Source organism: Streptomyces sp. ISL-36 (genome assembly GCF_018614205.1).
Classification (GTDB): domain Bacteria; phylum Actinomycetota; class Actinomycetes; order Streptomycetales; family Streptomycetaceae; genus Streptomyces.
On sequence record NZ_JAGGOS010000024.1, the window covers coordinates 1 to 51,924 of the forward strand.

The 51,924-nt window shown below is 70.2% G+C and carries 70 protein-coding genes and 2 pseudogenes (1 of these 72 only partly in view); 17 read left to right on the top strand and 55 right to left on the bottom strand.

Features of this window, described 5'->3' with window-relative positions; all coding sequences use genetic code 11:
- Window positions 1-300 precede the first annotated feature (300 nt).
- The 10 genes from J7E93_RS06350 to J7E93_RS36790 form a co-directional block, all read right to left on the bottom strand.
- The gene (locus J7E93_RS06350; RefSeq protein ID WP_215066272.1) at window positions 301-534 is read right to left on the bottom strand and encodes a hypothetical protein; all 234 of its coding nucleotides are present in this window, start codon (window positions 532-534) and stop codon (window positions 301-303) included.
- Complete coding sequence (locus J7E93_RS06355) at window positions 531-800, bottom strand: hypothetical protein (protein WP_215066273.1); 270 nt, start codon at window positions 798-800, stop codon at window positions 531-533. The genes J7E93_RS06350 and J7E93_RS06355 overlap by 4 nt, the downstream gene beginning before the upstream one ends.
- A 72-nt stretch (window positions 801-872) precedes the next feature.
- Window positions 873-1,262, bottom strand: coding sequence for a DUF3846 domain-containing protein (locus J7E93_RS06360; RefSeq protein ID WP_215066274.1), 390 nt, complete (start codon window positions 1,260-1,262; stop codon window positions 873-875).
- A 295-nt stretch (window positions 1,263-1,557) separates the two neighbouring features.
- On the bottom strand, window positions 1,558-1,770 hold the full coding sequence (locus J7E93_RS06365; protein ID WP_215066275.1) for a hypothetical protein: 213 nt from the start codon (window positions 1,768-1,770) through the stop codon (window positions 1,558-1,560).
- 71 nt (window positions 1,771-1,841) lie between these two features.
- Complete coding sequence (locus J7E93_RS06370) at window positions 1,842-2,348, bottom strand: hypothetical protein (protein WP_215066276.1); 507 nt, start codon at window positions 2,346-2,348, stop codon at window positions 1,842-1,844.
- 83 nt (window positions 2,349-2,431) lie between these two features.
- Window positions 2,432-2,944 (bottom strand): hypothetical protein, encoded by a 513-nt coding sequence (locus tag J7E93_RS06375; protein ID WP_215066277.1) that lies wholly within the window; start codon window positions 2,942-2,944, stop codon window positions 2,432-2,434.
- A gap of 56 nt (window positions 2,945-3,000) precedes the next feature.
- Complete coding sequence (locus tag J7E93_RS06380) at window positions 3,001-3,666, bottom strand: hypothetical protein (protein WP_215066278.1); 666 nt, start codon at window positions 3,664-3,666, stop codon at window positions 3,001-3,003.
- Between the two features lie 223 nt (window positions 3,667-3,889).
- Window positions 3,890-4,393, bottom strand: coding sequence for a DUF6884 domain-containing protein (locus J7E93_RS06385; protein ID WP_215066279.1), 504 nt, complete (start codon window positions 4,391-4,393; stop codon window positions 3,890-3,892).
- Window positions 4,394-4,456: 63 nt separating this feature from the next.
- On the bottom strand, window positions 4,457-5,710 hold the full coding sequence (locus J7E93_RS06390) for a phosphoadenosine phosphosulfate reductase family protein (RefSeq protein WP_251066149.1): 1,254 nt from the start codon (window positions 5,708-5,710) through the stop codon (window positions 4,457-4,459).
- Window positions 5,601-6,605: a hypothetical protein gene (locus J7E93_RS36790; protein ID WP_251066138.1), complete on the bottom strand. Its 1,005-nt coding sequence runs from the start codon at window positions 6,603-6,605 to the stop codon at window positions 5,601-5,603. The genes J7E93_RS06390 and J7E93_RS36790 overlap by 110 nt, the downstream gene beginning before the upstream one ends.
- Before the next feature lie 281 nt (window positions 6,606-6,886).
- Here J7E93_RS36790 and J7E93_RS36795 point away from each other — a divergent pair.
- Both J7E93_RS36795 and J7E93_RS06395 read left to right on the top strand, forming a co-directional pair.
- A pseudogene (locus tag J7E93_RS36795) lies at window positions 6,887-7,051 on the top strand (IS630 family transposase); the annotation flags it as partial.
- Window positions 7,052-7,163: 112 nt separating this feature from the next.
- A complete protein-coding gene (locus J7E93_RS06395) occupies window positions 7,164-7,913 on the top strand; it encodes a transposase family protein (RefSeq protein WP_215066281.1) in 750 nt (249 codons plus the stop codon).
- Window positions 7,914-8,107: 194 nt separating this feature from the next.
- Here the strand turns inward: J7E93_RS06395 and J7E93_RS06400 are convergent, their stop codons facing one another.
- From J7E93_RS06400 to J7E93_RS06415, 4 genes are all read right to left on the bottom strand, one after another.
- Window positions 8,108-8,812 carry a DUF6065 family protein gene (locus tag J7E93_RS06400; protein WP_215066282.1) on the bottom strand — a complete coding sequence of 235 codons (705 nt, stop codon included), beginning with the start codon at window positions 8,810-8,812 and terminating at the stop codon, window positions 8,108-8,110.
- Window positions 8,809-9,477: a class I SAM-dependent methyltransferase gene (locus J7E93_RS06405; protein WP_215066283.1), complete on the bottom strand. Its 669-nt coding sequence runs from the start codon at window positions 9,475-9,477 to the stop codon at window positions 8,809-8,811. The genes J7E93_RS06400 and J7E93_RS06405 overlap by 4 nt, the downstream gene beginning before the upstream one ends.
- 284 nt (window positions 9,478-9,761) lie before the next feature.
- Window positions 9,762-10,067 (bottom strand): hypothetical protein, encoded by a 306-nt coding sequence (locus J7E93_RS06410; RefSeq protein WP_215066284.1) that lies wholly within the window; start codon window positions 10,065-10,067, stop codon window positions 9,762-9,764.
- Window positions 10,068-10,189: 122 nt separating this feature from the next.
- Window positions 10,190-10,399, bottom strand: a complete 210-nt coding sequence (locus J7E93_RS06415; protein WP_215066285.1) for a hypothetical protein — start codon at window positions 10,397-10,399, stop codon at window positions 10,190-10,192.
- A 90-nt stretch (window positions 10,400-10,489) separates the two neighbouring features.
- On the opposite strand from J7E93_RS06415, the gene J7E93_RS37765 reads away from it, so the two are divergent.
- Window positions 10,490-10,624 carry a hypothetical protein gene (locus J7E93_RS37765; protein WP_285440884.1) on the top strand — a complete coding sequence of 45 codons (135 nt, stop codon included), beginning with the start codon at window positions 10,490-10,492 and terminating at the stop codon, window positions 10,622-10,624.
- A 71-nt stretch (window positions 10,625-10,695) separates the two neighbouring features.
- Here the strand turns inward: J7E93_RS37765 and J7E93_RS06420 are convergent, their stop codons facing one another.
- Complete coding sequence (locus J7E93_RS06420) at window positions 10,696-10,977, bottom strand: hypothetical protein (protein WP_215066286.1); 282 nt, start codon at window positions 10,975-10,977, stop codon at window positions 10,696-10,698.
- Between the two features lie 162 nt (window positions 10,978-11,139).
- Window positions 11,140-11,529, bottom strand: coding sequence for a WYL domain-containing protein (locus J7E93_RS06425; protein ID WP_215066287.1), 390 nt, complete (start codon window positions 11,527-11,529; stop codon window positions 11,140-11,142).
- Window positions 11,530-11,852: 323 nt separating this feature from the next.
- Between J7E93_RS06425 and J7E93_RS06430 the strand changes: the two genes are divergently transcribed.
- From J7E93_RS06430 to J7E93_RS06445, 4 genes are all read left to right on the top strand, one after another.
- Window positions 11,853-12,056: a hypothetical protein gene (locus J7E93_RS06430; protein WP_215066288.1), complete on the top strand. Its 204-nt coding sequence runs from the start codon at window positions 11,853-11,855 to the stop codon at window positions 12,054-12,056.
- Window positions 12,057-12,238: 182 nt separating this feature from the next.
- Complete coding sequence (locus J7E93_RS06435; protein ID WP_215066289.1) at window positions 12,239-12,535, top strand: hypothetical protein; 297 nt, start codon at window positions 12,239-12,241, stop codon at window positions 12,533-12,535.
- Window positions 12,536-13,023: 488 nt separating this feature from the next.
- On the top strand, window positions 13,024-13,299 hold the full coding sequence (locus J7E93_RS06440) for a hypothetical protein (RefSeq protein ID WP_215066290.1): 276 nt from the start codon (window positions 13,024-13,026) through the stop codon (window positions 13,297-13,299).
- Between the two features lie 227 nt (window positions 13,300-13,526).
- Window positions 13,527-14,546 (top strand): hypothetical protein, encoded by a 1,020-nt coding sequence (locus J7E93_RS06445; protein ID WP_215066291.1) that lies wholly within the window; start codon window positions 13,527-13,529, stop codon window positions 14,544-14,546.
- Between the two features lie 13 nt (window positions 14,547-14,559).
- Here the strand turns inward: J7E93_RS06445 and J7E93_RS06450 are convergent, their stop codons facing one another.
- Window positions 14,560-15,603, bottom strand: coding sequence for a DUF6292 family protein (locus tag J7E93_RS06450; RefSeq protein WP_215066292.1), 1,044 nt, complete (start codon window positions 15,601-15,603; stop codon window positions 14,560-14,562).
- 65 nt (window positions 15,604-15,668) lie between these two features.
- Window positions 15,669-16,124, bottom strand: a complete 456-nt coding sequence (locus tag J7E93_RS06455) for a hypothetical protein (RefSeq protein ID WP_215066293.1) — start codon at window positions 16,122-16,124, stop codon at window positions 15,669-15,671.
- A gap of 430 nt (window positions 16,125-16,554) precedes the next feature.
- Between J7E93_RS06455 and J7E93_RS06460 the strand changes: the two genes are divergently transcribed.
- Window positions 16,555-18,387 (top strand): zeta toxin family protein, encoded by a 1,833-nt coding sequence (locus J7E93_RS06460; RefSeq protein ID WP_308367923.1) that lies wholly within the window; start codon window positions 16,555-16,557, stop codon window positions 18,385-18,387.
- Here J7E93_RS06460 and J7E93_RS06465 read toward each other — a convergent pair.
- Window positions 18,351-18,626, bottom strand: coding sequence for a hypothetical protein (locus J7E93_RS06465; protein ID WP_215066294.1), 276 nt, complete (start codon window positions 18,624-18,626; stop codon window positions 18,351-18,353). The genes J7E93_RS06460 and J7E93_RS06465 overlap by 37 nt on opposite strands.
- Before the next feature lie 201 nt (window positions 18,627-18,827).
- On the opposite strand from J7E93_RS06465, the gene J7E93_RS06470 reads away from it, so the two are divergent.
- Window positions 18,828-21,503 carry an ATP/GTP-binding protein gene (locus J7E93_RS06470; protein ID WP_215066295.1) on the top strand — a complete coding sequence of 892 codons (2,676 nt, stop codon included), beginning with the start codon at window positions 18,828-18,830 and terminating at the stop codon, window positions 21,501-21,503.
- Between the two features lie 77 nt (window positions 21,504-21,580).
- Here J7E93_RS06470 and J7E93_RS06475 read toward each other — a convergent pair whose 3' ends face one another.
- The 3 genes from J7E93_RS06475 to J7E93_RS06485 form a co-directional block, all read right to left on the bottom strand.
- A complete protein-coding gene (locus J7E93_RS06475) occupies window positions 21,581-21,955 on the bottom strand; it encodes a PIN domain-containing protein (protein ID WP_215066296.1) in 375 nt (124 codons plus the stop codon).
- On the bottom strand, window positions 21,952-22,206 hold the full coding sequence (locus J7E93_RS06480) for a hypothetical protein (protein ID WP_215066297.1): 255 nt from the start codon (window positions 22,204-22,206) through the stop codon (window positions 21,952-21,954). The genes J7E93_RS06475 and J7E93_RS06480 overlap by 4 nt, the downstream gene beginning before the upstream one ends.
- A gap of 93 nt (window positions 22,207-22,299) precedes the next feature.
- Window positions 22,300-22,653, bottom strand: a complete 354-nt coding sequence (locus J7E93_RS06485) for a hypothetical protein (protein WP_215066299.1) — start codon at window positions 22,651-22,653, stop codon at window positions 22,300-22,302.
- A gap of 128 nt (window positions 22,654-22,781) precedes the next feature.
- Between J7E93_RS06485 and J7E93_RS06490 the strand changes: the two genes are divergently transcribed.
- On the top strand, window positions 22,782-23,213 hold the full coding sequence (locus J7E93_RS06490) for a hypothetical protein (RefSeq protein WP_215066301.1): 432 nt from the start codon (window positions 22,782-22,784) through the stop codon (window positions 23,211-23,213).
- A 28-nt stretch (window positions 23,214-23,241) separates the two neighbouring features.
- Here J7E93_RS06490 and J7E93_RS38285 read toward each other — a convergent pair whose 3' ends face one another.
- A complete protein-coding gene (locus tag J7E93_RS38285; protein ID WP_374105361.1) occupies window positions 23,242-23,745 on the bottom strand; it encodes a transposase in 504 nt (167 codons plus the stop codon).
- Between the two features lie 80 nt (window positions 23,746-23,825).
- Window positions 23,826-24,455 carry a transposase gene (locus J7E93_RS36810; RefSeq protein ID WP_251066141.1) on the bottom strand — a complete coding sequence of 210 codons (630 nt, stop codon included), beginning with the start codon at window positions 24,453-24,455 and terminating at the stop codon, window positions 23,826-23,828.
- Window positions 24,456-24,806: 351 nt separating this feature from the next.
- Here J7E93_RS36810 and J7E93_RS06505 point away from each other — a divergent pair, with 351 nt between their 5' ends.
- The 4 genes from J7E93_RS06505 (at window position 24,807) to J7E93_RS06520 (ending at window position 28,037) form a co-directional block, all read left to right on the top strand.
- On the top strand, window positions 24,807-25,589 hold the full coding sequence (locus J7E93_RS06505; protein ID WP_215066303.1) for a hypothetical protein: 783 nt from the start codon (window positions 24,807-24,809) through the stop codon (window positions 25,587-25,589).
- A 315-nt stretch (window positions 25,590-25,904) separates the two neighbouring features.
- Window positions 25,905-26,162: a hypothetical protein gene (locus tag J7E93_RS06510; RefSeq protein ID WP_215066305.1), complete on the top strand. Its 258-nt coding sequence runs from the start codon at window positions 25,905-25,907 to the stop codon at window positions 26,160-26,162.
- Window positions 26,163-26,287: 125 nt separating this feature from the next.
- Window positions 26,288-26,974 carry a transcriptional repressor LexA gene (gene lexA, locus J7E93_RS06515; protein WP_215066307.1) on the top strand — a complete coding sequence of 229 codons (687 nt, stop codon included), beginning with the start codon at window positions 26,288-26,290 and terminating at the stop codon, window positions 26,972-26,974.
- A gap of 130 nt (window positions 26,975-27,104) precedes the next feature.
- On the top strand, window positions 27,105-28,037 hold the full coding sequence (locus J7E93_RS06520; protein WP_215066309.1) for a Ku protein: 933 nt from the start codon (window positions 27,105-27,107) through the stop codon (window positions 28,035-28,037).
- Here J7E93_RS06520 and J7E93_RS06525 read toward each other — a convergent pair.
- Both J7E93_RS06525 and J7E93_RS06530 read right to left on the bottom strand, forming a co-directional pair.
- Window positions 28,034-28,408: a DUF6233 domain-containing protein gene (locus J7E93_RS06525; protein WP_215066311.1), complete on the bottom strand. Its 375-nt coding sequence runs from the start codon at window positions 28,406-28,408 to the stop codon at window positions 28,034-28,036. The two genes, J7E93_RS06520 and J7E93_RS06525, sit on opposite strands and share 4 nt — an antisense overlap.
- Before the next feature lie 10 nt (window positions 28,409-28,418).
- Window positions 28,419-28,778 carry a hypothetical protein gene (locus J7E93_RS06530; RefSeq protein ID WP_215066313.1) on the bottom strand — a complete coding sequence of 120 codons (360 nt, stop codon included), beginning with the start codon at window positions 28,776-28,778 and terminating at the stop codon, window positions 28,419-28,421.
- Window positions 28,779-29,016: 238 nt separating this feature from the next.
- Here J7E93_RS06530 and J7E93_RS06535 point away from each other — a divergent pair, with 238 nt between their 5' ends.
- Complete coding sequence (locus tag J7E93_RS06535; RefSeq protein WP_215066315.1) at window positions 29,017-29,658, top strand: hypothetical protein; 642 nt, start codon at window positions 29,017-29,019, stop codon at window positions 29,656-29,658.
- A gap of 28 nt (window positions 29,659-29,686) precedes the next feature.
- Here J7E93_RS06535 and J7E93_RS06540 read toward each other — a convergent pair whose 3' ends face one another.
- The gene (locus tag J7E93_RS06540; RefSeq protein ID WP_215066316.1) at window positions 29,687-30,301 is read right to left on the bottom strand and encodes a nuclease-related domain-containing protein; all 615 of its coding nucleotides are present in this window, start codon (window positions 30,299-30,301) and stop codon (window positions 29,687-29,689) included.
- Between the two features lie 214 nt (window positions 30,302-30,515).
- On the opposite strand from J7E93_RS06540, the gene J7E93_RS06545 reads away from it, so the two are divergent.
- Window positions 30,516-31,070, top strand: a complete 555-nt coding sequence (locus J7E93_RS06545) for a hypothetical protein (RefSeq protein WP_215066318.1) — start codon at window positions 30,516-30,518, stop codon at window positions 31,068-31,070.
- The gene (locus J7E93_RS06550; RefSeq protein WP_251066143.1) at window positions 31,067-31,876 is read left to right on the top strand and encodes a leucine-rich repeat domain-containing protein; all 810 of its coding nucleotides are present in this window, start codon (window positions 31,067-31,069) and stop codon (window positions 31,874-31,876) included. Before J7E93_RS06545 ends, J7E93_RS06550 begins: the two co-directional genes overlap by 4 nt.
- A 353-nt stretch (window positions 31,877-32,229) precedes the next feature.
- On the opposite strand, the gene J7E93_RS06555 is transcribed toward J7E93_RS06550, so the two are convergent.
- The 28 genes and pseudogenes from J7E93_RS06555 to J7E93_RS06690 all read right to left on the bottom strand — a co-directional run.
- Window positions 32,230-33,138, bottom strand: coding sequence for an RNA ligase family protein (locus J7E93_RS06555; protein ID WP_308367950.1), 909 nt, complete (start codon window positions 33,136-33,138; stop codon window positions 32,230-32,232).
- Window positions 33,139-33,651: 513 nt separating this feature from the next.
- A pseudogene (locus J7E93_RS36815) lies at window positions 33,652-33,940 on the bottom strand (hypothetical protein); the annotation flags it as partial.
- Between the two features lie 82 nt (window positions 33,941-34,022).
- Window positions 34,023-34,337, bottom strand: a complete 315-nt coding sequence (locus J7E93_RS06565; protein ID WP_215066321.1) for a hypothetical protein — start codon at window positions 34,335-34,337, stop codon at window positions 34,023-34,025.
- A 72-nt stretch (window positions 34,338-34,409) separates the two neighbouring features.
- Complete coding sequence (locus J7E93_RS06570; RefSeq protein ID WP_215066323.1) at window positions 34,410-35,090, bottom strand: hypothetical protein; 681 nt, start codon at window positions 35,088-35,090, stop codon at window positions 34,410-34,412.
- Between the two features lie 84 nt (window positions 35,091-35,174).
- Window positions 35,175-36,311 (bottom strand): DNA polymerase III subunit beta, encoded by a 1,137-nt coding sequence (gene dnaN, locus J7E93_RS06575; protein ID WP_215066325.1) that lies wholly within the window; start codon window positions 36,309-36,311, stop codon window positions 35,175-35,177.
- A 19-nt stretch (window positions 36,312-36,330) separates the two neighbouring features.
- Window positions 36,331-36,573, bottom strand: coding sequence for a hypothetical protein (locus tag J7E93_RS06580; protein WP_215066327.1), 243 nt, complete (start codon window positions 36,571-36,573; stop codon window positions 36,331-36,333).
- Complete coding sequence (locus J7E93_RS06585; protein WP_215066329.1) at window positions 36,573-37,058, bottom strand: hypothetical protein; 486 nt, start codon at window positions 37,056-37,058, stop codon at window positions 36,573-36,575. Before J7E93_RS06585 ends, J7E93_RS06580 begins: the two co-directional genes overlap by 1 nt.
- A 3-nt stretch (window positions 37,059-37,061) precedes the next feature.
- A complete protein-coding gene (locus tag J7E93_RS06590) occupies window positions 37,062-37,562 on the bottom strand; it encodes a hypothetical protein (protein WP_215066331.1) in 501 nt (166 codons plus the stop codon).
- 3 nt (window positions 37,563-37,565) lie between these two features.
- Complete coding sequence (locus J7E93_RS06595) at window positions 37,566-38,150, bottom strand: histone-like nucleoid-structuring protein Lsr2 (protein ID WP_215066333.1); 585 nt, start codon at window positions 38,148-38,150, stop codon at window positions 37,566-37,568.
- Entirely contained in the window at window positions 38,147-38,422 is a 276-nt protein-coding gene (locus J7E93_RS36820; protein ID WP_215066335.1) for a WhiB family transcriptional regulator, read from the bottom strand. The genes J7E93_RS06595 and J7E93_RS36820 overlap by 4 nt, the downstream gene beginning before the upstream one ends.
- Window positions 38,419-38,628, bottom strand: coding sequence for a hypothetical protein (locus tag J7E93_RS06605; protein WP_215066337.1), 210 nt, complete (start codon window positions 38,626-38,628; stop codon window positions 38,419-38,421). The genes J7E93_RS36820 and J7E93_RS06605 overlap by 4 nt, the downstream gene beginning before the upstream one ends.
- A complete protein-coding gene (locus J7E93_RS06610; RefSeq protein WP_215066339.1) occupies window positions 38,625-39,113 on the bottom strand; it encodes a hypothetical protein in 489 nt (162 codons plus the stop codon). The genes J7E93_RS06605 and J7E93_RS06610 overlap by 4 nt, the downstream gene beginning before the upstream one ends.
- 359 nt (window positions 39,114-39,472) lie before the next feature.
- Window positions 39,473-39,745: a hypothetical protein gene (locus J7E93_RS06615; RefSeq protein ID WP_215066341.1), complete on the bottom strand. Its 273-nt coding sequence runs from the start codon at window positions 39,743-39,745 to the stop codon at window positions 39,473-39,475.
- The gene (locus J7E93_RS06620; RefSeq protein WP_215066343.1) at window positions 39,745-40,416 is read right to left on the bottom strand and encodes a hypothetical protein; all 672 of its coding nucleotides are present in this window, start codon (window positions 40,414-40,416) and stop codon (window positions 39,745-39,747) included. Before J7E93_RS06620 ends, J7E93_RS06615 begins: the two co-directional genes overlap by 1 nt.
- A 103-nt stretch (window positions 40,417-40,519) precedes the next feature.
- Entirely contained in the window at window positions 40,520-41,128 is a 609-nt protein-coding gene (locus tag J7E93_RS06625; protein ID WP_215066345.1) for a hypothetical protein, read from the bottom strand.
- Window positions 41,129-41,150: 22 nt separating this feature from the next.
- A complete protein-coding gene (locus tag J7E93_RS06630) occupies window positions 41,151-41,690 on the bottom strand; it encodes a hypothetical protein (RefSeq protein ID WP_215066346.1) in 540 nt (179 codons plus the stop codon).
- 37 nt (window positions 41,691-41,727) lie between these two features.
- On the bottom strand, window positions 41,728-42,402 hold the full coding sequence (locus J7E93_RS06635; RefSeq protein WP_215066348.1) for a hypothetical protein: 675 nt from the start codon (window positions 42,400-42,402) through the stop codon (window positions 41,728-41,730).
- Between the two features lie 114 nt (window positions 42,403-42,516).
- On the bottom strand, window positions 42,517-42,711 hold the full coding sequence (locus J7E93_RS06640) for a hypothetical protein (protein ID WP_215066351.1): 195 nt from the start codon (window positions 42,709-42,711) through the stop codon (window positions 42,517-42,519).
- A gap of 56 nt (window positions 42,712-42,767) precedes the next feature.
- Entirely contained in the window at window positions 42,768-43,007 is a 240-nt protein-coding gene (locus tag J7E93_RS06645; protein WP_215066353.1) for a hypothetical protein, read from the bottom strand.
- An 89-nt stretch (window positions 43,008-43,096) separates the two neighbouring features.
- Window positions 43,097-43,345, bottom strand: a complete 249-nt coding sequence (locus J7E93_RS06650) for a hypothetical protein (protein WP_215066355.1) — start codon at window positions 43,343-43,345, stop codon at window positions 43,097-43,099.
- Between the two features lie 123 nt (window positions 43,346-43,468).
- Complete coding sequence (locus tag J7E93_RS06655; RefSeq protein WP_215066357.1) at window positions 43,469-44,032, bottom strand: hypothetical protein; 564 nt, start codon at window positions 44,030-44,032, stop codon at window positions 43,469-43,471.
- A gap of 103 nt (window positions 44,033-44,135) precedes the next feature.
- The gene (locus tag J7E93_RS06660) at window positions 44,136-44,948 is read right to left on the bottom strand and encodes a DUF4097 family beta strand repeat-containing protein (protein ID WP_215066359.1); all 813 of its coding nucleotides are present in this window, start codon (window positions 44,946-44,948) and stop codon (window positions 44,136-44,138) included.
- A 190-nt stretch (window positions 44,949-45,138) separates the two neighbouring features.
- Window positions 45,139-46,233, bottom strand: coding sequence for a hypothetical protein (locus tag J7E93_RS06665; protein ID WP_215066361.1), 1,095 nt, complete (start codon window positions 46,231-46,233; stop codon window positions 45,139-45,141).
- Between the two features lie 192 nt (window positions 46,234-46,425).
- Complete coding sequence (locus J7E93_RS37995) at window positions 46,426-49,041, bottom strand: DNA translocase FtsK (RefSeq protein WP_215066364.1); 2,616 nt, start codon at window positions 49,039-49,041, stop codon at window positions 46,426-46,428.
- A gap of 108 nt (window positions 49,042-49,149) precedes the next feature.
- Window positions 49,150-49,539: an RRQRL motif-containing zinc-binding protein gene (locus J7E93_RS06675; protein WP_215066365.1), complete on the bottom strand. Its 390-nt coding sequence runs from the start codon at window positions 49,537-49,539 to the stop codon at window positions 49,150-49,152.
- Window positions 49,539-51,191, bottom strand: coding sequence for a hypothetical protein (locus tag J7E93_RS06680; protein ID WP_215066367.1), 1,653 nt, complete (start codon window positions 51,189-51,191; stop codon window positions 49,539-49,541). Before J7E93_RS06680 ends, J7E93_RS06675 begins: the two co-directional genes overlap by 1 nt.
- Complete coding sequence (locus J7E93_RS06685; RefSeq protein ID WP_215066369.1) at window positions 51,188-51,610, bottom strand: hypothetical protein; 423 nt, start codon at window positions 51,608-51,610, stop codon at window positions 51,188-51,190. Before J7E93_RS06685 ends, J7E93_RS06680 begins: the two co-directional genes overlap by 4 nt.
- Window positions 51,607-51,924, bottom strand: the 3' portion of a protein-coding gene (locus tag J7E93_RS06690; RefSeq protein ID WP_215066371.1) for a hypothetical protein. It continues 165 nt past the right edge of the window; the window shows 318 of its 483 coding nt (coding positions 166-483); the start codon falls outside the window, past its right edge — the gene reads right to left on this strand; the stop codon is at window positions 51,607-51,609. The genes J7E93_RS06685 and J7E93_RS06690 overlap by 4 nt, the downstream gene beginning before the upstream one ends.

Here is a 51,924-nt window from a genome sequence, read left to right on the forward strand (position 1 = left end):
CGCAGCGCTCGGTCCGGGCCGGAGCGCAGCGGAGTGCCCGGCACGCAGCGAGGTGGGGCGGGGAGCGCAGCGGACCGCCCCACCGGGCGGCGCGGACGGTGCAGCGCCCCGCCCCCGGGGAGAGAGCATTGCGCTGCGCCCATGGTGCTGCGCGCGGCCGACCGCTGCGCCCAGACTCCCCGCGGGCCTGCCGCGGGCGCCGGCGGCCGCGGCGACGCTCCGGCCGGCCTCTCCCCTACCCGGCGGCCGAGGGAGTCCGGAGAGACGAAGGGGCGCAGCCGGATGGCTGCGCCCCAGTGGTCAGTTGTCGTCCCAGCCGCTGCGGCAGTGCGCGTACGCGAGGGCGGCGGCCGCGTCCGGGTCGGGGGCGTCGAATTCCTCGGCCCAGCGGGTGAAGTCGTCTTCGCTGGTGGCGAGCAGCTCGATCTGGTCGGCGACCGGGCCGGGCAGGACGGCGGCGATGAGCAGCTCGGTGCAGTCGACGTCCAGGGTCAGGCCGATGACGGTGAACGTCTGGGTGGCTGCTGCGGTCATGCGATCAGCTCGAACGTCGCGCTCTCGAGGGCTTGGGTGCTCAGGTCCCCCTCGAACGCCGCGACGACGTAGGCACCGTTGTCGCCGCCCCAGAGGGTTTCGGGGGTCTCGCCCGCCTCGCCTTCGGCGCGGTGCGGGAAGTGCTCCAGAACGGCTTCGGCCGCATTCTGCTTGGCCTCGTCGAGGGTTTCTCCCTCGGTGACGACCGCGAATGTCGAGGCGAGATCCCAGCAGTCGTACCAGTCGCCGACGATCGTGAATTTCATGGTTTTCCCTTTCTCGATTCTCCAGGGGGGCGGGCCCCGAAATTCCTCCGGGGCCCCGGGGGTGACCTGGTGTCAGTGGCGCCGCGCGCCCGGTACGCGGGCGGTGATGCGCAGCAGGTAGAGGTCCAGCAGCGTCAGGGCCTGGTCCTCGGTGAGTCCCTGGACCGCGTCCGTCGTGGAGTCCGTGGCGCCGGTGAAGACGACGTCGCCGAAGTGCAGGCCGGGGTGCGGCTGGTAGGCGCGCAGCAGCTCCGAGGCGTGCGCGTTGCGCGGGCGGCGCAGTGTGATGGCGTCCTCGTCCGTCCACATGGTCAGCGCGGGGGTGAGGCCGAGGGGCTGGGCGGTGTCGCAGCACAGGGCCTGCTGCGGGGTGGTGACGGTGCCCCAGTCGAGCAGGCGGAACGTGCCGGTGGGCGATACCCAGAGCGCGAAGGTCCAGGCGGCCGTGGCGGTCGCGGGCATAGCTGTCCCCTTTGTTCGGAGTGTGGGTTTCCGGTGTTGGCCGACTGCCACCGCCATCCAATGAGACAACTATACCATTTATGAGTCACAAAGGGTGTCGGCACCAATCTTCCTGGTGGCGTTTTGCGAGGTCAGCGGCCATTCGGGGAGGCGGCCGGCCTGGTCCCGCTGCGCGCTGCCGGCGTATCGGTCGAGCACCCTTCCAAGGCGGCCGCGGCAGGAGAGACGGCCGGCCGGGGACGCAGGTGCGCCCCGGTGCGGCGCGGGGCCGTACCGGGGCGCGTGAGAGGAACTGTCAGGCGGCGAGGACGACCAGCGGGACGCCGCCGCCGGAGGGGGCGAGGTGGTCAGGGTCCAGGTCGACGGTGACCGTCTGGGCCTCTCCGTGGACGGTGAAGACGGTGGCCCAGGAGCCGGCGTCGCGCTGGATCGCGAGGGCCTTGCGGGCAGCGTCGACCGCGTTGGCGGCGTCCAGGTCGATCTCCCAGGTGACGTGAAACTCGGGCACGGTTCTCCTTCGGCAGGTGAGGGCGAGGGTGCCGGACGACGGCGTAGCCGGTCGGCCGGCGGAAGGGCGGGTCAGACTGCGAGAACGAGCGACGCGTCGTCCAGGCTGCGCTCGTCGACGCTGATGCAGTGGGTGAGGGGGTCGAGATGGTCGAGCCAGACGTCCTCGTTCTCGGCGAGGTAATCGCGCAGCGCCTCGGGGTCGGCGACGGCGCTGGCCAGTAGCTCCAGCTCGGCCTCGAATGCGTAGGTGACCTCCTCGGTGACGGTCAGGGCGACCGTCACCGTGACCTCTTCATCCTCGGTGTCCTCGTCGGCGTCCTGCTCGGCCTCGGCCTCGGGCTGGAGCCGGTGGACGTTGACCAGGGCGGTCGAGGGAAGTTGAACGGGGCCGGGACCGCTCGCCGGGGGGTCGAGGTGCAGGAGTGTGGAGCCGCTGGCGGTGTCGTGGACGGCCTCCAGGACGGTGAGGACGGCGGCGCCGCCGAGCAGGGGGATCTGGCCGCCGGCCTTCAGGTCGGCGGCTCGCGCGGCTGGTGCGCCGGCGAACGAGTAGTCGGGGTTCGGTACGTGAGACATCGCGGCGCCTTTCTGCGTGGAGTGGTCGAGGCCGGCGACACTGCGTCGGCGGCCGCCCGGCGTTCCCGCCGGGCGGCGGGCGGTCAGTCGCGGGTGACGGGGCCGGTGAGCGGCCTGGGGGCGCTGTAGGGGCGCAGGATCGCCGCACCGCCCCACTCCCACAGGCCGGGCTCGGCCTGGTCGCTCAGGAGCAGGCAGAGCAGGCTCGGGCCTGAGTCGCCCGGGTCGTCCTCGCGCTCGGCCGAGTCCGGCAGGAAGTCGAAGCAGCCTCCGACGTCTTCCAGCCGGCGGACCAGGTGAAGCAGGTCTCTGGGGCGCTGCGGGTCCAGTTCGCCCCACGCCTGTCGCAGCTCGGTGTCGGTGAGGTCGGGCAGCGGGGCCGAGCCTGGTTCGAAGTCGCACAGGATGTGGCCGGTGATGTCCCGGATGCTGTGGAGCCACAGGACATCGCGGTCGTCCTCGTCACGCTCCAGCACCAGGTAGGCGGCGCTCGGGTACATCGCGGTGAGCGTGTCGGCGATCGTGCGGGCCAGGCCGCGCGCCTGGTCGAGGGCGACCTCCTCGGCGGTCGTGAAGTGGTCAACGGTGGTACGCATGGACAGCTCCTCGATGAGGGCCCGCCCGGGCCCTGGCCCGGGCGGGCGGCGGGTGGTCAGTCGGCGGCGGGCAGGAGCTGGTTGCCCGTGCGCTGCCAGTAGCCAGCGGGGGCGCGGTCGGCGCGCATCCCGTGGCCGTGCGAGGGGGCGGGCATGGAGCAGCCGTCCGTGCAGACGTAGCGGCGGGCGTCGGGATGCCGCCGGGCGAGGTCACTGGTGGGCGGGTAGGGCTCCAGCGAGGCGAAGCGGTGCTGTGTGCCGGTGTGGTCCCAGATCAGGTCGCCGGGGGCGTAGTCGGTCGCCCGGATCATGACGGTGTGGCACGGCCGGTACTGGCGCCACAGGCGCACTCCCTGGGCGTTGCAGACCTGGGCCAGGGCCTCCAGCAGGGCGAAGTGGTTCTCGTCGTCCATGCCCGGTGCGCTGTCGCTCTCACGGCTGTTGCCGGTGAAGTGGACAGTGCCCCGGATGTCCATGGGGTCGTACCCGCAGAGCTCGGCGAGCGCGGAGGCGACGTCGTTGGAGTCGCCGGAGCTGGCGGGGTGGTGATGCATCTCCGCCCCCCAGGCCAGTCGGACGGTGTTGTACGGGCCGGGGCCGGAGAACAGCCCGGCGAGGTCCAGCAGGCCGTCCTGCTCCTGCTCGCGTTCGCGGACCAGGAGGTCGGGGCGCAGGGTCACGAAGGTTCGGACGGCGAATGGGTCGGTGAATTGCGTCAACACAGAGTTCTCCCGTGAATTCGGGTGCGAGTTTTCGGTGTTGGCCGACTGCCACCGCCGACCAACAAGACAACTATACCGCAGATGGCTCACGAACTGGGGGTGGATGGACGTCCTTCCATGACTAACTTCCGCAGGTCGCAAGCCATGTGCGGTGCTCCGGGGAAGGCCGCCCCTGAACGCGAAGGGGCCCCCACGCAGTGGGGGCCCCTCTGTTGAATTCGGGTTACCAGTCGTCGCGGCCGCCGCTGGCCGCGAACTCGAGGGCCACGAGTAGCGGCTGCTCTGCGGCAGCGATGCGACATAGTCGAGCGCGCTGCTGGCCGATTCCGCGGCAGCCGGCCAGGGGGCGCAGGACGTCGGGCCGGACGGCGGTGAGGGCATCGACGTAGGCGCGGCCACCGAGGGCGACCAGCTGCGGGACGTAGTGGAGGCCGAGGCGGTCGGCCTGGGCGCGCAGCTGGTCGGCCTGGACGCTTCCGGGCTCACCCATGCGCAGTTCGTACGGTGTGAGCTGCTCGTCGAGCGTCACAAGGCCGTGGGCCGCGGAGAGGACCAGGACGGCGCCGGCGTGACTGGTGATGGCGTGCGCGGCCCTGCGGCACAGCTTGTGGAACGGTCCGACATAGAGGTCCGCGGCCGGGACGGGGACGGTCGTGGCGAGCTTGGCGGCGCTGCACGGCACGACGACGACGGGGCCGGCGACCGTGGGGACGGGGGTGGTGTTCAAGGCGGTGTCCTTCACGGGAAGCGAGCCGGGCCCGCCGCGACGCGCGGCGGGCCCGGAGCGGGGTCAGGCAGCCAGGGCCAGGCGGTGGAGGTAGTCAGCAGCTGCGGCCTCGCCGAGCAGGTCACGGATCGCATCACCGCGGGACCACTGCAGTTGGCCGTCAATGGCGTCGAGCATGCGGGCTGCGGCCACGACGGCGGACAGGCGCAGGTCCTGCTTGAAGGTGTGGCCGATCCTCTGCTCCAGGGCCACGTAGGTGGTGGGGAGTGAGAGGCCGAGAGCGAAGCATGCTCGGGTGGCCAGCACGAGCGCGTCAGGGCCGGCCAGGACGCAGTACACGCAGCTGAGCCGGGGAAGCAGCGTGTCGTAGATCGGGTGGTACTCCAGGCCCTCGGAGGCGATCTCTTCCCAGACCTCGGAGTTGGACAGGGTGAAGATCGGGTGCCACGTCAGGACGAGCCGCTTGCCGTTGCTGGTACGGGTGTCGATGGACAGCGGAAGCTTCTTGCTGCGCGCGGTGGATTCGGCGGCGCGGATGCCGAGGCAGTTGATGATGAGCGCCTGCCGGTCCAGGCCGAGGGTGGCGACGATCTCGGTGAGCAGCACGTTGGCTTTGTCGCGCTTCAGGGACGAAGTGCAGAGCCTTCGGGCGGCGTCCGGGAACATGCCCCGCTTCTCCACCAGGCCGAGCAGGCCGCCGCCGGAGTCCACGGCGACGAAGCGCAGGCCGTACCGCTCGGCCTGGCGCTGGGCCAGCTCGCGCACGCCGGGCCACTCGGAGGTGTCGCCCAGGTCGCAGTGGACGACGACGACCTTGTCCTTGCAGCCGGCCTGGGCCGCCCAGGTCGCCAGCCGGTGGAGCATGACGAGCGAGTCCTTGCCGGCGCTGGACTGGATGACCAGGGCGTCGGCCGCGCGGATCATCTCCATCGGCATGGCGGCCAGTTCGTCCAGGACGCTGGCCGCGACAGCCGGCCGGCGCTTACCTCCGGTGGCGCGGCCACGGGCGTGCGGGGCGTACAGGGCGGCCAGCTCGCGGTTGGCGGTACGGCCCGCGATGAAGGCTCGGCGCAGTTTGGCCTTGGCGTTCTGCTTGCGGCGGCCGCGGTCGACGTACGTCTGCCGTGCCGCTTCCAGCACGTTGGCGGCGGCCCACCTCTGGGCGCGGCCGCGGGCGGTGGCCAGCTGCTGCTCACAGCGGCCGATGTCAGCGAGCGCGTCCACGGCCGCCTGGATGGCCCGGGCGCAGGCGCGGTCGGCTGCGGTGTACGCGGCGTCGGCCTGGTCGGCGCGCCGGACGGCTTCCAGCAGCTGCAGACGGGTGGTGATCTCCATGGGTGTCCTCAGGGTGCGGAGTGGTGTTCTCGGTGCCGGACAGCTGCCACTGCCGTCCAGCTCTGGTGTGGTGCGGGTCAGTTCGAGGTGCAGAACCGCTTCGGGCGCGGCGGGAAGTGGCCGAGAAGCCCTGGAGCCACGCGGTGACGCGGCGGGCGCACAGGGCCGCGCCGGCGGCGTCCAGCGGCGTGGGCGATCCGTCGACTCCGGCCCGGGCGAGGTGCCCGGGCCGGTCGAGTGCGGCCCGAGGAGGGGCGAGGCTCAACCCCGGACCGCCTCCAGCGCGCCGTACAGCCGCTCTCGGGCGGCTGTCAGCGCGGGCACGGACGTGCCCGCCCTCTTCGAGCTCCGCGGCCGGCGTGCGGCCTTCGTGGAGGGCGTGGTTCAGGTTCGACAGGCAGACCGACAGGGCATCCAGTTCGTAGGCGAGGCCATGGGGGGTGACGGGCCGGGCGCCGACGAGGAACGCTCCGCCGTCGCGCCGGTCGTAGGGGGCCGCGTTGACCATGTCGCGCACCGTCGGATAGTCGTCGGAGGTGGCCCACTGGAAGCGCTGGGCGCGCAGGAAGGCGTGAAGGCTGACGTCCATGCGCAGCGCGGTGGGGTTGGCCCGGTCGGGTTCGCTGGCGGCCTCGGTCACGCGGTCGACCTGGCGCAGGCAGGTCCATCCTGAGTTCTGCGGCGTGGTGTTCGCGCCGTGCCGCTCGGCGTTCCGGAGCTGGACATAGGTCGGCATCAGGGTGCTCGCGGGAAAGCGTTCCTCCCGCCGCTCGACTCCCTCGACGAGCCAGATCGGTTCGCTTCCCTGCCTGTAGGTGCCGATGTGGGAGCGGTCGATGACGAGCATTCCGGCGGTGATGTCATGGCCGTAAGGCATGCGGACTCTCCTTGCGGGATGCGGCGGACCGAGGCCCGCCGGCGGGTGTGTTTGCGGTCGTCGGCCGGCTGCCACCACCGACCAACGAGACAACAATACCATACATACATCACCGAGTCGGGTCGCCCCGCCGCCTGCCCGGCCCGGCGAAGGTCCAACACTAGGGAGTCCAGCGGGGGCGGCAGGTCAGTCGGGTGGGACCCGAGCATGAGCGGGGTGGGTCAGGACGGAAGGTCGGCGAGCTCAACGCCAAGACCTGGGCGCAGCGAGGCCGCACGCCCGTGGTCCGGATCCGCGACCGCTCCCAAAGACGGATATCCATCGCCGCACTGACCTGCTACAAGCCCGGCCACAGATCCCGACTGATCTACCGGCCGCGCCGGGACGGCGGCCGGCGCGACGGACGCAAGAGCTTCTCCTGGCGCGACTACCGGGACCTACTGAGCGTTTTCAGAGGGCCCACTGATCGAGTGACGGTGCCGACGTCCGCAACGCACGAGGCTCCTGTGCCGTTAAGAGAGGTGTTCGACGTCTCAACTCATCAGCGCAGGAGCCTCGTTGCTTCCCTATCCTGCCGTACTCGACCTGCCTCACGCCCTGGTCGAGTGGGTAACCATGCTCATCATCACCCGTGAGGGTGACCGCCACTGCAAGCTCCCGCCTCACCAGTGCGCTCTCGTCGCCCTGATCTATCTTCGCCGGCACGACCCGCTCACACAGATCGCCGCCGGCTTCGGCATATCCGTTGGCACCGCCCACGCCTACGTCACCGCCGTCGTCGACCACCTGTCCTGCCGGGCGCCCGGCCTGCTGCGGGTCCTGCGGGAGACCGATCCCGAGCACGTCCTGCTGGACGGAACGCTCGCAGAGTGCGACCGGGTCGGCGACAGCCGGGCCGACTTCTCCCAGAAGCACCGCCGCCACGGAGTGAACGTGCAGGTCGTCGCCGATCCCGCGGGCAAGCTGCTGTGGATCTCGCCCACACTGCCAGGACGCACCCACGACCTGACCGCAGCCCGCACCCACCGGATCATCCGGATCTGCGAACGCCAAGGCGTTCCCGTCCTCGCCGACCGCGCCTACATCGGCGCCGGCTCCTGGGTGACCACGCCGATCAGACGGCTCCCGCACCAGGACCTCACCCCGACCCAGCGGACGATCAACCGGGCACTGTCAGCGGCGCGAGCCCCGGTCGAACGAAGCGTCGCGCGACTGAAGTCCTGGCGAATCTTCCGCCGGGCACGCTGCAGCCCCAACCGCATGACGGTCATCGCCGCAGCAGTCCTCACCCTGGAGAGGCAACGCTGAAAACGCTCACTGATCGCCGCCCATCAGCAGCTCGGCGACCCGATCGTACTGACCACCTCATCCCACGCATCCGACGCGGCTTACGGCACATCCAGTACCGCAGCGACCTCATAGACGGCTGCCTCGCCGAGACCGGGCTGACCATCAACCCCTGACCGCAGACAACACCACGAGTTCAATCTCAGATAGCCGCGTTATCTGTCGGTACGTCGAAACTCACGTCGCGACTGACGCGACTTCTCTTTGTATAGACGGGAGAATGACTCGCCCTCCACGCTCGTCCAAGTCAGGTCGACTCGCGCCCGGCGCTCCTCCTCGTACTTCTGCTTGGCCACAGAGAAGTCGACTTCCTCTTGCTCGTCGACTTGCCGGATATCCAATCCTCCGCAGACAACTGGTACGGCATGGCAGAGGGGATCGCCTGAGCGGAAGTGAATTACTTGCCCTTCATCTGGTCGCCGAAATACTACGAACATTGGCCGAGGGTACCACCATGTTTCGAGCAATCCCGAAACATGCAATTCCTTAACAGATGAATCTGGATGGCCGAGCGCATAAAGCCCGATTGGTGCTTCGGTCGCAAACGTGTAACCCGTCAGAACGCCAAAATAGCCAGGCGCGAATTGATGCACGATGTCGCCCGGCGGCTTGGACCCCACTCGGTCTGACATTTCTACCGTCATCTCGCCGCTTGGGCCCCCGGTGACGGTAGCGGTGAAGGAATATGGAAATGGCACTGTGATGCCGGTGGAATTAGCCTCCAGCCATGGGCGGCAATGCATAGGCAGGGCCGGGGGGCGGGCAAGAGCCGCCAGCTTGCGATCGACGCCGTTAATAGTCGGCCGCATCCGACTGGGTGCCGGAAACCATGGCTCGGTAGACGTGTATTTGATGATCACTTCTTGGTTCCGATGGCCAGCGTTTGGACCGTATTGAAATTAGAAAATGAATCCAAGTGTCGATTGAAGATCGACGAAACTGTGGGGCGTAGAGAATTCCCGTACCCGTGCACCATTGCAACGCCGTTTGATCGAACACGAGGCAGCCATGCCGTCAAGTCTGCCGACAGCGTGTCATAGGAATGTGAGGCATCAACGTATAGCAAGTCGACCTCGGACACTTCGTCCATTACGTCGCTACTGCAAGAGTCCTTGACTAGCAACTGTACAAGTTCAGTAACGCCTGCCCGGCCCAGTTGTTCTTCAATTCTAGGAAGCTCGCTGGGCAACTTCCGTGCAGGGTCGACGGCCTCTAGTTGCTGGCGATGCCACTCCTGATCGCAAATGAATGTGAGCTTCGCCTCCGAGCGGGAAGCCTGTAGGCCCAGAGCGATCGCAGAAGCGGTGCCTCCACGTCGCCCTCCAATCAGCAAAGCCGACGATGTGCCGACGAGCGACCGTGCAGCCACATAAGCGGACAGGTCCTCGAGTTCCAGCGCGGTAGTCTCGCCCGGAGCCACACGAGTCCGCAAGTTGTGGACTTCATCCGGCGTAATCGTGCAGGGTTCGCCGGATCGAGCCCACGTGGTTGGCAGTACCAATCCGACGTCGAGCAGGTTCCGCATAAGGCCAAGCGTGAACCTCGGGTCGCTCTGGCTTTGGAGGGATGAAACGACCCCGCACGTTCCAATGCCAGCCAGAATCGCCATGGCAGAGTCGCTGATCCTCAGTACGGCGGTAGCCGGTGCATCAGCACGCAGGTACAAAAGCCAGTCCGCATCGAGTCGACGAGCGCGAAGGTCACGGCTCAGCAGAACCGAAGCATCAGGGACCAAGAGAGGCGTCAGCGCGGAGTCGAACGACTCTGGATTCGGGCCTTGTTCACAAATTGGCCGTGTGATCGCCGAAGTCATTGCGTGTGGCGGTACGACGTAATGAAAGCGGCCTTCTCGTTGGGGAACACCATCGCGACGATGCAGATCGGCTGCGTCGGGATAGCCGATGCTTCAGAGTTCAGGATGTTTACCTGGACACTGTAGTCGTCCGCATCAACACCGCGTTCCTTGAGTGCCGGGACTGGATCCTGGATAAACTTTAGCGCTTCTCCAGCACGCATCTCGCCCCAGTACATTGACCACGGCTCATCTTGAATCTGTTGCACGTGATCGTCGATTCTGACGAAATCAGTGAAGATTGCGGGGTTTTCGGACGCCATCACCACTCCCGATTGTCACATCGTGTAGGACTGCGCACCGTGCACAGTTGAGTACATCTTTACCGGAGTCGACGATGAAGGTTTGCAACATCACTCCAATGGGCTATGCGTTTCCATGTAATTCACTCAGTGGGCCCAAGCAGCCTTGTCCCGTAACTGCCGGTCACGGGTGAGATGAGCTCGGCATGTGTCTTGTTCAAGGCGTCGGAGCCGTACTGGATACCCTCGGTCACCGGGCTGAGCCCGCGTGAGTTCGGCAAGCCGATCCCGGTGATGATGGCGGCCGCGAGCTCGGGGGTGTCCCGGAGCATGTCACACGTTTCGTGCTCCACCTGCAAGCATCCTTCGGGGATACCGCACGGACCAGGAGCCATCAGCCCCTACGACACCACGAGTTCAGTCCCAGTAGCAGGCGTCTCTCCTTGGACATCGGCGCCCTGCACGCGGCCGCGCTGGCCGAACGCCTCGGCGGGCCAGACGGCGCACAGCACCTGCGCTTCACCCTGACATCGCCTGAGGGCGATCTTGGCGGCGGCTATTCGATCGCGGTCGGCTGAGCACCGTCAGCACTTTGACGCATTGCGTTGTCGAGAGTCGTGCATTCGGACGCTGCCACCCGCACTTCACTTCAGTCATTCCGCAGGTTCTGATAGCCGGACTTACCGATATTGACGTAGTCGAGTGAGTCGACGAACTCATCACCGGTGATGGCGTGAACGACGATCAGGTCCGACAGATCCGGCTCCAGGCCGTGCGCGGCCGGATCGGCCAGGACCATCAGCAGGATCGCCGTACTGTCGGCGCCCAGCCCGTAGGACAGGACGGTGGGGCGCTTCGGGTGGAACGTGGCAGGTGTCGCGGGAGCGGTGCGGGCGGGGGCGAGCTGGGACGCCGGGGCGTGGACGGACATGCGAGCAACTCCGGAGGTTCGGGGAGCGGCAGCGCGGGAGGTGTGCGCCGCGCCGCCGCGCAGTGCTGAAGGGGGTGGGCCGGGGCGGCGGGCCCGCCCGGTGAGGGGCGGGCCCGCGCGGTGAGGGGCGGGCCCGCGCGGTGAGGGGCGGGCCCGCGCGGCCTACGCGGCCAGCACCAGCGGCTTCAGGTCCGGGTAATCGCGGTCCATCTCCAGGGAGATCAGCTCCGCCTCGGTCTCCGCAGCGTGGGCGAAGCGGGTCTCGCCTGCCGGGGCGTCCAGCACGAAGCGGATCCGGTGGATCGTGTAGGAGACGATCCGCTCGGGGTGGAAGGTGCGCATTTCGCCGCGCATCCGGCACATGGCCCGGACGATGATGCGGCCCTTGTTGGTGGTGCGGATGTCGTGGATCTCGATGGTGCGCACCGACTCTTCGCCGTCGCTGTCGATGTAGGTGACGGTTACGGCCCGCTTGCCGTCCATCGCGCGGATCAGGTCCGCCAGGGTGCGGGTGGAGGTCTGACGGGCGGTGCGCTTCATCGTGTTGAACATCGGGATCTCCCAGCGACGTGGTGTGTCTTCGGTGTTGGCCGACTGCCACCGCCGACCAACAAGACAACTATATCCCACATGAATCACAAAGGGAAGCAGAAACGCCCTCTCGCCTCGACTCCTCCCGGAAGTCCCACCAGCCCCGGCAGGCAGTCGCCCGACGCGGCACCCCTTCCTGTGACCCCGACGCACCCCACGGGCCCGCACTGTTGACCTCGTGATGCATAGCGGATATAGTTATCTCAGTCGCCAGGTAGTGGCAGCCGGGCGGCGACCGAGAAACACGCACCACGACAAATCAACAGCGGACAGGAGCCCCCGAGATGGCCCGTACGTTCCACGACCGCCCCGCGCACCTCCAGTACAAGGAGCGGCCCTGGCTGTCCCCCTTCCTGAAGGACGGCAGCCGGACATGGCTCCAGCGGGCGGCCCACAAGCGGGACCGCGCAGCGCTCAAGCTGGCACTGCGCACCGGCAGCGAGCCGCCCCGCCCCCAGCGTCGCCGGATCGACTGGGACGCGCACTGAGTCGACCCCAGCGAAGCGGCCCCGCCCACCGGCGGGGCCGCTTCGCGTTCCACGGCAACGCGCGCTCACAGGACGGACTCCCGTTGGCTCCGTGATGCATGTGGGATATAGTTATTCCAGTCGCCAGGCAGTGGCAGCCGGACGACAACCGGAAACACCGCGCGAACCCAGGAGAACCAACCATGAGCACCGTGACCCTCTGCTTCAACGCCCCCTGGACCGCCGTCTCCAGCGGCCTCTGCAGCGCCCTCATCGCTGCGCACGCGACCGCGAGCGCGACCGCCCGCCCCGCTTCTCTGTACGACCTGATGTGCAACCTGGACGACACGGCCGCCCTGCGCGCGGCCCGCGACCGCGCGACCGACCCGGTGACCGTCAGCGCCCTGGACGACGAGCTGGCCGACCTTGACGCCGAGCACACCGACATCCGCCACGCGCTGCTGGCCCGCTTCCACGGCGTCGGCCACGACCACATCTGAGAGCCGCACCAAAAACGGCCCCGCCTGTCGGCGGGGCCGTTTCGCGTTCCTCCAACAGCACGATGAGCGGCGGCCGGAGACTCAAGTGCCCCGCCGACGGGGGAGGCGGCGAGGCACATTCAGTGTGACAGGCGAGGACTGCGAGCGTGTCCGATTTGCCGCTCTGCCATCGCGCAGTTGGCGAGCCGGGGCCGAGGGCGGCGGGCCAGCCGGCGGAGCGGGAGCATCGGCACGACGGGGGCGGGAGGCGGAGGAGAAGAAGAGGGAGAGACGACAGAGCGAGCAGGCCGCGCCGGGCCGTCAGAAACAACAAGCCTCTTCCTCCGACTATCGCGGAAGAAAGAGGTGTCGGCGTAGGAAATGGGCTTGCCCAGGGGGCCTGACCAGGGGAAACGTCCAAGATCACGAAAGGGGGGTTCACACCTCCGGTAGTACCTCCGGAGCACCTTTGGGTGCACCTGTGCAGACAACTGTGCAGACAACTGTGGGTGCAACCCTCAGCCGGGCATGCCGCCGGCAGGCTTGCCCACGCCTCACGGGCCGGCCGGGCCGTCGAACCGGCGCAGGAAGGCGGCGAGCTGTTGGCGCTGGCGCTGCTCCTCGGTGAGCTGCCGGGCCAGCCGGGGACGGTCGATGTGTCGCTCCACCGCGTCGAGGACCAGGCGCTGGAGTTCGGCCGGTTCAAGAGCTTCGACCTCCCACTGGACCGGCCGGTCAGCGTCGAAGCCGTAGCGCCGAGCGAAGGCCGGCCAGCGATCAGCTGAGCCAGGCCCGCCGCGACGGCCGCTTCCCTGACTTGGTGTGCACCCTGCACGAAGTGCACGTCCCTGCATGCACCCATGGACGTTTCTGCCGGTCAGGTGACTGGGCAAGCCTCGGCGGCGGCGGGTGGGCAAGCCCCGGACGGGGGCTGGGCAAGCCCTGTGCGTGCCGTCCCGGACGATGCGCGTTCGATTCTTGTTCGAGTACGGTGAGGGTGGGAGGTGTCGCCATGGACGAGCAGCACGACAAGGCCGTGGGAGCCGGTTCGCCGATCCTCCATCTGCGCTGCCCGCGGGATGTCGATCCCGAGCTGTACCGCCTGCTGCTCGGCCTGGTGGCGGACGTGACGCCGGTGGTGCAGGCCTTGCCGCCGTCCGCTGCCATGGCGGACGTCTCCGGCAGCGTCCGGTTCTTCGACCGCGATCCGGCCGAGCTGGCCCGGATGATCAGGGCGCGCGCCCTGGCGCTGTACGGCATGCCCGTGGCCATCGGGGTGGGACCCAACTGGACGGTCGCGGCGATGGCATCCCGGGAGCCGGGGCGGAGCGGCGTGCGTGCGGTCGGCTCCAGCCCCGAGGCGGTGGCGGCGTTCCTGCACCCGCGGCCGGTCGGTGAACTCCACGGCATCGGCCACGCGCAGGAGCGGACGCTGACGACGTACGGGGTGCACACGATCGGTCTGCTGGCGAACCTGCCGGAGGCGACGGTGCAGCGGGTCCTGGGCGGGAGGTCGGGCCGGCTGCTGCGCGAGCGGGCCCGCGGTGTCGACCGACGCAGGGTGGTACCGGCCGAGCTCCCGCACAGCGCGGCCGCGCAGCGCCGCTTCCCCACCGACACCCTGGCCCCGGAGCTGGTGCGCTCCGCGCTGCTGTCGCTGACGGTCGAGCTCGGCGAGCGGCTGCGCGGTCGCCGGCAGGCGGCGAAGGCCGTCACGCTGACGGTCACCTTCGCCGACCGCACCCAGCTGCACCGCAGCCGCCAGCTGCCCGGCGGCCCGTCCGCACACACCGACGATCTGCGCGACGCCTCGTACGAGATGTACCGGGCCCTGGGGCTGCAGCGGGCCCGGGTGCGGGCGGTCGCCCTGCGCTGCGAGCAGCTCGTGGACGCCGCCGCGACCTGCGAGCAGCTCTCCTTCGACGCCGACCGGGAGCACCGGCTGCGCGCCGAGCAGGCCATCGACGCGCTCAACCGCCGTTTCGGCTCCGGCACCGTGGGCCCTGCGGCGAGCTACTCGCGGGCCGGCTGACTCCTTGGCAGTTTCAGGCCTTGGGGCGCTTGGAGCCCTTGCGGCCGTCGGCGAAGGCCTCGAGCAGCTCGGCCGGCTCCGGCCGGGTTCCGCTGCCGAGGTAGCGGATGCCCTCGCCTTCCGGAGCGGTGCCGGTGTCCTGGCCGATCGGGTGGCGCCGGCTGGTGGCGGTGCGCCATCCGTACCGCTCGTCCCACACCAGCGCGGGCGCGGCCTGGCCGGCGGTGAGCGGGACGGCGGCCGCCAGGTGATCGCCTGCGAGTTGGCGCACCTCGACCTGAACCGGCTCGGCTACGCTGGCCTGGGCGAGGGCGTCGGCGACCTGCTGCAGGTACGGAAGGGCGCGTCGGGTGCGCAGTTCGGCCTCGGCGATGGTCGCGGCGCCGTGGTGGGTGACGGTGGGGTAGCCGAGGCGCTCGGCGGCCTCGACCGGGGTGAGCTCTGGAGTGGCCTCGACCAGGTCGGCGATGCGCCGGCCGCGGAGCTGCGCGAGGCCGGCCTGGGCGGTGGGGAACTTCGCGATGCCGAGGGTATCGGCGACTTCGTTGATCGTGATCTGCGGGTTGGTGTCGAGCAGTTCGGCGATGCGCGGCAGGATCTGGTCGCGCGGGATCATGTCGCCGCTGCCGGTGCGGCGGCCGCCGCCGGCGCCCTTGCCGGGCCGGGCGGCCTTGTAGCCGCGGACGATGCGGCGCGGCCAGTGTTCCGTACCGTCCTGTTCGGGGACGAGGACGACGTGCTCGGCCAGCTTGGGGTCGCTCTTGTACTTGTTCCAGCTGGCCGGCGCCACGCCGAGCTCGGCGGCGGCCTCGTGGCGGTCCAGCAGATCCTCGTCGTCGTCGATCTCGGGCAGGGCCGGTACGGGCTGGCCGGCGTGGAAGGCCTTCGTCTGCTCGCTGTCCCACAGCAGCGCCCTCGAGGTGGGCGAGCTGATCGGGGCGGGGTGCCCTTCCTGGGTGTGGGGCTTCTTGTTGCGGAAGGTGCCGAGCGGCATGCCCAGCTGGGCGGCCAGGTCGGCCATGGTCTGTGCGTACTTCAGGCGTCCGGCGCGGATCATCTTCTTCGTTTCTCCATCACGGTGCGGGCGGGGCGCCGGCGACGGCGCCCCGCCCGGGGCGGGCGTCAGGCAGTTGAGGGGTCCGGCAGGCAGTTCGGCAGGCACGGCTCGCCGGGCTCCGCGCCGCATCCGTCGCAGCTGCGGGGGACGGCGTCGATGAGCGGCCGCAAGTAGGCGAGGGCGCCGGCGGCGTGGGTGAGGGGGACCAGGGCGGTGGCGGTGATGACGTACAGGGCGTGCGGGGCGCGGCGCGTGGTGTGGACGCGAATGCCGGCGGTTTCGCCCGGACCCGAGGCGAGGTCAGGCAGAACGAGGCCGTCGCAGTGCCACTGGACGGTGACGCCGGCGTCGGCCAGGTCACGGGCGAGCTCGGCGAGTTCGGCGGTCGCGGCCGCGGCGGTGGCCGGCCACGCAAGGCGCGCGCTGTCAGAGGCGGCGTGGCCTGCGGCGTCGATGACGGCGGGGGCCTCGAGCTCCTGGACGTGATGGTCGGCATCGCGCCGGGTGAGGTAGACGGGCATGGGCTGCTCCTGGTGTGAGGTGTGTTCGGTATCGGCGCGCTGCCACGACACGCCAACGAGACAACAATACCCCCTTTGCGTCACCGTCGGCAAGGAGGCGCGTACCCAAGGTGGCGCCGGGCGGATACACTCGCTAACGAGACCGCCTCTCGGGTTCTCCCGCGGAGTGTGTGTTTTCGGTTGGCCGGTGCCCTTGCCACCCGCTTCGGCGGATTGGGCGCCGGCCTTTTGCGTGCCCGCGAATCGCCAAGCCACCCCCCGTCACTCACCAGCTGGCAGCACGGCAGACATGCACCACACCCGCGATCGTGATATGTACATGGTATAGTTGTTTCATCGGGTCTGGCGGTTGGCCAGCGCACGACGACATGCACGAAGAGCACGACTTGCCGATCAGCAAGGAGACGCTCGTTGCCGCCCAGGAGAACCGGTGAGAGATAGGGACGTCGTATCGGTCATGCTGTCCGACGACGAAAGCCGCGACGTTCTGACCCGGGTGATCCTTCCGGCGTGGACGAAAGGCGCTGCCCGCCAGGACCGGCCGGTCGTCGTGATCGTCGCCGGTCAGCCGGGCGCAGGGAAGACCCAAGTCGCTGACCTCGTACAGGCGGTGCTGGACCGTCGCGGCGGCGCGGTGCGGATCGGCAGTGACCTGTACAAGGCCGCGCACCAGCACTACGCCGAACTGCTGGCCGTCAATGTCCGCACGGCGGGGGTGAAGGTCCGGGCGGACACGCGCCGCTGGCAGGCCGCCGTCGAAGAGTACGTCCGCACTCACGGTTTCGACGCAGTGGTGGAGTCGGCCCTGGCCGATCCCGCCGAGTTCCGTACGTCTGCTGGTGCGTACCGGCAGGCCGGCTCCCGCGTCGAGGTGGTGGCGGTGGCGACAGCGGAGGCGTGGAGCCAGCTCGGAATCCTGGACCGCTTCCTGTGCGAGGCGATCGACGGCGGCGGTCGGTACGTGTCGTGGGAGAACCACGACACGTGCGCGAAGCAGATGCTTGCGACGCTCGCGGTCATCGAGGCCGAGCAGTTGGCGGACCGCATCACCGTCGTACGCCGCGACGGCACGGTGCTGTACGACAACGAGCTCATGGACGGGACGTGGCGTCGTCGGCCGGCGGCCGAGAAGGCGGTGGCGTACGAGCGGTCGCGGCCGTGGTCCGCGCGGGAGACAGCCCTCTTCCGCCGGGAGCTGGCCCGGACCGACCAGCGTCTGCACCGCGAACTAACCTGCGAGGACCGGCGCCTGGCCGTCCAGCGGGATGCCGAGCGCGCTGCCGCCCTCGCGGAACCAGTACGACGCCTCGCCCAGCCGCGACGGCAGGCGCCGGGCGTGGACTATTACCGGCTGTCGGCCGACGAACACCGCTGGGTCTTCGACGAGCTGATCGCCCCGTCCTACCTGAACGGCATCATCCGCCGGGACGACCCGCGGGCCGTCTACGTACTGGGCCAGCCGGGCGCGGGGAAGCTGCTGGCGGCCAGGATGGTCAGGCGGGCCATGCGGCCGGGGACGGTCCACCTGGTGGGCGATGACTTCAAGGCGTCGCATCCGGACTACTTCCAGCTGCTGAGGGACGATCCCCGCAACGCGGGCGCGGCGATCCGGACGGACTACCGGGCCTGGTTCGCCGAGGCCGAGGCGTACGTGCGGGTCCGGCGCGGTGACGTGCTCATCGAGGGCGCGCCGGGCAGCGTGAAGGAGTTCCTGGGCAGTGCGCTGCCGTTCGCGACCGGCGGCTATCCGGTCGAGCTGGTGGTCCTGGCCGTGCGGGAGGCCGACAGCCGGCTGGCGACGGCGCTGCGGTATGCCCGTGCCCTGCAGATCGGGGGCAACGGCCGGTTCACCTCCCGAGCGGGGCACGACCAGTGCTTCCGCGCTCTGGCCGACGTCGTGGAGCTCGCGCAGACGCATCCGGCGATCACGGCCGTGACGGTAATCCGGCGGGACGGCGAGGCCCTGCTGCGCCACGAGGCCGGCGGCGGCGCGCCGGTGTCGTGGGCGCTGGCGGCGGAGCGGCAGCGGCCCTACACCGACCAGGAGGCCGCCCAGTTCCTCCGACTCCATCACGCGCTGCGCCTGGCGCTGCCCCAGCACCGCCGTGAGCTGGACGAGATCGCCGCGCTGGCAAGGCCGTTGATGCCCGCGCGGGTGCAGCCGGCCCGGATCGACCGGCCGCACCCGCCCGTCTGGCCGCTCCCCGTGCTGAGGACGGCCCCGGGCTACGACTCGTTGAGTTCCTTCAGCCGCGCGGCGTAGAGGGCAGCGATCCGGGCCGTCTCCTGCGGGTCGGCCGTGCCCAGCCGCTGCTGGTCGTCCAGCGCGGCCTGCCGGCCTGCCTTCAGCTCCTCGATCCGGTCCTCGTCGGGCACCGGGGAGCGACGCTCCGTGGCGAGCTGGGTGTTGTACCAGGTCACCACGTCCCGGACGATGTCCGCCGCCTGCAGTTCATCGCCGCCTTCCAGCTGGGAGAAGTCGCGGTTGGGGGTGTCGGACACGGCAGTACCGCCTTTGTGTTGATCTTGATGTGAAACGGCCATTGTCTCCCTGGCCGAATTCGGTGGCCCAGTGCCGCGACGCGCCACGATCGGCGGGCGGGGCTCCTGCGCACGTCACAGCATCCGGGGGATGCTTCCCTCAAGGGGGCTCGCTCCGGCATAGGTTGGGCCCAGGTGATCATCGTTTTTCGGGGGTTGGGCGTGGCAGGTCGGGATCTCAGGGCGTTGTTCAGTACGAATGACCGCGGCCTGTCGACGGCGGAGGCGTTCACGAACCGCCAGTTTCAGTGGGAGTTGGTGGGTGCCGCGCTCGCCGAGCACCTGCGGCGCACCGCTGACCCCGCCTTCGACGCCGAGGACCTCGAGGCCCCGCGTGACAATCTGCAGGTGTTCCATGGAGTCGGTGGCATCGGCAAGACGACGCTGTCCCGCAAGCTGGAGGCCGCACTGGCCGGTGCTGAGCACCGGCCTGCCCAGTGGGGGGAGCCCACCTGGTCCGGTGAGCGGATCCTGCCCGTACGAATCGACCTGGCCCGCTCCGCCGGCACCGACTTCGAGCAGGTCGTGCTGACGATCCGGGCCGCGCTCGCAGAGCTCGGCCGGCCGCTGCCCGCTTTCGATCTGGCGCTACGGCGTTACTGGGAGCAGCAGCACCCGGGCGAGCCTTTGGAGGAGTACCTGCGCCGCGGCGGCCTGGCCGGCCGGTTCGGCAAGGCGATGCCGCAGCAGATGCAGTCCGCGCTCGCGGACGTCGCCCAGGCGCTGCTGCTGCCGGGCAGCGTCGGCACGGCGGTCGGTGCGGTGACCGGCTCCCTCGTGCGGGCGCTGCGCGAGCGCCGGCAGACCGTCCGGGCGCTCGCCGGATGCGCGCGGCTCGCCGACCTGCTGGAAGCTGAGCCGGACCTGGAGGCGCTCTCCTTCTACCCGCACCTGCTGGCCTGGGAGCTGGCGCAGCTCCCGGCGGACAAGAAGGTGACGCCGGTGATCCTGCTGGACACCTTCGAGGACGTCGGGGACCGCACCCACCGGGACCTGGAGCGCCTGCTGCAGCGGGTGGTGTGGCTCATGCCTAATGCCTTCTTCGTCATCACCGGCCGCTCCCGCCTGCAGTGGGCGGACTCCGCTCTCCAGGGCCAACTCGACTACACCGGGCCCGTCGCCTGGCCCGGCCTGGTCGCGCACGACATCCCAGGTGCCCGCACCGCATCCGCGCTCGCCGGCCGCGGCCGCAGGCGGCAGGTGCTGATCGGCGACTTCTCCCCCGAGGACTGCGACGACTACCTCGCCCGCCGGCTCGCCCGCGACGGACAGCCGCTTATCGGGGGTGAGATCCGCCAGGTCATCACCGACCGGTCCCACGGCCTGCCGCTCTACCTTGACCTGTCGGTGATGCGGTTCCTGGAAATCCGCCGTACGGGCCGTGACCCGCAGCCGGCCGACTTCGACCACGACTTCCCGGCCCTGATCGCCCGCACCTTGTCCGACCTCACACCGGATGAGCGTCATGTCCTGCGCTCGGTCGCGCTGCTGGACGCCTTCGACCTCGCCCTGGCAACCCGAGCGGCGGGCATGACCCACGAGGCGCCGGCGATGCGGCTGATCGAGCGGCCTTTCGTCCGAGAGCAGCCCTTCGGGCTGTGGCCGTACCACCTGCACGGCCTCATCCGCTCCACCGTCAAAGGCGCTGACGACCAGGCCGATGACCGCTGGTCCCCGCGCGACTGGCAGCAGGCCGCCGAACGGGCCCTCGAAGCGCTCGGCGGGCAGTGGGCCGCCGGCTCCGGGCGGGACCGGGTGCTGCTGGTCGGGTGTCTCCGCCAAGGCCTCGCCCTTGCCCGCGACTTCCGGCTCGACCTGGACTGGCTCGCCGGCGCGGCATGGAGCTACGTCAGCGACTCCGTGTGGGAGCCCATCGCCCCACCCGCCCGGCCAGACACTGAGAGGTCGGAGACCGCGGCCGACGCCCTGGTCGAACTGCTCAGCGCGCTCGCCCGCCGCCAGCACGAGCACCGCACCGTCACCGCCGACCGGCTCACCACCGTCGTCAACACCGGACTGCTGCCCACCGACCTGCACGAGATGGCCGTCTACTACCTCGCCAAGGCCCAGCGCGACATCGGCCGCTCCGACGACTCCCGGCAAGGAATGCAGCTCGTCGCCGACGGCGGCGGCCGCCTCGCCCCCGCCGCCCGGCGCGGCCTGGCCCACCTCGCCCGCCTCGCCGGCGACTTCCCCACCACGTACGACGTCGCGCAGACCCTCGGCTGGGAAGGCCGCCACCACCGCGTCGAAGGCGACATCCTCTGGCCCCACGGCGACATGGAACGCGCGGCCGCCGCATATGAAGCCGCCCGCGATGAGGCCGAACAGCACAATGTCGCGGGCGAGCGCGCCACCAGCCAGGCCCAGCGCGCCTTCGTCCTGGCCTTCACCGACCCGAACGCCGCCGACGACGAACTCCACCTTGCCGAACAGCTGCTGACCGGGCTCGACCTCCGCGCCACCGCCCTGACCACGAAGATCGCTGCCCTCGTCCGAGACGCCGGGGCAATCAGCAGCCTCGAGCCCGTACGCCTGCTCCGCACCGAAATCAGCAACGCCGGCCTGACAGCCGCCGAAGCCGCGCTGGAACTGGCCCTGTGCTTCCACCACGCCGTCCACAACGACTACGACAAGCTCAGCGCTGCGATCTCACGGCTGCAAAACCTCACTCGCGGCGGCGACTACGCGTACTACGTCGACATCGCCCACTTCATGGCCGACCGCTCTCTCAGCGGTGACTCCGCGGCACGGTGGCTGGACGGCGAGCAGCGCACCCGCCGCCGATGGCGGACGCTGGTCACCGCACGGCGCGAGTACCTGCACAACGCGCGCTGAGAAGGAAGCCGGCGGCCGCTTCCAGTGGAAACGGCCGCCGTTCCTGCGATGTGCGCCGGCGTCTGGATGCGACGCGCTCAGGTGGGATTCAGCGGGGTGATGCCCGTTCCCGCGTACAGCTCCGGCTCAAGTGACAAAACCGTGAGCGGCTCACCCGCCTTGACCGCCTGCCAGGCGATCGCCGCGGCGTGAGCCACCGGCCAGTCCACGCTTCTCCAGTCCATCGCATCGACGGCGTGCGCTGTGCTGAAGGGGACGTTCTCCGTGAACCGCAGCGACGCGGCGTGCTTGCCCGCTCCTGCAACCTGACGCTCGGCAGCGAGAACGGACAGCGACGGAACCAGGACGCGACCGGTGCCGCGCGAGGCCTCGATGTACAGGCCGGTGAAGAACGGGTCCGCCCGATAGAGGGCGGTCAACGCGGTGTGGTCCAGGACGGCCGTCAGATTCACGCGGCGGCGCTGCCCTGATGGGCGCGGATCTTCGCCCAGGCGTCTTGGCCGGCCTGCTCGACCTGCTCGGTGTACTCGACGCCGAGCTCGGAAGCGGCCTCGATGGCGCGCTGCTCCCGCTCGGTTTCCGTGAGCTCACGGGTGGCGAGCTCCTCCAGCAGCTCCGTGATGGTGGTGCCGCGCTCGTCGGCAAGGGTGCGCAGCCGGTCGCGCACGGCCTCGCTGGTCTTGATGCTCGTCGGCTTACTCATGCCGACGATTCTACCGCCGGTAGAACTCATCGGACTGCCCTCTGAACCTGTTGGCAGAGTGGCGATCGAACCTCTCGGTGAACCTGACGCGTCTCATGCGGCCCAGGGGCTGATCGGCACGGTGTTCGCAGGGCTCCCCGCCCATACTCCGCCTGCCCCGTCGCCTTCGGACGGCGGGGTGGTTTCCGCGTTTCCGGGGTTGGCCGTCGGCTGGGTCCAGTCCTTCAGTGCGAGGTCTTCAGCGGACCGTGCATCGACTCGAGCCCATACCCACAGCTCCACACCAGGCAGGTCCTGGCGCGCCTTGCGCGTGATCTTCTGGACGACGCTCGTGTCCACCGCGGCCAGGATTTGCCCGCCGTACCAGTCGGCGAGGGACACCAGCGTCGTGTAGTACCCGGCGCGGACGACGGTGGCGCGCGTCCTCGTGTGCGCCTTCAGGCTCATGCCGACCCCCTCTGATCGTGCGCGGTGCTGTGTGGGGGTGGACGGATCATCACCCATTGCCTGCACTTCTGGCCATACCTCGGAGCAGCTTCTCGCCACACAAATTCGAACAGAGGCATGGTTCCGACATGGCCGACACGGACTTCCCCGACGACACTCTGGAGTACGTCCTCCCGAACAGCGTCGACCGCTACTCCGGCCGGATCGGCGTCGACGGTTTCCACTTCGACTCCACCAAGGCCGCGTTGAGCGCTGCCGACGACGTCCTGCCGACCGTCCTCGACTGGCTCGGCGCCGACCAGGCCGTCGACTTCGCCGCCATCCACCCCGGCAGCCCCCGCATCATCACCGACACCGCGGCCGCCCTCGGCCTCGACGACACCGCCGCCCGCCACTCCTTCGACACCCTCGCCGAAGAAGGCAACCTCGGTGGCGTATCGGTTCTCCGGGTCCTCGAGCGCACCCACACCGACCCGCCCCCGGCCGGCGCCCACGGCGTCCTCGTCGCCTACGGCCCCGGCTTCACCACCGCCGCGCTGCGCGGCACATGGACAGCCTGACCCGACCCGTTGATGCTCCTATTGGCTGTCAAGCAGCGGTGAGCCAGTCGCGGTAGGCATGGGCAAGGTCGTCGTCTCGGCGGATTCCTCGTTCGAGGGTGGAGATGGTGGCTGGCCAGAGGCCGAAGTGGCGTGCGGCGGCGGTGAGGGTGATGTTCTTGGACTGCCGGAGAGGTCGCAGGTCGGCGATGCCGGGAACGGTGACCGTGGTGGTCAGGCAGCGGAACACCTCCCGGGCGATGGCCCGTTTCAGGAGCCGGATGATCTCCTTCTTCGTGCGGCCGGCGGCGGTCTGTCGTGCCACGTATGCGCGGGTGCGGGAATCGCTGGACATCCGGACCAGGGCGATGCGGTAGAGGGCGGCGTTGGCGGCCCGGTCGCCGCCTCGTGAGAGGCGGTGCCGGTTCGTGCGGCCGCTGGAGGCGGGGACCGGTGCGGCTCCGCAGAGGGCGGCGAAGGAAGCTTCGGTCCGCATGCGTTCGGGGTTGCCACCCGCCGTGATCAGCAGTTGGGCCGCGGTGTCGGGGCCCACTCCGTAGGAGGCCCGCAGACCCGGGTTCTGGACGGTGACCTCGCTGTCCAGGGCTTTGGTCAGGGCCGCGTGCTCGGCGGTCAGCTCTTTGACGCGTCGGGCGAGGATCTTGAGTGCGGCGAGGACCGCGGCGTGGACTGCGTCCCCTGCCGGCCGCAGCCGGGCCAGGGCGTCGGTGCGGTCGGTTGCTTTGAGCTGCCCGTATTTGGCGCGGATGCTTCGGGCGCGGTGAAGAGGATGTGCGTGATCTGGTTCAGGGCGGCGGTGCGGGCCTTGACGGCGGAGCGGGCTGCGTTGTGCAGGGCGCGTATGCCGGCGACGGTGTCGTCCTTGGGCGCGCTCGAGGCCCGTCCGGACAGGGCGGCGCGGGCGGCGGCGTAGGCGTCGATGGGGTCGGACTTGCCGATGCTGCGGCGTTCGGCCCGGTCGGGCCGGTTGACCTCGACGACGCGTTGCCCGTGCGAGCGGGCGGCGCGTGTGAAGCCTGCGCCGTAGGAGGAGGTGCCTTCCACACCGATCGCGATCACGTGGCCGTGGGCGTCCAGGAAGGCCAGGGCTGCGGCGTATCCGGCGGCGGTGGTGGTGAACTCGGCGTCCGCGAGATGGCCGCCGTTGTCGCTGATGACCGCGACGTGGAGAGTGTCGGCATGGGAGTCGACCCCGCCGAACACATCCTGGTCCGCGATGTCCTCCGCAACCTCTGATGTCATGCTGATGATGCCTTCCCAACCGGAGGTGGGCACCGGCCGGGTGGCGCAGACAGGACATTGAAGGGGGCTTCTGACCAAGCTCCTATCAGGTCATGTTCCGCCCGGCCGGAGCCGTAAGAACAGGTTCCGGCGGCCGGGCAGAACAACCGGAGGACAACCCAGCAGGGCGTCAGTCAGTGCCCGAGCCACGACCACCGGAACCTGAGTATCAGCATCAATGTCAGTGCCAGGTGCGACCCTGGACGCATGCCCGGCGGCGCCCATCACCTCGAAGCCGATGCGAACCGCCGGGCACACTCCACGACACGAGGGGTTGGACGGGCACCGGCCCAAGGTCAACAATCGCTCCTCATGAACGAAGTTGCGTGGACGGCGATCTCCGCCGTGGCCACTGCCTTGGCGTTCGTCGCCGTGGCCTGGCAGTCGATACTCACCCGGCGAGCACTCGCCATAGCTCAGACTGCCGCGCTTGATACAGCGCGTGCCCGACTGGACAACGGAGCGCCGGCCGTCACCGTCCGTCTGGAAGCGCCGATCTGGCCACCGCTGGCCGGCACCGCGCATGGGATGCCGTGCAACCCGTGGCCGAGAGGACACAACTTCCACTTCCCCAATCAGGAATGGGAGCCCACCGTCTTGCAGGCTGTGGCCGTGGTCGAGAATCTCAGTGGCCGCCGGGTCGAAGTCCGTTTCGACGGCGACTTGATCGAGGACCAGGACAACCGCCCCGTCCCCGCCACGACACCGGTACTCGTTCCCGCCCAGAACTCTGCAACCGGCGCGTCGGGTGAGCACCGGGTCTACCTGCAGCGCTCGTTCTCCGCCAAGCAACTCGCCGAGAACTACGAGGCTCGCAAAGCTGGCAGGGAACTCCCCCACCGCGTCACAGGCAGTATCACCGTCCACGATGACCGAGACAACGGCGTCGAGGACACATGGAGCCTGACGCTCACGGGCTGCCCTCTCCAGCCCCACGAGAACCTCGGCAGCGTCTGGGTGACCGTCCCACATCACATCACTGAGGGAACTGGCCTGCGTAGCCTTCAGTACGACCTCCTCCCGCCGCGTCGGCGAACCTACTGGGTGTCCCGCCGAGGCGGCGTCGAACTTGGTGAGCCGCGTACCGCTGCCTGACCCTCGAGCCATGCCGGGAGCCTCTTCACCCCCTGCAGGGCATATGCCTAGGACTCTTTCGTGCACGACCCTGTTGCACGCGGGGCGTGGGTGGCAGGGTGAGCGGTACGCAGTCCTCCGCAATGCGACTCCCCCCGGAGTGGACTGCCCCCACGGCCCCGCCCTGCGTCGCCCGCGTAGCGGGGCCGCACCGCCTCCCGGCTCCCCACGGGAGGCCAGGTGCATGCCCGGCCGCGGCCTGAATGTCAGACCCTCCTCCTACCGTCGTGAACGTGGGCCGGGACCTGCCCGGCCACCGAAGCGCGGGAGCGGACCGTGGGCGAGATCAGCGTGAAAGGCCAGGATCTGAACCGGCTGCTGGCCGACAGCACCAAGAGGTACGGCACGCCGTACCATCAGGCGTTCGCCGAGCTCGCCGCCACGCACCGCGGCCGGCCCCCGGCAGAGATCGTGCCGCTCCTGCGCGCCGCCGCCGACCAGGCCCTGCTCGGCTTCACCGGCGCCGACCTCCGCGAGCAGGCCGAAGCTATCAGCACCGGCCGTCCGTACACCCTGCGCGTCACGGTGACCTGACCGAAGCGCTCCTCACTCGCGGCGCCCTGCCCGCGTACAGACGGTTATCGAAACGGTGTTCCCTTTGTCGGGCTTGGCGGGTTACTGTCCACGTCAAGCAAGATCCCGGGAGTGGGGAGCACCACATGCACGCTGTCGAAACCGCAGGTCGGCCCGGGCGCCCCCCTGGTGTCCACGTCGATGCCGACGGCCTCACGCCCCGCCAAGTCGCGATCATCAAGTTCATCGAACGGGAAGTCTCCCGCCAGGGCTACCCGCCCTCCATGCGGGAGATCGGCGCCGCGGTCAAGCTCAGCAGCACCTCGTCCGTCGCCCACCAGCTCATCGCGTTGGAGAAGAAGCAGGTCCTCTACCGCGACCCCCACCGTCCCCGCGCCTACCGCGTCCGCGCCCGCTGGACCGACGACTACCCCCAGGCCCCCACATCGTCCCCGCCGGCCATGGCCGACGTCCCCCTGGTCGGCCGGATCGCTGCTGGCACTCCGATCCTCGCCGAGGAAACGGTCGAGGACGTCTACCCCCTGCCCCGCCAGCTCGTCGGCGAAGGCCGGCTGTTCGCGCTGAAGGTGGTCGGCGACAGCATGATCGACGCCGCGATCTGCGACGGCGACATCGTCACCGTCCGGCAGGCCGACTCCGCCGACCACGGCGACATCGTCGCCGCCATGCTCGACGGCGAAGCCACCGTGAAGCGCCTGCGCCGCGAGAACGGCCGGGTCTGGCTGATGCCCCACAACCCCGCCTACCAGCCGATCCCCGGCGACGACGCAACCATCCTCGGCAAGGTCGTCGCCGTCCTCCGCTCCCTCTGACCGACCGTCGGCGCGCCCTGCCCTGCGCCGGTTCAGCCAGGGCCGCCGACCGGCCGCAGAACGCATGCGATCACAGAGACCGTCTGCATAGCCTGAGGTCAGACCCCAGGGGGGGCTCCTGGAGGTAGCGATGCCCGGTCGTCCCATCTGGAGCGGAGCCATCAGCTTCGGGCTGGTCACAATCCCCGTGAAGCTCGAACCTGCGACCGAATCCCACGGCATCAGCTTCAACCAGATCCACCTCGAGGACGGCGGCCGGATCCGCTACCGCAAGGTGTGCGACATCGACGGCAAGGAATTGCGCCAGGACGAGATCGGCAAGGGCTACGAAGTCTCCAAAGACCAGGTCATCCCGATCTCGGACGCCGAACTGGCCCAGATGCCGCTACCGACCGCAAAAGCGATCGACATCGTCGCGTTCGTCGACCGCGACAGCATCGACCCCATCCAGCTCGGCGAGGGCAACTACTACCTCAGCGCCGACGGCCAGGTCGCGGCCAAACCGTACGTCCTACTCCGCAAGGCCCTCGAACGAACGGACAAGGTCGCCATCGCCAAGTTCGCCCTCCGCGGCCGCGAACGCCTCGGCATGCTGCGGATCAAGGGCGACGCGCTCCTGCTGAACTCGATGCACTGGCCCGACGAGATCCGCTCCTCCGAGCCCGCCGCCCCCGAGAAGACGAACCTCTCCGAGGAGGAGATCGAGGGCGCACTCGCCCTGATGGACACCATGTCCGTCGAGCACCTCGACGACCTGGAGCTCGTCGACCACTACCGGGACGCGCTCGCCGAAGTCATCGAGGCGAAGGCCGAGCACCGCGCGCCGAAACCGGTCGAGGGCGAGGAGACGGCACCGGCCGGGAAACTCGTCGACCTGATGGCCGCCCTCGAGGAGTCCGTCGCCAAGGCCAAGGCCTCCCGCAGCGCACCCACCGGCGAGGACGCCACCGTCCACGAGATGCCGAAGCCGAAGAAGAAGACCGCGGCCAAGAAGACGACCGCGAAGAAGGCCCCGGCCAAGAAGACCACGGCGAAGAAAACGACCCGGAAGCGCGCGTCCTAAGCGGCGCCGCCGCCCGGCAGACGCCGCGGGGCCGGCTTGTCGATCCCGAGACTGCCCCAGGGTGCACAGATGTCGCACATCTCCATGGCGGGGAACTCCTGGAACGCGATCACTACCTCGTCGCGGCGAAGCAGGCCGAACTGCTCCTGGTACTGGCCGCAGTTCCCGCGGTGCAGCATCGGCTGGCCCTCTTCGGCACGGGACGGCTGGATCTTCCAGCCCAGCTCCCGCCGGGCGACCTCCCGGCGCCGCTGCTCTTCCCTCTCCTGCGCCTCGAGCTCACGGATCGTCTTCGCAGTCTGAGCCGTCTGGTACTCGAGCCACTGCAGCACCGCGCGCTGCTTCTCCAGCCGCTCCGATATCGACAGCATGACGGCCTCGCTACGCTGCGACGTCGACGGAAGCCGGGGGCATCGCCAGCTGCTTCAGCTCCATACGGGCCTTCACCACGGCCTCGTCCTTACCCAGACCGTCCCAGTACACGTGGTCCGAGACCTCGATCGACAGGTCCCGCACCAGAGTGAACAGGCGATCCGCCTCCGCCTTCTGCTCTGCGGTGTAACCCGGGCTGGGCTCACGCCCTCCGGTGACCTCCCCGGTGTAGGGGTGCACCTGCCCGGGCCAGCCCGGCAGAGGCTCGACGGACCACGGCAGGGTCCGGCAGAACCCCGCGTACTCGGCACGGGCCTGGTGCAGGCGGAGCTGGGCGTCGATCAGATCACTCGGGAAGGTTTCAGCCACGACCAGAATGATACTCCTGTTCGAATAACGGATTCGGCGGCACCACGGTCACACGGGCCGGGGTGAGCCGAAGACACGACAGGCGTCACAACTTCGCGTGTGTTGTCACCAGGGGTAGTCCCTGCGATCTGTCCCACCGCTCGTGCAGGGACCGGTTGTCGGGGGCTACGGATAGCGTGACCTGGTACGGCCGCGCCTTTCATACGGCCGTCCCGAAGTGGAGAGGACCGCGAACGTGGTGAGCGCGAGCAACATCCTGCGGGCAGCGTGGGTGCCCGATGACGACCCCGAGCGGGATTGGGTGATCGCAGCCGATCTGGCTGTGGAGTGGGTTCGGCAAGAATGCGCTGATCAGGGAGCCAGCGGCGTGCTCGTGCTCAATGCCTTCGGCGTGGAACAGAACATCCCGTCCCTGCGGCGCTTCGCAGCGGAACACGCTGTCACCACACCGCGTGCATCCCGAGACCGTGTCGCCCGCGGCAAAGGGCCCGTTCTGGCATACGTTCCGGACGAGAAGACGCTCGACTTCGCCGCGAGCCTGGCCCGTGGGTCTTCGCTGGCCATCGTGGAGAGCGTCCACGGCTTCCCACTCGAAGGCTGGGCGCGCCAACTCGGCGCCATCGACCTCACCCGACCCGACGAGCAGCCCGAGCAACTCGATTCCGAGCTGGCCGCAGCAATCGACCGGCTGGACTTCTACAAGAACAACGGCTTCGGTGACCGATTCGGCAAGCAGCAAGCCCAACGCATCTTGCAGGACCTTCGCGGCGCAGGGCTACTGGAGCGGGACATCATCCTGGGAGCTCTGGCAGCCAAGGGCGCTTCCGATCGTGCAGTGCGGAACCTCGGAAAGCTCATCGACGCGATGGACCGCCGCTGAGCCCCCGCAACGGCCCGACTCATCCGCCTCAGCCATCTGCGGCGCGCTCGCGGCGACAAGTAGCGTGCAGATTCAGCGACAGCCACAAACAGCGAAGCGGGCCCGACACCCTGGGGGGGCGCCGGGCCCGCTTCCGGGGCGCGGCCGCGAGGGTCGGCACCAGCAGCGCGGGCCCCAGGACGTGCACGATCCCGTTCCAGCCCGGCGCCCGGGCCTCGAGCCGGCCACCCGCAACCGGTGAGCCGTGGACGACGAGCAGCGGCCACACCGACCCCGCCGGCATCCCGAGCGCGGCCGCCGCCCGCCGGGCGTACGACGCCACTGCCTCCACCTGCCGGTGCCTGTCCTCCGCCCCGCGGTGCACCCGCCCGCGCACCAGCGCCGTCGTACGGCCGCGGTGCCACCGCTTCGTGTCCAGGACCACCAGCGCGGTACCGCACGGCGAGACCAGGACATGGTCCAGGTTCGCCCTCGAGCCGGGGAGCGCCAGGTCGTGCCGTATGTGCCAGCCGAAGGCCTCGAGCCCGGCCAGCAGCCGACCTGTGGTCTGCCCCCCCTCCGCGCCGATGTCCCACCGCCTGGCTGCACTCCTGGAGCGCTGGGGTTTCCCAAACCCCAGCGCGGCAAGGAGCCGGCGCCACACGCTCCGCCGCCCCTGAGCACGTAACTCGGCGGCCCGCGCGGCCGCCGACCTCCCCACGCCCGTCATTGCCCCTGCCCTCCCGCCGCGACGGGCGTCGTCCTGCTGGCCAGCCCTCGGATCCCACCTGCGGAGAAGGCCCGGCTACGGGCCGAGCACGAGCGGTCCATGCGGGTTCTCGAAGAGATCGACACGGCAGCCGGAAAGGCCCGATGACATGGCACTGAGCCACCAGCAACGCGACCAGACCGAGCGGCGCATCCGCGCGGCCATCGACCGGCTGCTGGCCGGGCAGATCCCGCCCGGCGGCGCCTGCGACGTCAAGACGCTCGCCCGCGAGGCGGGCATCTCCCGCGCCTCTCTCTACCGGACCTGGGGCCACCTCAAGGACGAGTTCGAGAAGCGGCGGGCAGCGGTCTGGGCAGCCGGCCAGCGGCCCGACCCCCGCGAGGCCCGCATCGCCCGACTGCGGGACCTCAACCAGCGGCTCACCGGCAAACTTGCCCGCGCCCACACCACGCTCACCCAGCTCAAGGAGCGTCATCGGCTCCTTCTGTCTGTCCTGGCTGCCAAGGACGATGAGCTCCAGCGGCTCCGTCGCGAGCTGAGCACGTTCGACAACACTCTGGTGTCAGTCTCGGAAGTGGACCAGGGTGACGACGCTGCTGGTGTCGTCACCCTCCGCGCCGCTGATGTCACGGCAAGGTCGAGCCCCACAGACGACGTGATGGCCTCATGGGGTCTGCGGCGCCCTCGTATCTTTGCGCCATGACGAGCGAGAGAGAGCCACAGCTCTACGTGAACCGCTGGGGTGACACGTCGGATCCGGTCCCGGAACGACGCGGAATTCGCCAGGATGCTTGCGCCTGTTTCGACCAGTCCAGGCCGCATCCCCGAGCCCGGGTCGGATTTCACACCGAGCGCCAGGACACGTCCGCCCCGGGCTGGCTGCGTCTGCTGGAGCTGATTGACGAAGCCGCGGCCGACGGGCGCGAGGAATTCCGCCCTCTCGTGGAGCTCAGCCCCGAGGAACGGCGGCAGATCGTCACCCTGCCTCCGAGCATCGCGCGGCTGACCATGGTCAAGCACCTCGTGCTCTACGGCAGCAACCTGGTCCGGATACCGCCCGAGATCGGGGCCATGACGAGCCTTGAGGAGTTCACGCCCTACACCTCTTACCGGTTGCACTGGCTTCCTTACGAACTCACCCGGTGCCAGAAGCTGTCCCGCAGCACGGTGAGCACACGCGCACTGTTTGGCAACTACAAGTTGCGACCGCCTTTCCCCCGCCTGCAGCCTGACCTGGACTCCGTCACGGAGCTTGCCCTGGAAGACCTCGATCCCAGGCGCTGGGGCACCACAGCCGTCCACAGATGCAGCGTTTGCGACCGTCCGATCGAACAGGCTGGGCTCCGGCAGATGTGGATTTCACTGCGCATGGCCACTGACGTATTGCCCCTGCTGGTGAACGCCTGCTCATCGGCTTGCGTCGCCGCACTGCCCAGCGGTGCGCAGGACTACATCCACACGCCGCACAAGGGGGGCCAAGTCGACCAGCCGCCGTCCGATTGGGACTGACCGACCGGGCCCCGGACGTCATGCAACGATCACCCCGAGAGATGCAATCCGGAGCGAAGCGTTGACGCTGGACTACCGAGACACCAATGACCGAACGCGAGCACCACGCACCAGCCCCTGACCGAGACACGAGGGAGGGTGGACACGGCCTACGCCGCGTTAACGAACTGGTCCCCGACAGTGTGGGCGGTCCACAGGATCGCGAAGCGTTCCCACCGGATGGTGAGGCTGGTAGAGGTGTCCTGGGTGACTTCGAGCACGGAGATTCTCCGGATCCGTTGAGTGTACGTAATTACGTACACGCGCAAGGGGTTTCCATCGAATTCCTCCGCCCGGCGGGGGAGTTGGTCGGATCAGGCGAGGTCAGACGTCGGCCCGCAGACGAACCACCCGGGGCATGACGGCATGCCGGGTGGTGCCCTCTTCGACCTCGGCCACCAGGCCGGGCCGCACGCGGGTGTACTGCGTCTCGCCGGCGCGGGCCTGTACCTGCTCGTCGAGGGCGGGCAGCACAGGGGCGAGCTGCAGGCGTAGCGCGGTCGAAGCGGCGCGGTCACGGCCGGGTGGATGCGGCCAGCAAGCTGGAGTACGAGCGCGGCAGGCCGATCGGAGCGGCCGGTGAAGCCGACCACGGGGGCGTCGGATGTCTCGGTGTGCCGCAGTTTGAACCAGACGCGCTGCTCGCGGCGTGGGTAGCTCTGGGTCAGGCGTTTGATGACGAGCCCTTCGGTGCCGGCGGCTTCAGGTAGCAGGTCATGCCACAGCTGGGCCTGGTCGAGGTCGCGGGTCACCAGGACCGCCTGCAGCGGCGGGCCTACGTTGGCGAGTACCTGCTCGAGCAGCGCGCGGCGCCGCTCGCAGGGCAGGCTGCGGACGTCGCCCGCCTCGGTGGCCAGGATGTCGAAGGCGCCGTAAGAGGCGGGTCGTTGCGCGGCGAGCTGGGCGGCGCGGGCAGCGGCGGAGCTGGAGCACTGGAGGACCGCGGGGAAGTCCATGCGGCCTTCCCTCCAGATGACGGCCTCGCCGTCCAGGACGGTGCCGACGGGCAGCGCCTGCGCGGCGCGTGCGAGGTCAGGCCAGTTGGGTGTGACGATGTTGTTGCGGCGCGTCTGCAGGACGACGCCGTCGTCCAGGCGGAAGAGCAGCATTCTGATTCCATCCAGCTTCGGCTCGTAGGCGAGGCCTGGTCCTCGCGGCAGCGTGCGGACGATCGAGGCGAGCGCGATGGGCAGCGGGGGCCGCAGAGGCTGGGGGGTGCTCACCGGCCGAGCATCACAACGTCTGCGGCGGAGTAGGTGCCTTGCGGTCGGCGCGTCCTGGCGCCGCCGATTCTTTACGCCGTAAAGACCAGCGGGCGCGTCCGAGGGTGGAGCCGGCCGCGCCTGCAGCAGGGGGTTACTGGTCTCCGTCCGGGCCGTGGCGCAGGTAGTCGTAGACGTTGCAGGCCTTGGACCAGGCCCCGGAGGCTCGTTCGTGACCTTCCTGGGCAGCCAGGCGGGTGTAGAGGTCCGGGAGTTGCAGCCGGTGCCGTCGCCGCCTTCGTCGTCGTCCATCACCTCGGCGAGCGCGTACGGCGCGGACGGGACGCGCGCGTCCAGGTGTTCAAGCTCGGGGCGGTAGTCGCCGACGTCGATGACGGTCCCTTCGATGTGCTGGGTGTGCCGCATCTGGTAGCGGAGGGCGCCAGCCATCTGCTCCGCCTGGCGCTCCTTCTCGTACGGGCCGAGGCGGACCGGGTCGAGGCCGGGCCGGGTGAGAACGACGGCGTATCCGAACGGGTCGGTGTAGCGGATCGGCCGGCCGAGTTGGCGGGCGAAGGCGATCCCGGCGCGCGTGGAGTCGCCCGGTGGAGGTAGTCCAGCTGCTGCTTGAGTTCCTCGGCGCGCGGCGGGTCGTCCACAGCCGGTGCGGCTTCTTCATGTCGCAGCCGGGGGCGAGGACGATGCGGCCGGCGGCGGTCTCGCGGAGGTTGGTCTCGGCGAGCTCGTCCCAGAAGCGGGTGGAGCCGCACAGGCAGACGACGGTGGGCCGGTCCGACGGGTACTGGACCGGCAGCGAGCGCAGTACAGCGGCCGCGGTGGCGCCGTCGGTGATCTGGCTGGTGTGGGTGAGGAGGGCGGCGGCGTGCTAGTCGCGCAGCTGCTGCTCAAAGGTCATGACGGGTCGGTTCCTTCGCGCTGGGCGGGGCGGGGGACGGGGAGGTCGAAGAGGGGGACTTGGTGCGCTCGAGCTCGAGGCGTTCCACGAACGCGTTACCGCGGGCTGTGACGCACTCGGGGCACAGGTGCCGGGTGGTGGCGATCCAGCCCTCGGAGGTCATGCGCCGGGCCCAGGCCGGATCCAGCTGGGGTGTGGGCAGGGTGAGTTCGAAGTCGCTGTCCTCGTCGGGGCCCTGTGCGCAGTAGGTGGCGCCGCAGTTGTCGCAGCCCACGACGTAGACGGTGCGGGGCAGAAGGCTCATGAGTCTCTCCGGACGGGACGGGCCGGCCGGTTGCTGGCCGGCCCGGCGGTCGCCGACAGGGCGAGGGCTCTGTCAGAACGGGGGTTCGTCGCTGTAGCCGCCGGCCGCGCTGCTCCAGGGATCGCTGGCGTGGTGGGCGGTGGCGGGCTCGTACGCCAGATCGGGCGTGTAGGCGCTGCAGAGGGTGTACTCGCTGCGCTCGGCGTCGTACTTCCTGCCGGTGCCGCGGCATCCGATGCAGTCGGCGGCGTGCGGGTCGTCGTCTTCCCCGCGCAGGCAGATGACGGGCTCGGCGTGGACGGGGATGCCGTCGTTCTGCCAGATGACCGGCTCGATGACCCAGCCCGATCCCTGGCAGCCGCCGGGGCAGTTCGGCGGGTGCGGGCTGTCGTCCTCGAGGTGCTGCTGGTACTGACCGCGCAGCCAGGTGCGCGCGGCCTCGGCCGGCAGCGGCATCAGCCAGTCGGCGCGGCGCAGGGCGTTCGCGGCAGCCGCGGCCTGGGCGCCGTGGTGGCCGTCGGCCGCGTCGGCGAGGGCGACCAGGTCGGCGATGACGGCGCGCAGCAGCAGCACGGTACGGCGCCGGTCGGCGACGTAGTCGGGGTGGAAGGCCTCGGTGTCGCCGCGGACGGTGGCATACCGGGTCCAGAACTCTTCCTGTACCAATTCGGTCAGCAGCCGCGGGATGGACGGGGCGGGGCAGTAGGCGGGCGGGGCTGTGTCGGCGATCGGGGGGTGGTCGGTGATGGTCACGCTGGTCCCTTGGTCTCGGTGGTGGGTGGGAGGCCCGGGGCGGCCGGCTGAGCGTGGCGACCTGGCGGCCGCCCCGGGGCGGTGTCAGCTGGAGAGCCGGATCGGCATGAGCAGGTAGTCGAGCGCGTCGTCGCCCAGGTCGTCGCCGTTCTTGTTGGCGCCGGTGATCAGGGCGGGCTTGGTCGGGGCGACGATCGCGAACTTGATGGCGTCGGCGTCGATGGCGGCGAGGCCGTCCAGCAGGAAGGCAGGGTTGAAGGCGATGGCGAGCGGGGCACCGGTCACGGTGTCGAAGTCGGCGTCGATCCGGTCACGGGCCTGTGCGTCGTCGCTGCTGCCGGCGGTCAGCGAGAGGGCGCCCTGGCTGAAGTGGAGCTGGACGGGCTGGCCGCGCTCGGCGACGAGGGCGACGCGCTTGACGGCCGCGGTGAGTTCCTCGCTGTCGACGACGGCGGTGGCTTCGAACTCGGTGGGCCACAGGTTCTTGTAGTCGGGCAGCTGGCCTTCCAGAGCGCGCATCGTGGTGCTGCGTGAGGGGCCGGCCATGCCGAAGACGCCCTGGCTGGTGGGCAGGGCGAGCTCGACCTGTTCGGCATCGGCGAGCATCTTGGCGGAGTCGAGCAGGGCCTTGGCGGGGATGACTGCCTGGCCTTCGGTCATGTCGCTGGTGGACGTGAAGTCGATGCTGCGGACGGCGAAGCGGTAGCGGTCGGTGGCCGCGAGGGTGAGCTTGCCGTCGGCGACGGTGAGGTGGATGCCGGTCAGGAGGGGCAGGGTGTCGTCGCGGCCGGCGGCGGAGGCGACCTGGGCGACGGCGTGGGCGAAGTCGCGGCCGGTGGCGGTGCCGGAGGCGTCGCCGAGCTTGGGCAGGCTCGGGTACTCCTCCAGCGGCAGGGTGTGCAGGGTGTAGCGGGTGCTGCCGGAGGTCAGGACGAGCCGGGGGCCGACCAGTTCGAGGTCGACCGGGTTCTTGCCTTTGACGGTGCGGGTGATGTCGGACAGCAGGCGGCCGGGGACCAGGACGCTGCCGGCCTTCGTGATGTCGGCGGCCAGGGTGGCCTGAGCGGACACCTCGTAGTCGAACGCGGCGACGGTCAGCTGCCCGGCGGCGGCCTCCAGCTTGAGGCCGGCGAGGACGGGCGCGGGCGGCCGGCCGGGCAGGGCGCGGGCTGCGTCGGCGACGGCGGCGGCGAACGGGGCGTGTTCGAGGCGGAGCTTCATGGGTGTCGGTGTCCTTATCTCAGGCGGAGACGGTGGCAGGGGCGGGCGTGGTGAGGTGGCTGCGCAGGTGGGTGTCGCGGACGTACTCCAGCGCGGCCCGGGTGCCGCTCTTGTCGGTCCAGGTGCAGGCGGAGCAGGTGGCGACGTAGGCGTCCCGGCCGGTGCAGCCGGCTTCCTTGGGCTTGCCAGTGGTGGTGACCTTGTGGGTGCAGACGGTTCCGTCGGCGTGGACGGGCTTGATGGTGGCGGTGATGCTGGCCATCAGGGGTGGACCTCCGTGGTCTCGGTGCTGTTGGAGTGGGTGAAGAAGGGCAGCGGCTCGTCGTGCACGGTCGCGGGGGCGGCGGGGAGGGCGGGCGGCAGGGCCGGCTCGGTCGGCACGGCCAGGTCGACGACCGCTTCGAGGGCGAGCTGCCCGGCGGCGGCCAGGTCGGCGGCGCGGGTGAGCGCGGCGGTGACGCGGTGGTGGGCCCGGTCGTGGTGGAGGTGGCAGCCGGCGCACATCACGACCAGGTTGTCCGGGCGGACGTCCTCGGGCTGGTGGTTGAGGTGGGCGGTGGTCAGGACGACGGTCGTGCCGGTGCCGTAGGCGGCCTGGCCGTGCCGGTTGGGGCAGCGGCCCGGGTGGGTGCCACGGCCGCACTGGCCGGTGCAGGCGCAGCGCCAGCCCGCGGCTTCCTTCGCGGCGAGGGAGATGGCCGGCCAGTCGCCGGGGTATCGGTCCTTGTTCTCCGGTCGGATCGGCATCGGTCATTCCTCCTTCGGTTCGATGGCGACCAGGCGGCCGATCCGGGCGACGGTGTGGCCGAGGTGTCGGGCGGCAAGGTGAATCAGGTACTCGGTGGTGATCTCCCAGGTGGCGAGCGGGAGGTCGACCAGTCCGGGCGGTGGGATGCTGCGGGCGTTGTGGCCGATGCGGATCAGGGCCTGGGCGAGGCGCTGGTCGTAGGCGGCCTGACTCTCGGATTTGCGCCGGTCGGTCTCCAAGGCGGCCGCCCAGCGCATCAGCGGCCGCTTTTCCCTGGCCGGGGGTCCGTACCTCTGGGGCCGGTTGAGCTCCCAGACCGGGTCGGGGTCCTCGGGGCGGGCGGCGGCGACGATCGCCTCCACTCCCCCGCCGGGCACCGGCCGCGTGGTGTAGAGCAGCGCGTACGCGCCGAAGCCGGCGCCGCCGCCGGTACGAAGCAGGGTGACCCGCCCCGTACCGGTGAGCGGCTGGCCGCCGTCCGCGTCGGCGGGTAAGGCGGCCATCGGTTACCCGGCCTGGCGCTGCGCGGGGACGGCCGCCTTGCCGTCCCGGTTGTTCCAGGCGTCCATGACGTCCTTGGAGATGGAGCCGACCTGCGAGACGGCCATCCCCTGGGCGCGGGCCCAGGCCCGGATCTCGCCACGTCGGCGCTTGTCGCCCAGCGACTGACCGCTGGCGGCCGGCTTCGTCGCCTTGCCGCCGTTCTTCAGGCGCCGCAGCTTGGCCTGGGCCTTGGTCAGGGTCTGGGTCGCCTCGGCGACTTCCTTCTCGGCCGCCTCGATCGCGGAAGCGTCGCGCTTCAGCTGCTGCAGCTCGGTCAGGCCGGCGCGGGTGCGGGCCGCCAGGTTGCGGATGCGAGCGGTGTGGCTGTTCTCGCCCCAGGCCAGGGCGGCCAGAGCGTGCGCCAGTTGCGGGTCGACGTCCGGGATCGTGGAGGCTCCGGCCTTGGTGTGGGCTCGGGTCAGTCCTTCGGTCTCGGCGATGGCGGCGATCTCGCCCACGGTCGCGTCGGGCAGCTGCGCGCGGATGTCGTCGGCGGTGGCGCCGTTGTTCAGCATGTCGACGATGGCGGCACGGTAGGCGTCGTTCACTTCGGCTCCTTCGGGGCGGTGGTGGTGAATTCGCGGCACAGCTGGGAGCGCCGGGTGCGGGTGGTGCCGGCCCAGATGGCGTCGCCGGCGTCGGTCGGGTGGTCGATGGCCCAGGCCAGGCACGCCTCGCGGGTCGGGCAGCGGCGGCAGGCCAGTTGAGCAGCGGCTCGGTCGTTGGAGTCGTCGCTGGTCCACCAGTCGGGGTCGGAGTCCGGGGCCTGGCAGGGCTCGGCACCGGTGAACCGGGGGAAGGGGGCGAGGCGGCCGCTCACGACGTGGTTCCGATCGGGCGGACCACGTGCATGTCGCCGTCGCGGTCGGCGTGGGTGTGGGCGCCGTCGCCGAGCTCGGCGGCCAGGTGGTCGGCGATGCGGGTGTTGTCGTGCCTGCTGGCGAAGACGGTCTGAAGCACGGCGGCCGGGCGGCCGGCGCACTGGCGGCAGGCGGTCACGCTCGGGCGGGGCGGGGCGGTGGTCATGACTTGCGCTCCCCCTGCGGCCGGACGTTGTCGATGCCGCCCACGGTCGGCAGCAGCAGTTCGAACGGCTCCCATGCCTCGAGCCGGTACATCTCGAGCACCTCGACCGGCAGCTCGGCGCCGAGGGAGTGGTCGTTGTACGGGAGCAGTTCCGGGACGACGTTGGCGTGTTCGCCGTCGTCGGTGTCGTCGGCGGCCTGGTCGATGTCGGCGAAAGTGACGAAGACGCCGGTGTGGGTGCGCTCCAGGACGTACAGCCGCCGGGCGGGGGCCTCTTCGGGGTCGACGTCGTCGCGGCGGACCCAGATCTGTCGGGTGGCGGCGAGGACGGCCGGGTCGCCGGCGTCGGCCGCGTCGGTGATCCGCTGGTAGGCATCAGCGCGGTCGAGCTGCTCGCGGCCGACGAGGTCCTGGACGGCGGCGGTGAGGTGGTCGCCCAGCGCCTGGGCGCCGATGAGGTGGTTAAGGGACTTCAGGGTGCTCATGCCAGGGCCGCCTTCCGGGAGTTGCGGGGGCGGGGGGTGTGGGCGTCGACGGCGGCCAGGAGCCGCTGGAGGGCGGAGCCGCGCCGGGTGCTGCGGAGGGTGGCGGGCATGCCGCAGTTCCAGCAGTGGTCCAGGCGACGAAGCACTGCTCGCGCTCGCAGACGGACTCCGGGATGGTGCTCAGGCGGGGGCTGCGGCGGGCGATGGCGCGCATGATCGCGGCGGTGGTGCGCTGCGTGGTCTTCGGCCGGACGGTCGGGGCGTGCATGATGGGGTTTCTCCTTCTCCGCTGCTGCGGGGTGAGGGGCCCGGGGCGGCCGGCGGTTTCTCAGGCCTTGTGCGGCCGCCCCGGGGCGTAGTCACAGGACGATCTGCTTCTTCTCGGCGCGGTCCCAGCACAGCTCCCAGTCGGGGCGCAGTCCGCGGGCGGACCAGTCGACGCGGCTGGTGCCGGCGGGGATCGGCTGGCCGGACATGGCGTGCAGCTGGGCGATCTCGCAGGCGCGCAGGGCTGAGGCGATGGCGTCGCTGCTGTTCTCGGCCAGGCCGGTGAAGACGTGGACGCCCTTGCGGGTCTTGTCCTGCCGGTGCTCTATGGGGACGTCGATCTCCCACACGGTGCGGTGGCCCATCACTCCTCGGCCTCCGGGTCGTAGGCGGGGCTGAGGGGCACCGGGACGACGGTGTACTGGGTGGGGTGTTCGTCGTCGCTGGCGGGGTGGAACAGGACGAGCTCCTCGATGGCCTCGGTGTCGCCGGAGTCGGGGATCCAGGCCTCGATCCAGCCGGTCCGCTCGCCGTCCCGGCCGGCCATGTCGGATGCGTGGTTGCGGGCGGCCTCGCGGCTGGTGTAGAGGCCGAGGGGCAGCCCGGCGCGGTCGTCTTCGGCCCGGTAGATGGTGAGGTCAGCGGGCTCGTCTGCGGCGAGGTGGGTGATGCCGGGGAAGGCGGCCTCAGCGCGCTCCAGCCGCTGCTGAAGCTCCTTGACGTGGGTGAGCAGCCGGGCGACGTTGTCGTTGTGGCTCTGGTCGCGGATGTCGGCGAGCCAGCTGGGCTCTGCGGAGGTGCTGGACCCCTGGCCTGCTGACGACGTGCGCAGCTCGTCTCGCAACGGGTCGGTGGGGTAGCGGACGATGGACTGGGTGAAGAAGTCGCCGTCCTCCACCATGCCGAGGGCGAGCGGGTGGCCAGCGTCGAGGTCGTCGGCGAGGACGCGGAGGCCGGCGGTGTAACTGGCCAGTTCATCGGGGGTGGCGAAGAGAGCGGGGCGGGCCTTCGGGGTTGAACGGAATCGTACGAACACGGTGTGTTCCCTTCATTTGATGGTCCTGATGGGTGCCGGGCTGCCCGACCCCCCGCGTCGTCCGGGCCAGCTTGCGAACCGGACGTCACGGCCGATGGACAGGTCAGGCGTGGGGTGTGACCTCGGACCCGACGGCTTCGGCAAGGACAGGCCAGAGGAGGCTGTCCCGGCCGTACCGGAGGTCGACGAGGGTGACCGCGGTGGCGTTCGCAAGCGTGGCGAAGAGGTCGCGGTCGATAAGAGGTGCCGGCCACAGGACGGGCAGATACTCCGGGAGGACCGCACCGAAGACCGTGTAGTCCTGCCCGTCGACCTTCGTGACGGGGACTTCGGTGCCGGGCCGGTCGACGCACACCAGCAGCCCGGCGTCCCGCGCGGCGGTCGTGATGCGGCGCACCATCTGCTGGTTGTTCCGGTCGATCCAGCCGGTCACGGCGGCCCGCTGCTCCCACAGGACTCCGTCGCTGCCGAGCTCGATGAGGCCGGGCTGGGAGTTGTCGGTGAGGTAGCCGGCACGGTTGGCGGCCGCGAGGACCGGTACCAGGTGCGCGGGTTCCTCGTCGGGCCCGTAGTTGGGCGTGGCGCAGCTGGGATGGGAGGTGACCTCGCCTTCGAGCCAGCGGGCGGTCAGGCCGGCGAGGTCGGCGATGGAGCGGGCGGCGCGCCAGCGGGCGCGGTCGGTGCGGGTCATCCAGGGGAGTCGGATGCGCATGGTCGTCACTCCTTCCGGCTGATCAGGCGGGGAGGTGGGAGGCGAGGGATTCGGCGCCGTGGGCTTCGACCTCGCGGCGGTCGATGAGCCGCTCGTACTGCTTGACCTGTCGGCGCGGCAGCTTCTCGACGTCCCAGCAGTACCGCAGGTACGCGATGTGATGGGCGCGGGCCTGGGTGTTGCCGAGCTGGTGGGCGTGGGTGAGCTCGTGGACGACGGTGGCGTTGATGTCGGTCTCGGTGCGGGCCTTGCGCAGGTTGATGGGGATGACCACGCCGTTCGGGCCGAGCACGGTGATGCCGTACCTGCTGCGCCGGCCTCGGCGGCACTCGCGCCGGTGCGCGGCCTGGATCCGGTCGGACACGCCGGGGACAAGGGCGAGTTCGATGTCGGCCGTGAGGGCCGACCAGCGGTTGAGGTCGCCGACCACAACGAGCTGCACCGGGGGCAGGGCGCCGAAGCGGCCGGCGACGAGACGCGCGGCGTCGGGGGCGATGGACTCGGTGTGCTTGACGAGGCGGCGCTGAAAGTAGGAGACGCTGTCGCTGGTGACCGTGAGCATGACGAGGCCTTCCGGATACGAAGCGGGAGTTGGATGGTCAGCGGGCGGCGCGGGCGCGGGCGGCGGCGACCAGGAGCGCCTGGTGGACCTGCGCCTCGGTGCGAGTGAGCTGGTCGTTCCAGCCGGGGACCGAGCGGGAGCCGGTGACGGCGAGCAGGTGGCCGTTGGCCTCGGAGGCGGTGGCGCGGGTGCCGGTCCCGGAGCGGATCAGGTCGCGCTCGGCTCCGAGGATGCACACGCCTCGGCGGGACTCCATGACGAACTGCGTCCAGCCGCGGGTCTTGATGTGCTCGGACGTGGCTTCCAGGAAGTCGGCTGGGGCGATGGCCCGGTCGGGACTCGGCCGGCGTTCGGCAGCGAGGTGCCAGGTGACGCGCAGGGCCCCGACCAGCAGGACGCCGGCGCAGAGGGTTGTGTGCTTGAGCAGCCACCAGGCGGCCCGGGCGGCGATGATCGACGCCTTCTTCAGGAAGCGGCCGGTGGCGGAGGGGGTGCACGGGTCGGGCGGGCACGGCCCGGTGACGATGCCGGCCTGGCGGATGAGGGTGTCGGTGTCCGGGAGGACGATGGCGGGCCTGGCCGGTGCGGCGTCGGCGAGTGCGGCGGCCAGTTCCTCGGCGAGCGCTTCGGCGAAGGCTGCGTCGACTGCTGCGGCGAGGGCCGCTTCGGACCAGAAGGTCCGCGGAGCGGTCGCGGTCGCGGAGGCGGGCATGGCGAGGCCTTCCTGTCTGGGCACGGGGCGGGTTGGGGGAGGTCCGCGGGGCGGGCGGCTGAGTGGTTGGCGACCTGGCGGCCGGCCCCGGGAGGAGCGGGTGTCAGCGGGTGGTCACCGGCCGGTCTTGCGCAGCTCGTGGGTGTGGCACAGGACGGGGCTGATGAAGAGGCTGATCCCGTTCACCGTCCACCTGCCGGCAGTGAGCGGGCCCGGCGGGACCTCGTCCACGATGCGGCCGGTCTTGCCGACCGCGCGGGGGTCGTCTTCGCAGGAGTTGATCCGTACCTCGTCGCCTGCCTTGAACATGTCGCTCTCCTGATCAGTGGTTGACGGGTCTTGGGGTGGCGGGGCGGGAGGGGGGTCTACTCGGTGAAGGAGGCGTAGTCGCCGGGCGGGTAGACGTAGTTGGACAGTGCGCCCTCGGCCGCGACGGCTACGGCGCCGAGTCCGGCGATGGCTGCGGCGGCGACGGTGCTGTGGTCGGCGGCCGTGGAGGCGAGCAGGGAGGCGGCCTGGCTGGCGCGGCGGGCGCCGGCGGGCGAGCCGTCCGAGTTCGTCATCGCGTCGTACGCGGCGGAGCGGAGGCGGTCGCGCAGGCCCATGGCTTACTCCTCGTACTGGTCGGGTCGGGAGGCCCGGGGGCGGCCGGCTGAGTTTGGCGACCTGGCGGCCGGCCCCGGGGCGGGTTGCGTTAGCTGTACTTCTTGGTTTGCTTGAGGATGTAGTCGCGGGTGACGCCGAGGACTTCGGTGGCGTCGGTGCGAGCACCGTGGTACGCGCCGTCCAGCTCGGTCTTGACCGTCTTCCACATCTCGGCCTCTGCGGCCTCGCGGACCTTCTCGGTCTCTTCGAAGATCTTGTCCCGCCTGGCCTTGGCGGCGGCGAGCGTCTTCTTCAGGTCCTCGCGGGCCTTCGCGATCTCGTCGGATCGGGGGGTCATGTTTCTGCTCCTCGCGGTTATGAGGGACGATGGTTCCGGCCCCCTGCTCCGGTTGGAGCGGGTTGGGAGGCCCGGGGGCGGTGGGCTGAGTTTGGCGACCTGGCCGCCGTCCCCGGGGCGTAGCTACTTGCCGCCGCCCTTGAGCGCGGCGATCTGGTCGTGGCCGTAGCCGATGTTCTTGTCGGCGTTGCGCAGGTGCAGGACGGCGGCGAGCAGCCGCTGGTTCTCGTCGTCGTCGCCGCGGGCGGCGTACTCGGCGGCCAGGTTCCGCAGCGTAGAGAGCAGTTCGGGCACCAGGTTGCTGGCACGGAAGCTGTCCAGGACGTCGTCGATGTCGGCGCCGTTGTCGATGTCGGCGCGCAGCTGGGTCAGGCCCTCGGCGAGCTCGTACGTGATGTCGCCGTCCCAGCGGTCGGGGTCGATCAGCTCGATGACGTACTCGACGACCGCGTCGGTCGTGGTCTTGATGCCGAGGACGGCGACGGCGTAGAGCAGGACCGTCCAGTCGCTGGCGGTGGTGAGCCAGGCCGGGCCGGTGTGGGTGAGCCACAGGCCGACCATGACCAGGAGGGCGGCGCTGGCGACCGGGTCGGTGAGCCGGCGAACTCGCTTCAGGGCGCGGGTGGTGAGGCGGCGGGCGGTGCCGGCGGTGGGCGACTGGCCGGCCTCGGCGGAGATGTCTGCCATCTGCTGCTCCTTCAGGGGCGTGGTGCTGCGGGCTGCGGGTCGGGAGGCCCGGGGCGGCCGGCTGAACTTGGCGACCTGGCGGCCGCCCCCGGGGGGATGGGTGCTACCAGACGCGGCCGTTGTGGGTGGAGGTCTTCAGGTCCAGGTGACCGGCGCCCCGAACGCGGATGTTGCCGTTGTGGGTGCGGGCGGCGAGCCTGCCGCTGGAGGCCGGGGTCGCGCTGATGGTGACGTCACCGTTGTGGGTGCGGGCGGAGCCGCGCTGGCCGTTGTAGGCGCCGATGGTGATGGAGCCGTTGTGGGTGCTGGCCTCCATGTCGGTGTCGACGCGGTCGACCAGGACGGAGCCGTTGTGGGTCTCGGCCTCCAGGCTCTCGACGCCTCCGGCCTGGACGGAGCCGTTGCGGGCGTCGAGCCGCAGGTTCTTCAGGTCCCCCCGGACGGTCGTCTCGGCGTTCTTGGTGTTGACCGCGAGGGAGGATCCGGCCGGGACGGTGACGTCGACGGTGATGGTGCCGCTGCCGGAGACGACGGTGCCCTGGTCGGCGACGACTCGTCCGCCGGAGACGATCCTGCGACCGCCGATGGTGATGTCGCCGCCGCTGATGACCACGCCGCTGCTGCTGCCGACGACCACGCTGTTGCCGCCGAAGCTGAAGACGCTGCCACCGGCGCTGAACACCGTGCCGCCGTTGGTGTCGTCGTCGGGGACGACCACGCGGAGCTTGGTGCCGTTCTCGGTGAAGGTGGTGTTCGTGACCGCGTCGGCGGTCGGGCCCTCGACGTCGGTGGTGTGGACGGTGACCTGGGCCTGAGTGGCCTTCGGGTCGACCGTGACGTTGATGCGGCCGCCTGAGACCTTGACGTCCAGCTCGATGGCTCCGGCATGGGCCGCGGTGCGATTCTTCTGCGTCACTTCTGCTTCTCCTCGTTGGGTGCGGGTTGGAAGGCCCGGGGCGGCCGGCTGAGTTGGCGACCTGGCGGCCGCCCCGGGTGCTTGCGACACCTCAATAATGCAGACTCCGAGTATTCATTTCAAGAGTATGCATACATCGAGTTCGGGTTTCTTGTGTTTCGGCTGGTCAGGTCGCTGTCGGTTAGCCCGATCAGGCACTGCCGTCACGGGTCACGCTGACGATGGGGGCGTTGTTCGTGCCAGCGACGTGGACGCCGCCGGAGTTGCGGGAGGCGGCCGAGCTGACCGCGTCTCTGACTGCGGCGGCCTGGTCGGCGAGGAGTGGGACGCCGGGTCCGGTGGCGTTGACACGGATGGGCTGGCTGCTGTCCCCGTGGACCGTGACGGCCTGACCGGCGCCGCCGCGGCCGCCGTTCTTCCCCCTCGCGCTGGCGCCGGAGGCCGGGGCGCGGCGCTGCGGCGGAGTGTTGCCGGAGCGGGCCCGTTCGGCCTTGCGTTCGGCGGCCGCCATGGCTGCGGCGACGGGGCCGGCGCACTCGGTGCAGGTGATGCTAATGCCGGGCGCGGTGATGCTGCCGGAGTCCTCGCAGACCAGGCAGGCCGGGCCCTTTTTGGGGGCCTCCATGCCGTAGGCCTTGCGGTACCTGGCGACCGAGGGGATCTTCAGCTCGGGCTCCCCCTTGGGTGCCTTGCCGCCCGTCGCGGCGGCCGACTTCGCGGTCTTCGGCGAGTCTGCGGGCACGCCGCCGGCCTGGAGCGTCCAGGCGCCGCGCAGGACGGCGGAGACGGGGGTGAAGGCGAGGTCGAGCGCCTTCTTCTTCGCCTTGCGGATCGGCTTGCGCACTGCGCGCCTGATCCGGGTCTTGGCCTTGCGCGTGGCGTACTTGGCGACGTACTTGGTGGCGGCGGTGATCTCGGCGGCGTAGTCGATCGGGGGCGGCGGTTCCTCGCCGAATCCGGCGTCGATGATCCACAGCGCCTCGGGCTGGGTGTCGACGTAGCCGTGGAGTTCGGCGTAGGTGCGGAAGTGGTCGGGGTCGACGAGGGGTTCGGGCCAGAGGTGGCCGGCCGGGCAGAGGACCTGGACGACGTCCTGGGCGCCGCGCTCATGGAAGAGGGTGAGGCCGGTGTCGGCGGCGCAGATCGGGCAGGTGACGGGGAGGGTCTGCCAGACGGTGCGGAGGGTGTGGGCCGGGTCCTGCCGGAGGTACATGAATCGGCGCTCGGCAGCGATCCGGTAGTAACCGGCGGCCGGGTCGTTGGGCCGCAGCGGGTTGAAGGTCATAACGGACTCCCGTGATCTTTCGGGCGGGGAACGGGCGGGAACGGGGAGGAACCTGCAGGTCAGAGCGGGGGAACGCTGCCGGAACGGGGGCCCGGCGGCGGAACACTGTTCCCGATCTCTCGAGGTGTTCCGCCCGTGTTCTCGAGCTGTTCCGGGCCCCTGACCTGCATGTTCCTGACGTGTTCCGGTCGGTCAGGAGCCGTCCCCGTCCTCGCCGGTGATCTTCTTGAGGTGCCGCAGGCAGTAGCCCTTGACCGTGTTCTTCTCGCCGGGGCGCCGGTAGCTGTCGGTCGTCCAGGACTTGCCGGCCGGGGCGAGCACCGCCTTGATCGCCGCCTTGAGCGCGGCGGCGCGGGCCGTCTCCCGCGCGGCGGCGTCGTCGCCGTCGAAGGCGGCGAGGTCCCAGCGGTCGGGGTCGACCTGGCCGAGGCCGGCGGCGATCTCCTCCAGCTGCAGGCCGCTCGGGTCGCTGAGCGCCGCGTAGACGTGCCGGATGGAGGTGATCAGCTGAGGGACGGTGTCCTGCGCGTCTCCCCCGGTGGTGTACATCTCGGCGCTCGCGTCCATCAGCTGCTTCAGCGTGATGCTGCTGAGCTTCGCGGACTCGGGGTCGATGTCGACCAGGCCGGCCTTCGCCCGCTCCTTGCCGCGGCGCAGCAGCTCGTCGTCGGTGGCGTAGCAGGCGCGGTACGGGATGGGCTCGCAGTAGGCGCTGCCGGCCATCACGTACGCCACGGAGGCGTCGTTGAGCTGTGCACCCATGGCGGGCACGAGCCGGTCGGCGCGCCAGCCCTGAGCGAGCATGCCGTCGCCGAGGATCTGGACGACGTCGTCCTTGTCGCAGGCGGCGAGCACCTGGACGGGCAGCTCAGTGAGCCACGTGTTGTCCTTGATCTTCTCCTTCGTGACGCCCTGCCCAGCGATGGCCTCCGTGACGTCGCTCTTGGCGGACGTGATCGCGAGCTCGGCGAGCATGCCGTCCAGGTCCCAGGGAACCTGCCGCTTGGCCTCTTCGTCGTAGTAGCCCTTGCGGCTCTCGCGGACCAGGGCGGGGAACTCGTCGACGATGACCTTGATGCCGGGCCGCTTGCGGGAGGTGACCCAGTTCTCGCCCATGCCGAGGCGGTCGAACAGCGCGGGGCGGCCCTTGCCGATGTCCAGCGCCCACCGCAACGCCCGGTACGCCTGCTCCGGGGTGGTGGCCACCACGTGCATCGCGTGCCGCAAGCCACCGAAACCGGATCCGGCGCTGCCCAGGTCGATGCCGATGATGATCTGGTCCTCGGTCGCGGTGAGCGCGTCGAGAACGGCCCGCAGAAGCGTGGACTTTCCCGACCGGCTCTTGCCGACGATGTTGACGTTGGTCCGGCACATCGGCAGGGCCAGGGGGCGGCCGGCCATGTCGGCGCCGATCTGGGCCTTGTGAATGTCGTTGGTGGAAAGAGATTGGGGTGCGCGGTAGGGGAGTTCGGGAACGGCCTGCCAGGGGTTGTCGCCCGGCACGCGAATGACGCAGTAATTGCGGGACTGGGCTGACTGCTGCAGCAGGATGCTGCCGGTGCGCACGCCGGGCAGGCAGGCCTCCAGCAGGTCCAGCCCGGCGGAGATCTTCTCCGGGCTCATCCGCTCCAGCCAGACGTGGATCTCAAAGCCCCACGCGTGCGGGTCGACCCGCAGCGCGGAGAGCGTGAGCTTCAGGTCCTCGGTCAGGGCCTGGCGCATCATCTGCTCGAACATCCGCGGGGTCATGCCGACGCTGACCTGCTGGGGAACGCCGGCCTCGATCTGCTCCAGCTTCTCCATCTCCTCCTCGGTCACTTCGACATCGCGGCCCAGCCAGGAGGCGCCGGCGAGATTGAGCACCAGGGCGCCAAGGAAGCCCCACACGTCCGCGAAGCCGTAGGCCGCCGCGTCGGCCACGATCAGCGGGCCGTAGGTGACGCCGGCGCGGATGGCGACGACCTTCTGCGCGTGCTTCTTCGCGCTCTGCGCGACGACCAGCTGCTTGCCGGCCTCCAGCTGCAGCGCCTGGGCCGCGGCCCGCTTCTTGTCGCGCTGCATGAGGGCGCGGCCGGCGCGGCGCGCGGCACGGTCGGCCTCCTTCACGGTGGCCAGGGCGAGGTTGACGTCCGCGCGGGCCTTGGCACCCTCGACCCCGACGACCCAGGCACGCATCCGCTTCTCGCCGCGGAAGACACGCGGCACGAAGCCGTGGACGGTGCGCTGCCGGGCGGCGGCCTTGCGCGCCCGCCGCCGGGCCTGCCGGCCGATGTAGCGGGCCCGGGCCTTGCGGCCTTCCGGGGTGCACAGCGCGGGGTTGATCCAGGGGCGGTCGCCCTCGGGGTCGGGGCGCAGCACCCACTCGTCGGCGGTGTAGACGGTGCCCTCCACCAGGCGGCCGTGCTCGGGCTCCGGCTCGTCGACCGGCTCGGCCGGCGCCACGGGGCCGCTCGACTCGGTCGGCTTGGCGAAGTCGACCGGCGCCGCCTCGGCCTGACGGGCCGACGGAAGCACGGTCACCGTGGCGGTCGGACCGTCCCCGTACAGCGCCTCATAGACCACGTCCAGGTCCTCGACCAGCTTGATCCGCACCTCGCGGGCCTTCGAGCCCTGGTCCTCGCCGACGACGCCGAGCGTCTCCAGCGCGTCCATTACGCGGCCGGCCTGCTCCCACCCGATGCGCAGCTTGCGCTGGAGCATGGACATGGAGCCGAACTGGGTGGAGACGAGCAGCTCGGCGGCCTCCCACAGCAGCTTCCGGTCAAGGGCACCGCTGCCGATTTCCGTCGTGGTGTCGATCTCGGTCATGCTGGTCACGCCTCCTTTGGGGTGGGCGCGAGACGGGTGCCGGGCTTCGCTTTGGTCGGTAGAGACCGGCGGTTTCGTCTCGCGCTCTTCAGCTGGTTGGTCTTCGCCTTACGCGGCGGCCGCTTCGTCGTTCGCGCCGCCGGGGCAGTCGTTGCAGACGCCGTACCGTCTGGGAATCTCGTAATCGCGTTCGTGCTTGCAGGCCGGGCATATCCGGCGGGCCCGCAGCGCCGTGTGGATCGACGCCCACATCGCCTCCGTCATCGGCCGTCGCGGTCGGGCCAGTTCGACCCGGTAGAGGTACGCGAACTTGTCGCCGCTGCGGGTCCGCCAGCCGAGCTGACCGGCGACCGGCTGGCCGCCCGGCCGGAGTCCGCGGGCCTTGAGCTGCCGCATCGTGGCCCACTCCTCCGGGGGCGGCCCCATCCGCCAGGGCCAGGTCGGGATCCCGAACCGCTTGCCTTCCGGATCGAAGTACCGGCGGTTCACCCGTGGCATCACGCGCTCCGCTGGTCACTGACCAGACGCGGCCCCCGAGCTGCCTTGGCCTTGGCGAGCCGGTCGTAGCACCAGGTCTTGCTCGGCACGCCGAGCTTGGCCGCAGCCTTCACGCCGTGGACTTCCTTGCGGCGGCGTACGGTCTCCTCTTCGACGCCCGCGCGGTTGGGAATTCGGCCAGCCTGGATCTCGCTGAGAATCCACGCCTCGATGGCCGCGTTCTCGTCCGCGCTGGCCGTCTTCGCGGTCTCCGCAGCGGCCTTCTTCGCGCCCGGCGAGAGCTTCCGCACGGTGTCCGTCGCGCGGGCCTTCCGTGTACGCGGGCGGGCGGTACCGCGCGTCCGCGCGGGCGCGGTTTCAGACCTGTGTGCGGACGGGGGGACGGACGTGTTGATCTGCGGAGATACCGTCCGCAACAGGTGCGTTCCAGGACGAATTACAAGCCCCGTGGACGACCCTTCGAAGACCCGCGTGGGGAGGATTGCGACCCCCTCCACGGAACCGTCCACGGACTCCCCAGGGCCACTCTCGGACGCCTTCCAGGACAGCGTTTCGGACAGCTTCTGACGCTCCAGGCGGACTGCCGCCAGCTCCTCCAGGACGACCGACCGGCGGCCCTCCGCGTCCACCAGATTGCCGAGCATGTCGGCCGACAGCAGCCGCAGCAGCTCGTCCGACAGCACCTCCGAGACGGCACCCTCGTACACCCCGTACGCGACGAGCCAGGCGTCTTCCTCGGACAGACGCTCGTACCCGGCAATCGCCCGGAGCCGTACGGCCGTTTCCCAGACCCTCGGCAGCTCCTTCTTGCGGACCTTGCGGGTCTTCTTCGCGTCCTTGCGGGCCTGACGCGCGGCCTTCATCTCGTCCCGGTAGGCACGGTGCCGGCCGAGCTGAACCAGCTGCCACACGACGATCGGGATGATGGACGACGCGGCCAGGATCGAACCGAGGGCAACGCCCCAGGTCTTGCCCCCGATGTCCGCGCCGTGCCAATAGTTCACGCTCGCGGCGAGCGACGCGAAGCAGTACACAGCGATCCGGTACGGCCACGGCGAACGCTTCTGCTTCATGGCCTTGGCTTCGCCGGCCGTCGCGGCCCAGGCCGAGCACTCCAGCATCACCGGCAGCAGCGTGACCAGCAGCCAGCCGAGCCAGCCCATCGACACGACCAGGCCGGTGTCCTTCAGCGACGATGCCTGGGAGATGAGCGCCGGCGCGATGCTGCACGCCATCACCGCGAGCGCGGCCGCCAGGTCCAGCTGCTCCGCGAGCCACTTCGGCGCCGCATTGACCTGGGCCACGAAGCGCTCGCGCCGCTCCTTGCGCCGCCGGGCCTGCTCGCGCCGGCGCTCCTTGTCGGCCTGCACCTTCGCGGCGAGAGCGGCCTGCTTCTTCGCGAGCTCGGCATCCGCCTCGTCCTTGCGCTCCCTGCGGATGCGCTCGGCCTCGCGGTCCTTCGCCTCCTGCTCGGCCGCCTGGCGCGCCTGCTCCTGCTCGAAGGCCAGCTGCTTCTCTTCTCGAGCGATCCGGGCCCGCAGCTCTTCATCCTCGCGGGCCTGTCGGGCCCTCAGCTCCTCGGCCTTACGGGCCTGTCGGGCCCGGGACTCCTGGTCCTCGCGCTTGGCGGTGCGGAAGTCGGTGATGCTCATCGGGTACCTCCGGCGGGGGCCGCCGCGTGCGGGGCGTAGTGGTACAGGGCGGCGACCAGGGCGATGACGACCCCGATGGCGAGACGCTGGCCGGCGTCGGCCATGAGGCCGAGCAGCCAGGCGCCGCCGGCGACGGCGAGGGGGATCTGCGCCCAGTTGAGGTCGGACAGTGCGCGGGTCAGGCCAGCGCGGATCTCGATCACGGCGTCGATGCCGCGGGCGTCCAGGTAGGCCAGGCCGGCGACCGGGAGCGCGAGAAGGATGCGCTGCCACCAGCTCGCCTGCAGGCCCAGCGCCCAGGCGGCGCCGAAGAGGATCAGACCCGTGATGGACCAGGTGGTGACCACGGCCTGAAGCCTGATCAGGGGCGGCCTCGCCGCGTCAGTGGTCGGGGTGTCAGTGGCGGTCGTGGCGCTCATGCGGCTCGCACCTCCGCCACCAGCTCGCGGACGGCGACCGCGGAGGCGGCGCCCATGCCGGCCCTGGCCTTGCCGATGAAGACCGGCAGCTCCGGCTCGGTCTGCAGCTGGTCCGCGCGGGCGATGTTCTCGTAGGCCTCGAAGTCGGCCTCGGACCAGTCGGCCGGGTCACCGTGCGCGTGCCGGAACAGCAGCGCCGGCGCGTCGACCGGCTCGCCGAGGACCACCCGGTGCAGCTCCGCCACCCGGGCCGCCTTGGCCTTCTCGCCGACCTTCGTCGCCTCGCCCTCGTCGATGCCGAGCATCACGTCGGC

Excerpts from the sequence above, each read along its gene's own strand:
- J7E93_RS36810 (WP_251066141.1), bottom strand. The coding sequence starts at position 24,455 with ATGACATCAGAGGTTGCGGAGGACATCGCGGACCAGGATGTGTTCGGC.
- J7E93_RS06490 (WP_215066301.1), top strand. The coding sequence starts at position 22,782 with ATGGCCGACACGGACTTCCCCGACGACACTCTGGAGTACGTCCTCCCG.
- J7E93_RS06665 (WP_215066361.1), bottom strand. The coding sequence starts at position 46,233 with ATGACCTTCAACCCGCTGCGGCCCAACGACCCGGCCGCCGGTTACTAC.
- J7E93_RS06435 (WP_215066289.1), top strand. The coding sequence starts at position 12,239 with ATGAGCACCGTGACCCTCTGCTTCAACGCCCCCTGGACCGCCGTCTCC.
- J7E93_RS06450 (WP_215066292.1), bottom strand. The coding sequence starts at position 15,603 with ATGATCCGCGCCGGACGCCTGAAGTACGCACAGACCATGGCCGACCTG.
- J7E93_RS06430 (WP_215066288.1), top strand. The coding sequence starts at position 11,853 with ATGGCCCGTACGTTCCACGACCGCCCCGCGCACCTCCAGTACAAGGAG.
- J7E93_RS06350 (WP_215066272.1), bottom strand. The coding sequence starts at position 534 with ATGACCGCAGCAGCCACCCAGACGTTCACCGTCATCGGCCTGACCCTG.
- J7E93_RS06625 (WP_215066345.1), bottom strand. The coding sequence starts at position 41,128 with ATGCGCATCCGACTCCCCTGGATGACCCGCACCGACCGCGCCCGCTGG.
- J7E93_RS37995 (WP_215066364.1), bottom strand. The coding sequence starts at position 49,041 with ATGACCGAGATCGACACCACGACGGAAATCGGCAGCGGTGCCCTTGAC.
- J7E93_RS06355 (WP_215066273.1), bottom strand. The coding sequence starts at position 800 with ATGAAATTCACGATCGTCGGCGACTGGTACGACTGCTGGGATCTCGCC.
- J7E93_RS06685 (WP_215066369.1), bottom strand. The coding sequence starts at position 51,610 with ATGAGCGCCACGACCGCCACTGACACCCCGACCACTGACGCGGCGAGG.
- J7E93_RS06640 (WP_215066351.1), bottom strand. The coding sequence starts at position 42,711 with ATGTTCAAGGCAGGCGACGAGGTACGGATCAACTCCTGCGAAGACGAC.
- J7E93_RS06410 (WP_215066284.1), bottom strand. The coding sequence starts at position 10,067 with ATGGCGTCCGAAAACCCCGCAATCTTCACTGATTTCGTCAGAATCGAC.
- J7E93_RS06585 (WP_215066329.1), bottom strand. The coding sequence starts at position 37,058 with ATGCCGATCCGACCGGAGAACAAGGACCGATACCCCGGCGACTGGCCG.
- J7E93_RS06565 (WP_215066321.1), bottom strand. The coding sequence starts at position 34,337 with ATGAGCCTTCTGCCCCGCACCGTCTACGTCGTGGGCTGCGACAACTGC.
- J7E93_RS06370 (WP_215066276.1), bottom strand. The coding sequence starts at position 2,348 with ATGTCTCACGTACCGAACCCCGACTACTCGTTCGCCGGCGCACCAGCC.
- J7E93_RS06550 (WP_251066143.1), top strand. The coding sequence starts at position 31,067 with ATGACGAGCGAGAGAGAGCCACAGCTCTACGTGAACCGCTGGGGTGAC.
- J7E93_RS06605 (WP_215066337.1), bottom strand. The coding sequence starts at position 38,628 with ATGACCACCGCCCCGCCCCGCCCGAGCGTGACCGCCTGCCGCCAGTGC.
- J7E93_RS06655 (WP_215066357.1), bottom strand. The coding sequence starts at position 44,032 with ATGGCAGACATCTCCGCCGAGGCCGGCCAGTCGCCCACCGCCGGCACC.
- lexA (WP_215066307.1), top strand. The coding sequence starts at position 26,288 with ATGCACGCTGTCGAAACCGCAGGTCGGCCCGGGCGCCCCCCTGGTGTC.
- J7E93_RS06580 (WP_215066327.1), bottom strand. The coding sequence starts at position 36,573 with ATGGCCAGCATCACCGCCACCATCAAGCCCGTCCACGCCGACGGAACC.
- J7E93_RS06610 (WP_215066339.1), bottom strand. The coding sequence starts at position 39,113 with ATGAGCACCCTGAAGTCCCTTAACCACCTCATCGGCGCCCAGGCGCTG.
- J7E93_RS06680 (WP_215066367.1), bottom strand. The coding sequence starts at position 51,191 with ATGAGCATCACCGACTTCCGCACCGCCAAGCGCGAGGACCAGGAGTCC.
- J7E93_RS06650 (WP_215066355.1), bottom strand. The coding sequence starts at position 43,345 with ATGACCCCCCGATCCGACGAGATCGCGAAGGCCCGCGAGGACCTGAAG.
- J7E93_RS06675 (WP_215066365.1), bottom strand. The coding sequence starts at position 49,539 with ATGCCACGGGTGAACCGCCGGTACTTCGATCCGGAAGGCAAGCGGTTC.
- J7E93_RS06420 (WP_215066286.1), bottom strand. The coding sequence starts at position 10,977 with ATGTCCGTCCACGCCCCGGCGTCCCAGCTCGCCCCCGCCCGCACCGCT.
- J7E93_RS06445 (WP_215066291.1), top strand. The coding sequence starts at position 13,527 with ATGGACGAGCAGCACGACAAGGCCGTGGGAGCCGGTTCGCCGATCCTC.
- J7E93_RS06525 (WP_215066311.1), bottom strand. The coding sequence starts at position 28,408 with ATGCTGTCGATATCGGAGCGGCTGGAGAAGCAGCGCGCGGTGCTGCAG.
- J7E93_RS06485 (WP_215066299.1), bottom strand. The coding sequence starts at position 22,653 with ATGAGCCTGAAGGCGCACACGAGGACGCGCGCCACCGTCGTCCGCGCC.
- J7E93_RS06360 (WP_215066274.1), bottom strand. The coding sequence starts at position 1,262 with ATGCCCGCGACCGCCACGGCCGCCTGGACCTTCGCGCTCTGGGTATCG.
- J7E93_RS06645 (WP_215066353.1), bottom strand. The coding sequence starts at position 43,007 with ATGGGCCTGCGCGACCGCCTCCGCTCCGCCGCGTACGACGCGATGACG.
- J7E93_RS06455 (WP_215066293.1), bottom strand. The coding sequence starts at position 16,124 with ATGCCCGTCTACCTCACCCGGCGCGATGCCGACCATCACGTCCAGGAG.
- J7E93_RS36790 (WP_251066138.1), bottom strand. The coding sequence starts at position 6,605 with ATGCCTTACGGCCATGACATCACCGCCGGAATGCTCGTCATCGACCGC.
- J7E93_RS06375 (WP_215066277.1), bottom strand. The coding sequence starts at position 2,944 with ATGCGTACCACCGTTGACCACTTCACGACCGCCGAGGAGGTCGCCCTC.
- dnaN (WP_215066325.1), bottom strand. The coding sequence starts at position 36,311 with ATGAAGCTCCGCCTCGAACACGCCCCGTTCGCCGCCGCCGTCGCCGAC.
- J7E93_RS06615 (WP_215066341.1), bottom strand. The coding sequence starts at position 39,745 with ATGGGCCACCGCACCGTGTGGGAGATCGACGTCCCCATAGAGCACCGG.
- J7E93_RS06520 (WP_215066309.1), top strand. The coding sequence starts at position 27,105 with ATGCCCGGTCGTCCCATCTGGAGCGGAGCCATCAGCTTCGGGCTGGTC.
- J7E93_RS06505 (WP_215066303.1), top strand. The coding sequence starts at position 24,807 with ATGAACGAAGTTGCGTGGACGGCGATCTCCGCCGTGGCCACTGCCTTG.
- J7E93_RS06545 (WP_215066318.1), top strand. The coding sequence starts at position 30,516 with ATGGCACTGAGCCACCAGCAACGCGACCAGACCGAGCGGCGCATCCGC.
- J7E93_RS06425 (WP_215066287.1), bottom strand. The coding sequence starts at position 11,529 with ATGTTCAACACGATGAAGCGCACCGCCCGTCAGACCTCCACCCGCACC.
- J7E93_RS06480 (WP_215066297.1), bottom strand. The coding sequence starts at position 22,206 with ATGAGTAAGCCGACGAGCATCAAGACCAGCGAGGCCGTGCGCGACCGG.
- J7E93_RS06635 (WP_215066348.1), bottom strand. The coding sequence starts at position 42,402 with ATGCCCGCCTCCGCGACCGCGACCGCTCCGCGGACCTTCTGGTCCGAA.
- J7E93_RS06630 (WP_215066346.1), bottom strand. The coding sequence starts at position 41,690 with ATGCTCACGGTCACCAGCGACAGCGTCTCCTACTTTCAGCGCCGCCTC.
- J7E93_RS06405 (WP_215066283.1), bottom strand. The coding sequence starts at position 9,477 with ATGCGGAACCTGCTCGACGTCGGATTGGTACTGCCAACCACGTGGGCT.
- J7E93_RS06590 (WP_215066331.1), bottom strand. The coding sequence starts at position 37,562 with ATGGCCGCCTTACCCGCCGACGCGGACGGCGGCCAGCCGCTCACCGGT.